Raw genomic sequence first — 57671 nt, 5'->3', positions numbered from 1 at the left:
ATGTGCATTCCTTATGCGTCGTAGTCTTCTCTGATGTTACCCGGGAAGGTCGGATTACGCTTGCGGCTGGTTGCCCATCAAGGCGTCGAACGCGACCGATTTCTCGGAAACCTTGGATTTACCCAAGACGTAGTTGACGACGTTTTCTTCCAAAACAAGGGCTTCGACTTCGGCCAGGCGACGACGGTCGCTGAAGTAGTACTTCAGGACTTGCTGCGGGTCTTCGTAGCTTTGTGCGAAGTCTTCGACTTGCGCCTTGACTTGTTCTTCGGTGGCTTCCAGCTTGTTGGTCTTGACGACTTCAGCCAGGATCAGGCCCAGGCGAACGCGACGTTCCGCTTGTGCTGTGAACAGCTCGCGCGGCAGTTGCATGCCCTTGGGATCCATGCCGCGTTGCTGCATGTCCTGATGCGCCATTTCGATCAGGCGTTCGATGTCTTGCTCGACCAATGCCTTCGGCACTTCCAGTTCGCTGACCTTGATCAGGGCGTCCATGACGCTGTCCTTGGTCTTGGCCTTGGTGCGGGCGCTGACTTCGCGTTCCAGGTTGCGCTTGATGTCTTCGCGCATCTTGGTCAGGTCGCCGTCTTCGATACCCAGCGACTTGGCGAATTCTGCGTCGACTTCCGGCAGATGCGCCCATTCCAGTTGCTTCAGCGTGATGGTGAATTCTGCAGTTTTGCCGGCCACGTCCTTGCCATGGTAATCAGCAGGGAAAGCCAACGGGAAAGTCTTGGACTCGCCGACCTTCAGACCCAGCGTCGCTGCTTCGAATTCCGGCAGCATGCGGCCTTCGCCCAGCACGAACGGGAAGGCATCAGCCTTGCCGCCCTGGAACTCAACGCCGTCGATCTTGCCGACGAAGTCGACTGTGGCGCGATCGCCGTTTTGTGCAACCGGCTCGCCGCCGTCGCCGTGCGCGCCTTGCTCGCCCTTGACGTGGTAGTGCACGCGCTGCTTGCGCAGGATGTCCAGGGTCTTGTCGATTTCGGTGTCGGAAACAGCCGACGTGGTCTTCTCGACTTCAGCCGAAGCCAGATCGCCGAGGACGACTTCCGGATAGATTTCAAATGTAGCGTCGAACGCCAACGAACCTTCAGCCACGCCTTCGCTGGTCTTTGGCTCGATCTTCGGGTAACCGGCAACGCGCAGGTTGTTTTCGACGGCGATGTCGTTGAATGCGCGACCGACCTTGTCGTTCAGCACTTCGGTTTCGACCTGGTAGCCGAACTGGGCGGCAACCATCTTCATCGGCACTTTGCCTGGACGGAAGCCTGGCGCCTTGGCGGTGCGCGCGCGCACTTTCAGGCGTTTTTCAACTTCAGCCTGCACGTCGGCCAGAGGGAATGTCAGGGTGATACGGCGCTCAAGTTTGCTCAGAGTTTCGACTGCAGTTGCCATGTGAATCGTCCAAAAATTAATAAATTCCGTGGTGCGGCCCGGAAAGAACAAGCGTGAAAACCATCGCTTTTTGCCCTGCCCGGCCGCGCTAAAGTCCGCTATTTTATACGGAAAAGATGCCCTTGCGCCAAAACGGCGAATCGGAGCCGATAAAAACCGTCGAAGAACCCGCTCAGCCTTGCCCGCCGTGCAAAAGCGCCTCGACCGCGCGGCCGATTGCCAGCACCCGCGCATCAGCGCCGCGGCTGCCGCAAATGCTGATGCCGACCGGCAATTTGCTGTCGGACGGACAAGGCAGGTTCAGCGCACAACCGTCGAGGAAGTTGATCACGCTCGGATTGCGCAACACCAGCCCGTTGGTGGCAAAGAAGGTGTCATCGCTATCTTGCAAAGGCTGCAACAGCGGCGGCACCACCGGCACGGTCGGCATCAGCCAGGCGTCGAACACCGCCAGACGGCGCTCGGCCTGCGCGACCAGACGCCGGCGCGCCGCCAGCAAATCGATGTAATCGGCGGCGCTTTGCTGCGCGCCGCGACGAATGCGCACCGCCACGCGCTGGTCGTACTGGTCGCCGGCGCGTTCCAGCAAATTGCGGTGCCAGGCCCAGGATTCCGCCGCGCTGAAACCGCCGCCGGCATTAATTGACGGCAACTCCTTCAATTCTGGGAACGAGAAACGCTGGATCAGCGCACCCGCCTTTTGCAGACGCGCCAACGCCGCGTCGAATGCCGCCCGCACGGCATCGTCCATGCCGTCGTTGACGAAATCTTCCGTCACGCCGAAACGCAGTCCGGCCAGCGGCACGGCATCGGTGGCCAGGGTTTCGCCCGACAAAATCGCATCGGCAATCGCGCAGCAATCGACGCTGCGCGCCAGCGGCCCGGCCGAATCCAGCGTGGTCGACAACGGCACCGCCCCGTCCAGGCTGACGCGCCGTGCAGTCGGCTTGAAACCGGTCAGGCCGCAGAACGCGGAAGGAATCCGGATGGAACCGCCGGTATCGGTGCCCAGCGCCATCACCGCCATGTCGCCCGCCACGCTGACGGCGCCGCCCGAGGTCGAACCGCCGGTGACCCGCGTGCCATCCAGAGGATTGCGCGGCGTACCGTAATGCGGATTCAGGCCCAGTCCGGAAAATGCGAATTCGCTCATGTTGGTGCGCCCCAGCAGGACCGCGCCGGCATGGCGCAGACGCGCCACGGCGAGCGCATCGGCCTGTGCCGCCGGCGCATCCGCCAGCGCCTTGGAGCCGGCAGCCGTCACCTCGCCCTGGACGTCGAACAAATCCTTGATCGACACCGGCAGGCCTGCCAGCAGCGACGGCACATTGCCGGCGGCACGTGCTGCATCGCTGACGCGGGCGGCAGCCAGCGCACGGTCGGCGTCGACGCTGACGTAGGCTGCCCCGCCCTGCCCGCGATAAGTGACGATGCGCTCCAGCGCCTGCCCGACCAGTTTGACGCTGGTGGTTTGCCCTGCCTGCAATTCGGCTGCGAGAGCCCTGATTGTCTTCATGATTTATTTCACCGGAATGGGAGTGGACGTGGAGACCGGCACGGCCGTGATGGCATTCATCGGACTGCCGTCGATCAGCTTGTCGGAATACGTCAGATATACCAAGGTGTTGCGCTTCACATCGACCAGCCGGACGATGTGCAGGCGCTTGAACAGGATCGACATGCGCTCCGAAAATACGTCCTCCTGCACCGGCACGGTTCCCTTGAAGGAAATTGCCGGCGCCACCTGGCGACAGGCAATCGATGCCTCGGCTTTGTCCTCGGCCAGGCCGACAGTGCCCTTGATGCCGCCGGTGCGTGCACGCGACACGTAGCAGGTCACGCCGATCACTTTCGGATCGTCATACGCTTCCACCGCGATGCGATCGTTCTTGCCGAGCCAGCGGAACGCCGTGCTGACGTCGCCGAGTTCCTGCGCTGCAGCGGGTTGGACGAAGGCTGAGAACGACAAAGACAGCGACAACGACAGCGACAACGTGATCGCTGCCAGACATGAAAGCTTGCGCATGATTTTTCCTTTGCTGTGGAGATGAAGACGAGGCTGCAACCTTAGCAGATAAGACGCAGTCCGCTTCCGGGGAAGCGTCGGCATTTATCCGGCGTCGGCCATCAACGCAAAACGCACCACGCGCTTGCCGTCGACTTCGATCATTTCATGGAACACGTCGCGCGGACGGATCCAGACGGTGCCGTTGGCGGCGCGGTACACCACCATCGGAGTCAGGTCCGACTCCAGCGTCGCCTCGTACAGGAATTCGTAAATGCCGCCCTTGTAATGCTGATAGCGCATGCCTGCTCCCGGCTCGATAAACATCACGTTGCAAATGAAAATCGCCCGGCGCATTGCGCGAACAAGTCAGCGCTGCGGAGCCGGGCGAACGGAAAAACAAAGGGAATGACTGGTGCGAGGGAGGGGACTCGAACCCCTACACCATTGCTGGCGTCAGGACCTAAACCTGGTGCGTCTACCAATTTCGCCACCCTCGCTGAAAGGTGCAATCATCGACCGGCTTCGGCTTGCTCTGGATTTTTCAGCGTGTACGCCGGAGAACCAGGTCCTGTCAATGAGGTAGCAGTTTTAATGCAGCCCGCTATTCTACTTCAAGCTTGGCGGGCTGTCTGCGTTTTTATCCGTCCCCTCTGCAATTTTCCTAGGGCTTTTTGACCCGGAACAGCGCCGCGTATGCCGCCGGCAGGAACAGCAGCGTCAACGCCGTCGCCACCACCAGCCCGCCCATGATCGCCACCGCCATCGGCCCCCAGAAGACCGAGCGCGACAGCGGGATCATCGCCAGCACCGCCGCCGCCGCGGTCAGGATGATGGGACGGAAGCGGCGCACCGCCGATTCCACGATGGCGTCCCATGGCGCGGCGCCGGCGGCGATGTCGTGTTCGATCTGGTCGATCAGGATCACCGAGTTGCGGATGATCATGCCGAACAAGGCGATCACGCCGAGTTGCGCCACGAAACCGAACGGACGATGCAGCACCAGCAAGGCCACCGCCGCGCCGGCCACGCCCAGCGGGCCGGTCAGGAACACCAGCATGGCGCGCGAGAAGCTATGCAGCTGCAGCATCAGCAAGGTGAAGATGATGAAGATCACCAGCGGCACGTTGGCCGCAATCGAATCCTGCGCCTTGCTGCTGTCGGCTGCGGCGCCGGCCAGTTCGATCGCATAACCGGCCGGCAGCCGGGCGCGGATGGCGTCGAGTTGCGGACTGATCTGGCTCGACACGGTCGGCCCCTGGATGCCGTCGGCGACGTCGGATTGCACCGTGATGGCCCACTCGCGGTCTTCACGCCAGACCACGCCCGGCTCCCACGCCAGGCTCACGCGCGCGACCTGCGCCAGCGGCACGCTCTTGCCGCTCGCGGTCGGGATGTTGGCCTGGTTGAGCGCGTCGATGGTGGCGCGTTCTTCCAGCGGCTGGCGCACCAGGATGTCGATGAGCTTGTCATTCTCGCGATACTGGCCGACGGCGGTCCCGGTCAGCAAGGTATTGACCGTGCGCATGACGGTCTGCGAACCGATGCCGAGCACGCGCAACTTGTCCTGGTCGAGATCGATGCGCAAGGACTTGACCGATTCGTTCCAGTTGTCGTTGAGGCCGATCACGTTGGGATTGCGGTTCATCACCGCCTTGACCTGGTCGGCGATGGTGCGCACCTTGTCGACTTCGGTGCCTGTGACGCGGAACTGCACCGCATACGGCACCGGCGGTCCGCTCGGCAGCAGCTTGACGCGGCCGCGCACGCCGGGGAAATCGTTCTTGAAGGCGTCGACGATTTTCAGGCGCAGGGACTCGCGTGTCTTCAGGTCCTTCGGCAGCACCACGATCTGCGACACATTGGTCTGCGGGAAAATCTGGTCCAGCGGCAGGTAGAAGCGCGGGCTGCCGGTGCCGACGTAGCTGGTCACGCTTTCCACACCGTCCTGCTTGCGGATGAAGGCCTCAAACTTCTTCGCCTGCGCCTCGGTGGCCTTGAAAGCGGAACCTTCCGGCAACCATAGCTCGATCATCAGCTCGGGCCGGCTGGAATCCGGGAAGAATTGCTGCTCGATGAAACGGAAGCCCAGCAGGCCCAGCATGAATGCCGCCAGCGTCAGCAGGATGGTGGTCTTGCGCCACTCCACGCACCAGGTCACCAGCTTGCGAAAGCGCGTGTAGAACGGCGTGTCGAACAATTCATGATGACCGTCGGCATTGGCGGCCGGCTTGACCCTGAGCAGCAGCACGCCGATATACGGCGTGAACACCACCGCCACCAGCCACGAAATCAGCAAGGCCAGCGCATTGACCGAAAACATCGAAAACGTATACTCGCCCGCCGCCGATTTGGCCAGGCCGATCGGCAGGAAACCCGCCGCCGTGATCAGCGTGCCGGTCAGCATCGGAATCGCCGTCGAGGTGTAGGCGAAGGTAGCAGCATCGAAACGCGACAGGCCTTCTTCCATCTTGCGCACCATCATTTCCACCGCGATGATGGCGTCGTCGACCAAAAGCCCGAGCGCGATGATCAGCGCTCCCAGTGAAATCTTGTGCAGGTCGATGTCGAAGATGCGCATGAACAGGAAAGTCACCGCCAGCACCAGCGGGATCGTCAGCGCCACCACCAGCCCCGGCCGCACGTCGATGCGTAGCGGCCTGGTGTGCAGGCCGAGTGCGATGAAACTCACCGCCAGCACGATCAGCACCGCTTCGACCAGCGTATGGATGAATTCGCCGACAGAATCGGCGACGATTTTCGGCTGGTCGGACACGCGCTCCAGCTCGATGCCGACCGGCAGCTTGGTGCGCAGTTCATCGGACATCCTGTCGAGGTTGCGGCCGAGCGCAATGATGTCGCCGCCCTTTTCCATCGACACGCCGAGGCCGATCGCTTCCTTGCCGTTGAAACGCATCTTGGTCACCGGCGGATCGACGTATTCACGCTTGACCACGGCAAAATCACCGAGCCGGAAGGTGGTGCCGTTGGCGCGCAACTGCATCTCTTCCAGCTCTTTCGGCGAACGGAAGGCGCCGCTCACGCGCACCTGCAAGTTGTCGCCCGGCGTCACCAGCACGCCGGTGGATTCCAGCGCATTCTGCGCCGCCAATTGATTGACGATGGTGTCGAATGGAATACCCAGTTGCGAAAATTTCTTTTGCGAGAACTCGATGAAAATCTTCTCGTCCTGCACGCCGAACAATTCCACTTTCGCCACCGAAGGCACGCGCAGCAATTGCTGGCGCACGAAGTCGGCGTAATCCTTGACCTCGGCATAGGTGAAACCGTCGGCGGAGAGCGCGAAGATCGAACCGTAGGTATCGCCGAACTCATCGTTGAAGAACGGCCCCTGCACCGTCGACGGCAAGGTCAGCTTGATGTCGCTGATTTTCTTGCGCACCTGGTACCAGGTCGGCGGCACTTCCCTGGGCGGCGTCGATTCGCGCAATTGCAGCAGGATCAGCGTCTCGCCCGGCTTGGAGTAGCTGCGGATAACGTCGATGTAGGGCGTCTCCTGCAGTTTCTTTTCCAGCTTGTCGGTGACCTGGTTGGCCATCTGCAAGGCGCTCGCCCCCGGCCATTTGGCGGTAACTACCATGGCGCGGAAAGTGAACGGGGGATCTTCATCCTGGCCCAGCTTGCCGTAACCGATCACGCCGCCGATGATCAGCACCACGATCAGGTAACGGATCAGCGGGACATGTTCCAGCGCCCAGCGCGACAGGTTGAAGCCGCGCGGCTGGGCGGCCGCATCGATCGCCCCCTTGCCACCCTTGCCGTCCTGATCGTGCGGGTCGTCTTTCCCGGCGCCGCTCATGGATTCTTCCCTTGCGGCGCCTTGGCGTCAGGCGTATCAGCGGCAAGCGACTCCGCGCCGAGGATCTTGACCTTCTGCCCGGGCTTGAGCAGGTTGACGCCGGCAGTCACGACAGTCTGCCCGGCCGTCAGGCCGGCGGCGATCAGCACGTCATTGCCGCTCTGTCCGCCCAGTTGCACCGGCACGACCTTCACCGCACCGTTTTCCACCAGCCATACGGACGTCTTGCCGTCGACCGGGTACAAGGCCGTCAGCGGCAAACGGATCATCTCGCCGGAAGTCTTGCCGGCAAACGCGACATATGCCGTCATGCCCAGCCGCACATCCTTCGCGGAGTCGGGCAAGGCTATCTTGAATGTGTAAGTGCGCGTGGCGGCATCGGCGATCGGCGAGACTTCGCGGATCTTGCCGACGATCGTCTCCTTCGGATTGGCCCACAGGCGCACGCGCACATCGGCGCTGCGACGCAAGACGTCGACCTTGTCTTCGGGGATGCCGATGACCACGTCCTTGTCGCCGGCCTGCGCCACGCTGACCACGGGCGTGCCGGCGGCAACCACCTGGCCGGCCTCCGCATCGACCGCCGTCACCACGCCGTCGACGTCCGCCGTCAATACGGCATAACCGGTCTGATTCGATTGATTTCGCAGCGACGCCACGGCCTGGTCGTAACCCGACAGCGCCGATTGATACGCGGTTTGCTTAGAGTCGAGAGTCGCCTGGCTCACGAAATTCTTGTCGCGCAGTTCCTGATAGCGCTTGAGTTCGGCAGAGGCCAGATCGCGATTGCTCAGCGCCGACTTCATCGCCGCATCGGCCTGGCGTTGCGCCAGTTGCAGATCTTGCGGATCGAGCTGCATCAATACCTGGCCGCGTCGCACGATGCTGCCGACGTCGACCTTGCGCGCCACGATCTTGCCGCCGACCCGGAACCCCAACCGCGACTCCACCCGCGCCCGCACTTCACCAGGAAACTCCGCCACCACGTCGGCATTGCCGGCCGCGATGACCATGGCCCTGACTGGGCGGATTTCTTCGACTTTTTCGACCTTCTTTGAACATGCCGCCAGCGCCGACACGGCCAGGCACAACGCAATGGCTTGTCGCAATCGACGGCTTGCCGGCGCGGGTCGGGTCAACACTCGCACTGGAGCGGGCACGGAAGTCGGAGCAATCACGTTTTTCCTTTACTATTCGGGCAGAAATTACACCAGGCCGGCGCGCACCGGACGGCGCTGCATGACTATCAGCGATATCGACGATGCGGCGGCGTGGCATGACGGCTTTTTACGGACTTGAGACAAGCGGATGACGATGCGAGCAACTTACTGACTTTGCGGTTAGTAATTATAATCGCGGGCCTTCCGTTTGGATATATATCGGGTTTTCATCGTTTTTATTGGACATTTCACTGGCATGGCTGTTGACCACTACGAAAACTTCCCCGTCGCTTCCGTGCTGCTTCCCGCACGTCTGCGCCCTGCCGTCAAGGCAATTTACGCCTTCGCCCGCAGCGCCGACGACATCGCCGACGAAGGCGACGCCACGCCGCTGCAACGGCTGGCGGCGTTAGATGCGTACGACCAGGCGCTCGACGATATAGACGCGAGCCGCGCCACAAGCAATCCGATGTTTACGGCGCTGGCCGGCATTATCCGCGCATATCGCTTGCCGCTGGCGCCGTTTCGCGATCTGCTGTCCGCCTTCAGGCAGGACGTGGTGACAACGCGTTATCAGGGCTTCGATGAACTGCTGGATTACTGCCGCCGCTCCGCCAATCCGGTCGGCGCGCTGATGCTGCATCTGTACGATGCCGCCACGCCGGAAAACCTGCGTGACTCGGACGCCATCTGCTCGGCGCTGCAACTGATCAACTTCTGGCAGGACGTTGCCATTGATTGGCAAAAGCAACGCATCTACCTGCCGCTGGAGGATCTCGATCGTTTTGGCGTGAACGAGCAAGACATCGCTTCAGCCAATGCCGGCACGGCCTGGCAAGCGCTGTTGCAGTTTGAAATCGACCGCGCGCGCGCGATGATGCTGTCGGGCGCACCGCTGGCGCGGCGCTTGCGGGGGCGCATCGGCTGGGAGTTGCGGATGGTGGTGCAAGGCGGCTTGCGTATCCTCGAACGACTGGAGCAAGCCGATGGCGACGTCTTCACGCGCCGACCGAAACTGGGCAAACGCGATTGGCTGCTGGTGGTGTGGCGTGCTTTGACGATGTGATCGGCACGCAGTCGCATGAACGAAAAAAAAATCCTCTTCATCGAAGAGGATTTTTATTACCGACGCGACGCAGGTCATGCGTCGCGGCGTTGGTCAATCAGCAGTGAACGCCGAAGCGCGATCAAGGAGTCTTGTCGCCCTTGGGCTGTGGCTGAGCCAGTTGCGCGTTGCGCTCGGCGGTCGATTCCTTCTTCTGCGCCTTCAGGTCAGCCTTGGCTGCCTTCTTGTCAGCCTTGGCCTGCTGCTTCACGGCCTTTTTCTGCATCTTGTATTCCGCCTTGGCGTCGGCGTCGGATTGACGCTTTTGCACATACGGATCGTTGGAGACGCCATTGGCTGTCGATGCAGGAACCGTCATGCCGGGGGACGACGCTTCCGTGGTGTTGGCTTGTTGCGCCATGGCGCCGCCGGTAACGGCAAGCATTGCCGCTGCAATGATGAGCTGACGTGTTTTCATGAGTGGATCTCCTTTACCTGGTTAAATGAATCCGTCGCAACACAACGAATGACAGCGAATCTCCGGAATGACGCGATGTCTGTCAGACATCGCCGGACACCGCTTCCAGACTGGCTTTGCGAGGGTCACGCAGTAATAGAAAGAGAAAATCCACGTTGGTTCGGCGGCATTTGCAACCGATTGTTAAAGCGCTTGCCTTAACGCTTCTTCCGGCTCTGTTTGTAGATCGTGCGCGCGTCTTGCAGCGCCCGTTCCTCGGTGCGCAAATTTTCGTTGTCGTCGTGCGCGACGAAGAACTCGGCGGCCTGCGCCTGCACCACCAGTTTGATCGCATCGGGGTCGGCGACGTCATACAGCTCGGTGATCAGCGTCGTCACTTCGTCCAGGTATTCTTCATAAGTCATCATGCTCATTGCTTGCCCTCGCCTTCGTCCATCTGATCGTTCATGAAGCGCGCAGTGTATGCGCGGCGCGCGCCTGCGTCCATCTGCGCCCATGTCCGGCGCTTATTTATCCCTGTACGGAAATGATTCCTTGCTATTCAAAACGATGCTCTGTAGAATTCGGTCCCTCAGACGCGGGGTGGAGCAGTCTGGCAGCTCGTCGGGCTCATAACCCGAAGGTCGTAGGTTCAAATCCTGCCCCCGCAACCAGTTTTCAAAAAAAATGAATCAGCAGGCATATCAAAGCCCTTGGCGTTTAGACGTCAAAGGCTTTTTGTTTTGCGCGATCGCTTTTGCTCCGCATGCCGACGTTGTTGCACGGCCGACGGCAACGCCTCTGTTAGACTGAATTCCTCTCATTCGATTGCCCCGATCATGACCTCATCTTCCTTTTCCAGCCTGCCGTTGACGCCGGCGATGCTCGCCAATCTGGAGCAACTCGGCTATCACGAGATGACGACGATCCAGGCCGCGAGCCTGCCGGCGGCGCTTGAGGGACGCGACCTGATTGCCCAGGCCAAGACCGGCAGCGGCAAGACGGCGGCATTCGGCATTGGCATGCTGCACAAGCTCAACCCCAGCTATTTCGCGATTCAGGGACTGGTGATTTGCCCCACGCGCGAACTCGCCGACCAGGTTTCCAATGAATTGCGCCGCCTGGCGCGCTTCACTGACAACATCAAGATTCTGACGCTGTGCGGCGGCACGGCAATGCGCCCGCAAATCGCCTCGCTCGAACACGGCACCCACATCGTGGTCGGTACTCCCGGCCGCATCCGCGACCATATCGGCCGCGGCACCATCAATCTGGCCACGGTGCAGACGCTGGTGCTGGACGAAGCCGATCGCATGGTCGACATGGGCTTTTACGAAGACATCGAAGGCATCGTCAGCGCCTGTCCGGCGCGACGCCAGACCTTGCTGTTCTCGGCCACGTATCCCGATGACATCCGCAAGGCCAGCGCGCGCTTCCTGCGCGATCCGGAAGAAATCAAGGTGGAAGCCCGCCATGACGGCGACAAGATCGAGCAGCGTTTCTTCGAAGTCTCGGCGGAACAGCGCAACTTCGCCGTGGCGCGCCTGCTGCAGCATTACCAGCCGGTGTCGACGCTGGCCTTCTGCAATACCAAGATCCATTGTCGCGAACTGGCCGATGAGTTGCGCGCCCAGGGTTTCAGCGCCCTCGCCCTGTACGGCGACCTGGAGCAGCGCGAACGCGATGAAATCCTGGTGCAGTTCTCCAACCAGAGTTGCTCGGTGCTGGTGGCGACCGACGTGGCCGCACGCGGCCTCGACATCGCCAACCTGGGCGCCGTCATCAACGTCGACGTCACGCGCGACACCGAAGTGCATATCCATCGCATCGGTCGCACCGGCCGCGGCCAGGAGCGCGGACTGGCGCTGAATCTTTGCACCCCGAACGAAAAGCGCTGGGTCAAGCTGATCGAGGAATACCAGCATGCCTCCGTGCAGTGGTTCGATCTCGACGCGCTCGACACCAACGAAGACAAGGTCTTGCGCGCGCCGATGCGTACGCTCTGCATCCAGGGCGGCAAGAAGGACAAGCTGCGTCCGGGCGACCTGCTGGGCGCGCTCACCGGCGACGTCGGCCTGAGCAAGGAACAAGTCGGCAAGATCAACGTTTTTGAATTCTCGACCTATGTCGCGCTCGACTACCGCATTGCCGACAAGGCCTGCGACAAGCTCGGCGCGGGCAACATCAAGGGACGCAATTTCAAGATGCGCCTGCTGCGCAGCGCCTGATGTGATTCATTTCGCGCAATGAAAAAGGCAGCCGTTTCAGGGCTGCCTTTTTGTTTCCGGCGCGATGGCGTCAGATCAGCAGCGCCGAAGTCAGCGAGCGGATTTCATCGGCTGAATCTTCCAGGACGTCGCGCAGCGCATCGTCGCCCATGAATTCGTCGACGATGGTGTCGGATTGGCGACCGGCCTCAAGGGCGCTCTTCTGGAACGGCGACGGCACCGGCGACAATTCCTTGGCCAGCAGCAGCACGTCGCCCAGCGTCTCCGGCGGCAGCACGCGGATGCCGTGCCACAGCGATTCGACCGCGGCCATCACGGCTTCGGGGATGCCGAGCTTCTTGAGTACGGCGCGACCGATCATCTTTTCGCCGTATTCCGCCCAGTCTTCGGCATTGCCGTCGAGCAGGCCCGGGAATTCATCGGTGCGCGAGAGCAGGTAAAAGCCGCCGACTTCATGCACGATGCCGGCGAACATCGCGGTTTCCGGATCAAGACGCGTCATCTTCAGTGCAATGACTTGCGACAGCGCAGCGACGTTGGCGGTATGTTCCCACAGCTGCGCCGCCTTGACGCGCATTTCGGGATCCGAAATATTGCGGCCGAGCTGGCGCACGATGACCGCCGTCGTGATGGCGTTGAGCGTCTTGAATCCGAGCCGCATGACGGCCGTTCGTACATTGTTGATTTCACCGCCGGAACGGTTGTAGGCGGCCGAATTGGCGATCGCCACGGTGCGCGCCGACAGCAACGGTTCGGCCATGACCAGTTTCGACGCCGCCTCGAGATGGCAATTCGGATCGTTGAGGGCCTGTTGCAATTTGATCGATGCATTGACGTTGGTCGGGAACACCAGCTCGCCCCGTCCGGCCTGCACTGCAATGCTTCTGAAAGCTTCCAGTCTGTTCATGAAGAAATGGTCTCCTCGCCTTGATTGCTCACCCCAGTCGCGCAATGCGCCTGTCGTTTTGTGTTTTTATCAACAGCATCGGCACAAATTTCTGCAGTTCCTGCGGAGCTTGCCGCCGGTCCTGCGTCATGCCTCGTTGCCCCCAGCTTAATGTACAACGTCTGCTGCTGCAACCAGCTTTCATTGTAATTGCCGAGGCGCGCCGCCCTGCCGGAATGCGAAGCAGATTGCCCTCGGCCCCCTAGTCGGCTAGCATAGCGGCTTCTTGCATGACGGCGGCCTCACGGCGCCCGCTTTTTTACCTCATCCCACCTCATGTCTCCAGACGAATACTGCCAGCAAAAAGCCGCCCAAAGCGGCTCCAGCTTCTACTACAGCTTCTTGTTCCTGCCGCCGGAACGCCGTCGCGCCATCACCGCGCTGTACGCGTTCTGCCGCGAAGTCGACGACACCGTGGATGAAATCGAGGACGCCGGCGTGGCGCGCACCAAGCTGATGTGGTGGCGCAAGGAAATCGCCTCCATGCTCAACGGCAACCCCAGCCATCCGGTGACGCTGGCGCTGCAGCCGCACGTGGCGACCTACGGCCTCAAGGGCGAGCATCTGCAGGCCATCATCGACGGCATGGAGATGGACCTGGACCAGACCCGCTACCTCGACTATCCCGGCTTGCAGCGTTACTGCTGGCATGTCGCCGGCGTGGTCGGCATCTTGTCGGCCAGCATCTTCGGCGTGACCCAGGGCGGCACCCTGCTGTTTGCCGAAAAGCTCGGTCTGGCGTTCCAGCTCACCAATATCATCCGCGATGTCGGAGAAGACGGCCGCAAGGGGCGCATTTATTTGCCGGTTAACGAACTGCAGCAATTCAACGTCACCGCCGCTGACATCCTGAATGCGCGCCACAGCGAAAATTTCGAGAAACTGATGCGATTCCAGGTGGAGCGCGCTCAGCGTGTTTACGATGAAGCGTTCGCATTGCTGCCAAAAGAAGACCGTCGTGCACAACGTCCCGGTCTGATGATGTCCGCCATTTATCGCACGCTGCTCACTGAAATCGAGCGCGACGGCTTTCACGTGCTGAATCAGCGCATTTCGCTCACGCCGATACGCAAGCTCTGGCTGGCCTGGAAAACCTATATCCGCGGCTGAACTTTAGCGCGGTGGGGACGTCAATTCACTTTCCGAAATTGACGGACCGAAGCATGAAACGCATTTACGTACTATCGCTGCTCGCCGGCATCGCCTTTGCCGCCTGCGTATTGATGAGCCCGGGCTTCAACGAATTGCTCAAGCGCGTCGGCAAGGACGAGTTCTATGTCTACGTGATCGACCCCGGCAAGAAGATCCTGCCAGGCGCCTACGTCAGGCAATACTATGAATACAGGTTGCCGGCCGTGGGCGAAGGCGGTGCTCAGAAGACGCTGACCTTCACGGCGACCAAGCAGTTGTCGCTCGACACCTACCTGCGGCTGTACGTGTCTTCCGCCGGCCAGGTAACGGCATGGGAAGAAGTACAGCAGCGCGAATTACCGGACCGGATCAAGAATGGGAACATTCCCTGACAAGAAAAGCAGTGATCACATCGCCGTCATCGGCGGCGGCTGGGCCGGATGCGCCGCCGCCGTCACCCTCGCCCAGGCAGGCAAACGCGTCAGCCTGTTCGAAGCCGCCCGCACCCTCGGCGGCCGCGCCCGCCGCGTAGACATCGACGGCCGCACGCTCGACAACGGCCAGCACATCCTGCTCGGCGCTTACCGCTCCACGCTCTCCCTCATGAAAACCGTCGGCATCGACGCCGGGCGCGCGATGCTGCGTCTGCCGCTGCAGATGCGCTATCCGGCCGGCGCCGACGGCATGGATTTTGTCACGCCGCGCCTGCCTGCGCCGTGGCACATGCTGGTGGCATTGTTCCGCGCCACCGGCCTGACGCGCGAGGACAAGCTGGCGCTGGCGCGCTTTTCGACCACGGCGCGCTGGATGGGCTGGCAATTGCATGACGATTGTTCCGTCACTGAACTGTTGGAGCGCTTCGACCAGACCGATCGCCTGAATCGCCTGATGTGGACGCCGCTGTGCATCGCTGCGCTCAACACGCCGCCGCAGCGCGCTTCGGCGCAGGTATTCCTGAACGTGTTGCGCGACAGCCTCGGTGCACGCCGCGCCGCCTCCGACATGCTGATTCCGCGCACCGATCTGACGGCGCTGTTTCCGCAGCAGGCGGCCGCTTTCGTGGAAAGCCACGGCGGCAGCGTTACCTGCGGCCAGGCCGTTGCGTCCCTCAACGCAGCGGAAGGCAGATGGAATATCGCGTTCAAACAAGGCGCCGACCCGCAATCATGCGATGGCGTGGTCATTGCCACCGCGCCGGAAGCCGCCGCCGATCTGCTCGAGGGCCTATACGACACAGCTACGCTGCGCGCGTTGGCCTACGAACCGATCACCACCTGCTATCTGCAATATCCGGCGCACGTGCGGCTGCAACAACCGTTCTTCGCGCTGACCGACGATGCCGGCCTGGCTGCCTGGGGACAATTCGTCTTTGATCGCGGCCAGCTCAACAGCACTGCTGCTCCTGCCGATGCCGGCTTGCTGGCGGTCGTGGTCAGCGCCGCCGCCGACGCCATCGCCGCGGGGCATGCCGCAATGGCCGCAGGCGTCGCCGTGCAACTGGCGCGCCAACTGGCCGACCCGCAGCTACAGACGCCGCTGTGGACCAAAGTCATCTCGGAAAAACGCGCGACGTTTTCCTGCACGCCCGGCCTGCTGCGGCCGGACAATAGCGGCATGCCCGCCGGCTTGGCGCTGGCCGGCGACTATGTTGCCGGCGACTATCCGGCAACGCTGGAAGCCGCCGTGCGCAGCGGGGTTGCTGCGGCGGCGCTGTTTGCCTGAGCTCGCCTGAGCTCTTTACGCCTGCACGAATTTTATTCAGCGAAACTTTTCATCTTTCGGTCAAAGGGATTCACCCCATGACGTGCTGGTTTGATCTACGATACGGTCAAATTTGATAGATTTAACCTATTTTGGAGAAGAACCATGCCCGTGATCACCTGTGTTGAAGACTTGCGCGTGCTCGCAAAGAAACGGGTTCCCAAGGCGTTTTACGACTACGCGGACAGTGGCTCCTATACCGAGAGCACCTATCGCGCCAACACCGACGACCTGGCTGCGCTGAAGCTGCGCCAGCGCGTGGCGATCAACGTCGACCAGCGCTCCACCCGCACCACCATGATCGGCCATGACGTCGCCATGCCGGTGGCGATCGCCCCGACCGGCCTGACCGGCATGCAATGGGCCAACGGCGAAATGCTGGGCGCGATTGCAGCGGAAAAATTCGGCATCCCCTTCACGCTGTCGACCATGAGCATCTGCTCGATTGAAGACGTCGCCAGCGTGACGACCAAGCCGTTCTGGTTCCAGTTGTACGTGATGCGCGACCGCGGTTTCGTCAAGTCGATGATCGATCGCGCGAAGGCGGCCAAGTGCTCGGCGCTGGTGCTCACGCTGGACCTGCAGATCCTCGGCCAGCGCCACAAGGATCTCAAGAACGGCATGTCGGTGCCGCCCAAGCTGACCCTCGATACGCTGATGGACCTGGCCAGCAAGCCGGCCTGGGCGCTGCGTGCGCTGACCGGTCGCAAGACCTTCGGCAACCTGGCCGGCCACATCACCGGCGGCGGTAGCGGCATCCAGACGCTGAGCCAGTGGACCGCCAGCCAGTTCGATCCGACCCTGAACTGGGACGACGTCGCCTGGATCAAGGAACAATGGGGCGGCAAGCTGATCCTCAAGGGCATCCTCGACGTCGAAGACGCCAAACTGGCCGCGCAAACCGGCGCCGATGCGCTGGTCGTGAGCAACCATGGCGGTCGCCAGCTGGATGGCGCGATGTCGTCGATCGAAGCGCTGCCGGCGATTGCCGAAGCGGTCGGCGACCAGATCGAAGTCTGGTTCGATGGCGGCATCCGCAGCGGCCAGGACATCCTCAAGGCCACTGCACTGGGCGCCAAGGGCACCATGATCGGCCGCGCCTTCCTGTACAGCCTGGGCGCCATGGGTGGTGAAGGCGTGACGAAGATGCTGCAAATCCTGCACAAGGAACTCGACGTCAGCATGGCCCTGACCGGCACCAAGGACATCAAGGATGTCGGCCCGCAAATCCTGATTCGTCGCTGATCTTTCACTCCGGCGCATCAAACGAAAATCCCGGCTCGCGCAAGCGTCGCCGGGATTTTTCATGATGAGGAACGACTGTCGCCGCGAAGACTTATTCCGGCTTTTGCTGCGACCAGGGCGTATGCTTGCCGGTCAGTTCTTCCACGGTTTCCTTCTGGTCGAAATGGCGCGCCAGATCCAGCGCGGTCATGCCATCGGCGTTCTTCAACGTGACGTCGGCGCCCTCTTCCTTCAGCAGATGCACCGCCGCGGTCCGGCCGCGCACTGCCGCCAGCATCAGCGGCGTCATCTTGTCGTCGGGGGATTCGGCGTCGATGTAGGCCGACGCGTCCAGCAGCAGCTTGATGGTCTCGGGCCGGCCGTTGATGGCGGCGTAATGCAGCGCGGTCCAGCCGGGACGATTGACTTCGACTTCCTTGTCCAGCAACAGCTTGACGACGTCTGTCTTGCCGTAGAAGGCGGCCACCATCAAGGCCGTGTCGCCGTTCTTGGCCTTGGCTTCGAGATCGATGCCGGGCGTATTGAAGAGCACATTGAAGGCCTTCATCGAATCTTCGCGGATAGCCAGCATGAGCGCCGAATAGCCGCGCTGCGGTTCGACCATGTTGGGTCCGAGGCCGCGCTTGATCAGATCCTGCAACTCGCGCGGCGCATCCATCTTGACTGCGATGAAATAGTCGTCGTAGGTGCCGGCATGGACGGCGGGTGGTGCCAGCATGGACAGCGCACTTAGCGCCAGCACTGCGGCATGAATGGAAAAGAAACGGCGATTCGGCATGCGGACGATCCTCATTTGGCCATCTTGAACAGCGTGAAGAAATTCTCGGTGGTGTGGCGCGCCACTTCGTCCACCGGGATGCCGCGCAAGTCGGCGATGAACTCCGCCACGTGCCGCACCAGGCCCGGCTCGTTGGTCTTGCCGCGATACGGCACCGGCGCCAGGTAAGGCGAATCGGTTTCGATCAACATGCGTTCCAGCGGAATCGTGCGCGCCACTTCCTGCAAGGCCTTGGCGCTCTTGAACGTGACGATGCCCGAAAAGGAAATATAGAAGCCAAGTTCGATCGCCGCATCCGCCACTTCCTGCGATTCGGTGAAGCAATGCATGACGCCGGCAGCGCCGCCTGCTTCGGGATTGGCGCCCTCTTCGCGCATGATGCGGATAGTGTCTTCCGAGGCTGAACGGGTGTGGATGATCAGCGGCTTGCCGGTGATGCGCGAGGCCCGGATGTGCGTGCGGAAACGCTCGCGCTGCCATTCGAGATCGCCTTGCAGGCGGTAATAGTCGAGGCCGGTTTCACCGATGGCGACGATACGCGGGTTGTCGGCAAGCTCAACCAATTGCTCGACGCTCGGCTCCGGCGTGTCTTCATAGTCGGGATGCACACCGACCGAGGCGTAGATGTGCGGATACTGTTCCGCCAGCGCCAGCACTTGCGGAAACTCGGGGAGATTCACCGAGACGCACAAGGCATGGCTGACGCGGTTCTCGTCCATCTTGCCGAGGATATCCGGCAGGCGCGCGACGAGTTCGGGAAAATTGATATGGCAATGGGAGTCGATATACATGATGGCCGCTATTTTACGCCATCGCCCCGCTGCCGGCCTTTCCAGGCACTGCTCGCACGCAGGTCAATGCCGCAGGCGCCGCACTCCGATCACCACGCCGGTCAGGCTCAAGGCCAGTCCGCCCAGGCTCAGCAGAATCAGCGCAATGTCCCACAACGGCCGGCTCGACAGCAGCACCGGCAAATCCCAGCTGTGCAGGAAGGCGAACAGCCAGCGCTTGACACGTTGCGTGCCGTCCAGTTTGCCGAGCACCACGCCCGTGGCCGGATCGATGTGCACCCAGGTCTGCGCCGCATCGGCATAGCGCAGGCGCAGCACCGGCAAGGGATGGCGCATGCCGCCCATCATGGTGTGCGCTTCGCGGCTGTAGTAGTACGCATCCTCGCGCTGCAGCAACTCGCTGCCGGCCAGCGGCGCATCGACCAGCTTCGCGGCCGCACGCATCAGTTGCGCCTCAGGTATTCCTTCGTCGACGCGGCGTTCGGCAGCGTCGATCACGCGCGTGCGGCCGGCGCCATTGACGGCGATCAGGTAAGGCTTGCCGTCCAGCATGTGCCAGCGCAATTCGCGCGCCTGCCATGACGGCGGCAATAGCCGCAATGCGTCGCCGCTGCCGAGCGGCCACGCCGCCGGATCGAGCGTACCGCCGGCGTATGCGCGCCGGTTCAATTCCACGCCGCCGCCCTTGAACAGTCCCCACGGATTCATCGACATCAAGCCGCTGAACACCCAGGTCAGCGTAATGCCGGCAAACGCCAGTCCGATCAGATGATGCCAGCGCATCACCGGTTCACGGTATGGCGTCTTCGCACCGGAGCGGAAACGCCCCCGGAACCGCCAGCGCCAGATGCCGATCACGCTGCCGCTGACGGCGACCAGCACGCCCGCCAGCGATAAATAAATGACGATGTGACTCCATGCGGCGTCGAGCGGACCGCCACGAAATGCATACAGCCAATGCAACCAGGCGCCGGCATAGTTCCACACGCGTTCGGTATGCGTCGCCTTGCGCACGACTTCGCCGGTGACGCTGGAAACGTAGAGCAAAGTCTGCTCCGGATCTTCCATCTGTACGCGGTGCAGCGGCCGGTGCAGGTCGAGTCCGCGCGTGTGCGTCCAGGTGTCTTCATCAATACGGTCCAGATACCTCGGCGTGGCGCCCGGCATGAAAACCTGCGCCGCCGCCAGAGCGTCCTTGACATCGACATCGGTGACGGCCGCACCGCTGAGCGCATCGACCGCGATGATCTTTTTGCCGATGCCGAATTGATATTGCGGCCGTCCCGCCACGCTGGTCAGCACAATGGAAGACGGCCTTGCTTCGGCAGGTAATACGCGCGCCGCCTCGCCGACCGCGATGCAGCATCGGGCGGCATCAAGATCCGGCAGGCGCGCCAGCCGCTCCGACTGGGTCAGCTTGGGATAGCCGACGTACATCATCACCACGCCGCTGACGAACCACAGCAGCATGAACAGGCAGGCGACGATGCCGAGCCAGCGATGGATCAGGAACAGCCAGCGTTTGGCGCGCTGCATGTTCAGAAATTCGCCAGCACGGCGACTTCAAACGTACGCGGCGCACCGAGATAGAACATCGGCGTGCTGGTGATGTTGTCGGCGTAGACCTTGTCGGTCAGATTCTTGACGCGCGCGGTGACGGTCGCCTTGTTCAGCTTGCGGCTGAGGCTGGCGCCGAAGATCGCATAACCCGGTGCGCTCACGGTGTTGGCGGTATTGCCGTACACCGACGACACGGCACGCGCCTCGATGCCGGCGTTCCAGTCGGGCAGGAAGGCGTAGTCCAGCCACAGATTGGCCACCCGCGCCGGTGTGTTAGTGGGACGGTTGCCGGCGCGCGAGACCGCGACGCCGCCGACGCTTTCGGTAAAGTTGTCGTACTGCGCGCGCACCAGCGACAGATTGCCTTGCAGGCGCAAGTTCTTTACCGGACGTACGCCGAACGCCAGTTCGACGCCGCGTGACGACTGCTGGCCGACCGGCACGGTGACGTTGGGATTGGTCGAATCGGTCACGGCCAGGTTCTTGCGCGTGATGGCGTAAGCCGAAATCGTCGCGTTGCCGCGGCCGTCCCAGAAGTCGAATTTGCTGCCGGCCTCGACCTGGTCGCCGGTGGTCAAGTCGAAATTCCTGACCTGGCTGAAGTTGGCGGTGGTCAGCACGCCGGCCGGCGGATCGGCGGCGGTGCTGTATTGCACGAACAGGTTGGCGCTCGGCGTGATGTCCCATACCAGCCCGGCACGCGCGGTGGTCGGGCGATAGGTGTTCTTGAAATAGGCCGGATCGGTGACGCTGGCGGTACGCTGGTTTTCCACCTCGAGCTCAATGCGGTCATGACGCAAACCGGTCACCAGCGCCAGGGACGGCAATAGCCGGGTGCGGTTTTCAAGGAAGGCCGCGATGGTCGTGACGCGATTGCTGCGGTCCGGAACAAAGTCGGACGTCATCCCGGGAATCGAAAAGAAAGCCTCGGTGCTGAAATTGAGCGGATTGACGCTGCTGACCGGACCGGCCACCGTGCGCGGAAAACGCGTCATCCGATTGACGCTGTAGTCGACGCCGCCCACCCACTCCGACTCGAGCGCACCAAGCCGGCCGCGATGCTGCCATTCAAATCGATTGCCCGTCAGCTCCTGGTCATGACGCTGCAGGAAGGCCGATGAGCGCACCACTTGCGTGTTGGCCGCGTTGTAACGGTAGACCTCGACATTGCGGTAGTCGCGTAAGGCGTCATAGTGATAAAAAGTATTTTTGAACGAGGTCTGATCGGACAAACGGTAGTCGACGATGGAGCGGAACCACTCAACCGTTTGTTCGTACACGCCGTCGTTGGCGTTGTAGTTCTTGAAGCGCGTGGCCGGGTCGATCCGACCTGTTCCGGTAGTCGGATTCAGCAGCGGCGTGCCCCAGTAAGGACGATCAACGTGTTCCTGCTGATATTCGTAGGCGAGCGTGTGCGAGAGCTGCGGCGTGATGTCGGTCAGCAGCGACAAGGCGCCGGTCAGCGCGCGGCGCCTCTCGCCGTCGACATAGCCGTCGCTGCCGCTGCGGCTGAGGTCAATCCGGAGATAGTTGGTGACGCCCTGCCCGTCGGCGGCGCCCAGCTTGCGATTGAGACCGGCTGCCATGACGGATGAATTATTCGATCCATAGCTGCCGTATAGCTGGGCCAGGTCGCCGTCGCGATTGGCTTGCTTGGTGATGTAGTTGATCGCGCCGCCTACCGCACCGGCGCCATGCACAAAGCCGGAGGCGCCGCCGACGGCTTCGACGCGATCGTAGATCCAGCTGTCGATGGGCCGCGCCGAAATAGAGTCATATTGCACCGTGATGCCATTGAACAATTGCGTGATCTGCGATGCCGAAAAGCCTCGATAGGAAACAAACCCGGCTTGTCCCGGCGGAGCCGAAGCGGTCACGCCGGGAATTCCGCGCAGGATCTGCTGCGTGTCGCCGGCGCCGCGCGCCTCGATGGCGGCGCGGTCGATGATGCTGATGCTGCCGGGGGTGTCGCGCACGCTCAGGCCAAGACGGCTGGCGGTGGAGGCACGCTGGTCGAGCGGAAGTTTTTCGTTGGGTTCGTCGCGTGTGCCGCGCACTTCGATAGGCTCAAGCACATCGCTTGCGGCGACGCTTGCGCCGCTGCACAAACCGAGCGCGGCGATGGCGATCGCATGTCGCGGCGGCAATGCCAGCATCTGCCTGAAAAACTTCCTCACTATGGTTTCCCCCATCGATTAAAGGGGGCCATGCTAGAGACTCAGGTGCGGCTTGGGAATGCGACAGATTGTCGCAGCGCGTGGATGACAGCGAGCTTGCGCGTGACGGTGGCGGCTTGCGCGCTATCGCAAAACGGTGCCGCTACTTGGCCACGGGGCGTTTTGCCAGCTTGCGCTGCAGGGTGCGGCGATGCATGTTGAGTGCGCGCGCCGTGGAGGAGATATTGCCCTGATTTTCAACCAGCACGCGCTGGATGTGCTCCCACTCGAGGCGTTCGACCGACAGCGGCGCGGCGGCGTCGGTGTGGTCGAGATCGGTGGAAGCATCGTTGGCGCTATGCTCGAGCGCCGACAGGATGGAATCGAGATTGGCCGGCTTGGCCAGATAATTATCGGCGCCGGCCTTGATCGCCTGCACCGTGGTGGCGATGCTGGCATAGCCGGTCAAGACCAGCAGACGTGCATGCGGCAGTTTTTCACGCAGCGGCGCGATCCATTGCAAACCCGAATCCTGCTGCAATTGCAGGTCGATGGTGGCGTAGGCGAAATCGGTCGTGGCGGCGGCCTTGAGCGCGTCTTCTCCGCTGTGTGCAACGATCGCAGAAAATCCGCGGCGCGACAACGAGCGCGCCAGCGTGGAGGCGAACACGTCGTTGTCGTCGAGGATCAGGAAAGCTGCACTCATGTTTTTTTCTGGTTGGCAAGAAGGCGGTTGGGGGCGATCAACGGCAAGACCAGCGTCGCGCAAGCGCCCCGCCCTGCCGTGCCGGCGGCAGTTCCAGCCGAGGTGCCAGCCGAGGTTCCAGCTGCGGCGGCAAGCGTCAGCTTTCCGCCCATCTGACGCGCCGTGGCGAATGCCAGCATCAGACCGATCCCCTTGCCGCCGGTGCTGCTGCGCACCGGTTCGTAACCGAGCCGCTTCAGCAATTCGGGCGCGATGCCGGGACCGTCGTCGGCGACGCGAATGATAGCTGAATTCATGACTGCGCTTGCGACAGTATCTTTTTTCAGACTCAGCACCACATCGACTTTACCGTTTTCTGCCACTGCCTGGGCAGCGTTATCGAGCAAGGTCTGCACAATCTGCCCGATCAGTTGCTGATCGCGTGCAGGCGCCATGTCAAGCAGGTCCGGCGCACCTTGCGGCAAGGTCAAGCGAATCGAGATCGCCGGATGACGCAGACGCCAGGCGTCGACGAAATGCCGCAGCCAGTCGCTCAGCCGGACCGGTGCAACCGCGTCAGTTTGCCGCACCTGCACGTCCATGCCCATGCGATCAAGCGCCGTCTTGCACACGGCGATCTGTTCTTCGACCACGGCCAGATCGTCGCGATACATGGTCAGCGCATTGTTGCGTCCGGCCTCGATGCGCAGCTCGCCCGCGATCACCGCCACGGTCGCCAGCGGCGTGCTCATTTCATGCGCGGCGCTGGCTGCCTGCGTGCCGAGCGCCACGATGCGCTCATCCTGCAACTGTTGCTCGCGCGCCTGCGCCAGCTGGGCATCGCGCGACCTCACCGTGGCCGACATGCGCGTCACGAACCAGGTGATCAATGCCGCCGACATCACGAAATTGACCCACATCCCGGCCAGGTGATACGCCGTGGCCTGATCGTGGTCGTGAATGTGCAGCGGCTGGTACAGATACGTGAGTGCCGAATAGCAGGCCAGCGAATACAGCGCCAGGCCGAATGCATAAGCGGACGGCAACACCGCCGCGGCCACCGCCAGCGCCGGCAGATAAAAGGAAACGAAAGGATTGGTCGCGCCGCCGGTGAAATACAACAAGGCCGACAAAGCGCTGACATCAATGCAGAGCTGGAAGAACAACTCCGGCTCGCGCACCGGCTGCGGCAGGCGCATACGCAACCACGTCAGGCCGTTGAACGCCAGCATCACTCCAAGCACGGTGCACAAGGGCGCGAGCGGGAGGCTCAACCCCATGCCGTAGATGGCTGAGGCCACGAGCAAACCCTGCGCCAGCGTCGTCACGCAGCGCATCCAGAAGAGGCGCAGCAGCAACTGATGCTGCGACAAAGGGCGGGAAAGGGAAAGTATCGGCATGGAGCGATTATATGCCGCCCGGCGTCACGCTCACGCTACCCGGCGTACGCAAATATCCCCGACATCGGTTGACGGGAGCTGCAAGGAGGCGCGTGAAATAGGAAATGTTTTTCCGATAGAAAGATGAAAAATTACAACAGCCAGGTCAAAACTTTAAAAGCAAGAATACAAACGATAACTATTCGCAATTATAATTGTCACACTTATTCATATCAATACGCTCAGTAGCTTGGGCAGCAAAACCGACCGTCGCTCCAAAGGACCTTATGTACTACCGCCCTACCCCAGTCGCCGCCGCATTGGCGTTCGCTTTCCTCGCTCCCCTGACCTATTCACTGCCGGCCGGCGCCCAGCAAACGGATACCGCCAAGCCGGACCAAGCGCTGCCGTCGATCACCGTCAACGCCTCGGCCGATGCCTCGGCGAGCGGACTGCCGGAAGCGTATCCGGGCGGTCAGGTAGCGCGTGGCGGACGCGTGGGCTTCCTCGGCAACAAGGATTTCCTGGAAACACCTTTCAACAGCATCGCCTATACCGGACAACTGATCAAAGACCAGCAAGCCAAGGGCGTCGGCGATGTACTCCTGAATGACCCGACCATCCGCGTTACACGCGGCTATGGCAACTATCAGGAGTCATACATGATCCGGGGTTTCATCACCAACTCGGATGATCTGGCCTATAACGGTTTGTACGGCCTGCTGCCACGCCAATATGTAGCGGCTGAAATGCTCGAGCGCGTCGAAGTGTTCCGTGGCGCCAGCGCCTTCCTGAATGGCGCCACGCCTGGCGGCAACGCCATTGGCGGCACGATCAACCTGCTGCCCAAGCGTGCGTCGTCCGAGCCGACCACACAAGTTACCGCAGGCGTCGAATCGGGTGGCCAGACTTATGTAGCAGCCGACATTGGTCGCCGCTTTGGTCCGGACGACCGCCTGGGTCTGCGCCTGAATGCTGTGCGCCGCGCCGGCGGCACTGCCATCGACAATGAAAACCGCGAACTGAACATGGCGACCATCGGCGTCGATTACCGGGGCAACAGCTTCCGCCTGTCGGCCGATCTCGGTTTGCAGGAGTACAACCTGACCTCAACCCGTCCCAGCGTGCGCATTGCGACCGCCCCGGCCGGTTATGTGCCATCGGTGCCAAGCGCTTCCTCGAACTACGGTCAGAAATGGTTTTACTCAAACGAGCGCGATCTGTTTGGCACCGTGCGCGGCGAATGGGATCTGGCGCAAGATGTAACGTCGTGGTTCGCACTGGGAATGCGCCAGGGCACGGAGAACAACAGTCTGGCCACGCCGAACGTGAACGCCACCAATGGCAACTTTACTTCCAACCGCTTCGACAATTCACGTGAAGACTATGTCTGGACCGGCGAAGTCGGTATCCGCGGCAAGTTTGCCACCGGCGGTGTAAAACATTCGGTAAGCGCATCCGCCTCCAGCTATTGGCAGGATTCGCGCAATGCCTACGCGATGTCGACGAACGTAGCGACTACCGGCAATCTGTATTCGCCAAGCAGCTCGGCGCAACCGGCACTCAACTTCTTCGGAGGTAGTCTCGCCAGCCCGGAAACCACGACCAAGACGCAACTGTCCAGCATCGCGTTGGCTGATACGCTGTCGGTCCTGGACGAGCGTCTGCAATTGACGCTGGGCGGACGCTATCAGCGCCTCAAAACGATCGGTTACGACTACAACACCCATCTGCAAAACAATTATTACAATAACGGTACAGTCACGCCAGTTGCCGGCATTGTCTTCAAATTGACCAAGGAAGTGTCGTTGTACAGCAATTACATCGAAGGTCTGCAACCGGGCACGAAGGTATCGGATACAACCGCCACCAACTTTGGTGCCCTGCTGGCACCGTACAAATCGAAGCAAAAAGAAGTTGGCGTTAAATATGATGCAGGAAAAATCGGTCTGACTGTGGCGTTATTCAATATCGAGAAGCCAAACGTCATCACGGTTGGCCCTACCGCCAACCCGACCTACACCACCAGCGGCAAGCAAGAAAACCAAGGCGTGGAAATCGGCGCCTTCGGTGAACCAGTTCGCGGTTTGCATTTGCTCGCCGGCCTGACCTTGCTGGATGCCAAGCAAAAACGTACCCAAAATGGCGCCTATGACGGCAAGGATGCCATCGGCTCTGCAAAAACGATGGCTAACGTCGGTGCCGACTGGGATGTCCCGGGCGTACAAGGTCTGGCGGTCAGCGGTCGCGTGATCTACACGTCCAAACAGTATGTCGATTCAGCCAACGCTCAGGGGATTCCTGCATGGACCCGCCTGGATGTGGGCGCACGCTACGTGACCGACATCGGCGGCAAGGCTGTAACCTTGCGTGGCGGCATCCAGAACCTGGCAAACCGCAACTACTGGGAATCAGCGGGCGGATCTTCTGCTCTCGGTTATCTGGTGCAAAACGCACCACGTACCTTCATCACCTCGGCCTCGATCGATTTCTGAGCGCAATAATCTCCGACAAACAAAAAGGGAAGCCTCGGCTTCCCTTTTTCATTCCCGGAACAGAACGACTCCGGCGATCCCCACGGAGTATCAAGCCACCCGCTTTCCCAAAATCACCAGATCCCGCTCCACGCCGTCGAGCGTCGCCACGCGCGGCATGTTGGCCCAGCGTTCGAAGGAAAACGCCTCGAACAACTTCAGGCTCGGCTCGTTATGGCCGAACACGAACCCCAGCAGCGTATGCACCTTGATTGACGGTGCGAAGGCAATCGCCTGCTCGAGGAAATAGCGACCGAGGCCCTGGCCGCGCGCCTTTTCGTGCAGGTAGACCGACAGTTCGGCGGTGCCGGCATAGGCCGGGCGGCCGTAGAAATTGGAATACGACAACCAGCCGATGACCTCGCCGTCGCGTTCGGCGACCCACAGCGGACGCTTGTCGGCGGTGTGTTCGTCAAACCAGGCCTGGCGCGAGGCCACGGAAACGGGCTCGGTATCGGCGGTGACCTGGCGCGATGCGACGGTGCTGTTGTAGATGGCGACGATGGCGTCCAGGTCTTGCGGACGCGCCAGGCGATGCGTGTATGCAGTGCTCATGACAAATTTCAACTGGTAGTAACTGGTAATGGTGGAGATGGCGGAGGCATTCGCAAGGAAGGCCTCCGCCCGGATCAGGCAAACAGCGAAGAATACTCCATCAGCATTTCTTCAATGAACAGCCGCGCCGACAAGGGATGGTCGGCAATCGCGCGACGGTCGTTGGCGGCCTTGAGCGCGGTGGCGATGGTGACCGTGTCGATGCGTCCACTCAATGCGCCAAGCTCCTTGCTGTAGCGCGGATAGTAGCGGATCGGCCCGCCCGACTTCAGTGCGAACAGATCGTACAGCCAGCGCTGCTGCCAGCCGACGAGGTCGGCAACCGGCGTCTTCTGCAGGCGTTCGGCGGTCTTCAACGCAACGTCGATGCCGGGATGGCACAAGGAACGCAGGAATTCATCCATGACCTCGCGGCCATCGCCCTGTGAAGCGTTCAACGCGGCCAGCGGCGCACCGCCCTGCTCCGACAGCCAGACGTCGGCGTCCTTGACGTTCTGCTGCTTGAGCCAGGCCAGGCCGTCATCATGCGACGGCAAGGCCAGCGCGAATTTACGGCAACGCGACAGGATGGTCGGCAGCAAGCGGTCGAGCCGGTTCGAGACCAGCAGGAACATGGTGTTCGGCGGCGGCTCTTCCAGCGTTTTCAGCAACGAGTTGGCGGCAGGAGTGTTCAGCGCTTCGGCCGGATACAGCACCACCACGCGCATGCCGGACCGATGCGTGGAGACGTTCATGAAGTCGGCCAGCGCGCGGATCTGGTCGATCTTGATTTCTTTCGAGGGCGTCTTGCTGGCTTTGGCGGTCTTCTTTTCCTCGCCGTCGCCGTCATCGCCGCCGTCTTCGCCATCAAGGATTTCCGGGCGCACGCGACGGTAGTCGGGATGGTTGTACTGCGAGAACCAGCCGCATGAGGCGCAGGCGCCGCAGGCATGGCCATCGGGTTGTACGTCTTCGCACAGCAGCGACTGTGCAAACGACTCGACGAAATCAGTCTTGCCTATGCCTTCGGGGCCGTAGAACAGGATCGCGTGCGGCAAGCGTGCGCGTAGCTGCTGCAGTTGCAGCCAGCTGTCTTCAAGCCAGGGGAAAACGGTATTGCTCATGCGTGTTCAGTCATGGGTGATGTGCATCAGACCGCGTCCAGCAACTGCGCGATTTCCTGCTGGATATCGGCGATGGCGCGGGTTGAGTCGATGACGCGGAAACGCTGCGGAAACTGCACCGCGCGGCGCAGGTATTCAGCCCGGGTAGCGGCGAAGAAATCGGCCTTCTCCTGCTCGAACTTGTCCAGTGTGCGCTCGGCGTCGAGGCGTGCGCGCGCCACTTCCAGCGGCACGTCGAACAGCAGCGTCAGATCCGGCTGCAGGTGCGGATGCACCCATTGTTCGAGCGCATTGAGCTTGTCGAGCGACAGATGGCGACCGCCGCCCTGGTAGGCGAAAGTGGCATCGGTGAAACGATCGGAAATCACCCAGTCGCCGCGCGCCAGCGCCGGCTCGATGACCTGTGCCAGATGCTCGCGGCGGCCGGCGAACATCAGCAATGCCTCGGTTTCCAGATGCATCTTCTGATGCAGCACCATCGCGCGCAGGCTCTCGCCCAGCTCGGTGCCGCCCGGTTCGCGCGTGGTCACCACCGTCAGGCCGCGCGAGCGCAGCAAGTCGGCGACGAAGGCGATATGGGTCGACTTGCCGGCGCCGTCGATGCCTTCGAAAGTAATGAATTTGCCAGATGCCATGGAAATAAGATGTTCGGTCGAAATGAAAAATCAGCGCGGGTGAATCAGCGAGTGAATCAGCGGATGAGTCAGCGGGTCCGTCAACGCTGATACTTGTTGACCGCCTGATTATGCTCGCTCAGGTTGCTGGAAAAATGACTGGTGCCGTCGCCGCGCGCCACGAAATACAGGGCTTCGGTCTTGTCCGGGTTCATCGCCGCGGCCAAGGATGCCGCGCCCGGCAGCGCAATCGGCGTCGGCGGCATGCCTTTGCGGGTGTAGGTATTGTACGGCGTGTCGGTCAGCAGGTCGCTTTTGCGGATCACGCCCTGGTAGCGCTCGCCCATGCCGTAAATCACGGTCGGATCGGTCTGCAGCAGCATGCCGGTCTTCAGGCGGTTGACAAATACGCCGGCGACCATGCCGCGCTCGGACTTCTGGCCGGTTTCCTTCTCGACGATGGAGGCCATGATCAAGGCGTCGTAAGGCGTCTTGTACGGCAAGGACAGATCGCGCTTGCTCCAGGCCTCATTGAGACGCTTGCTCATGAGCGTGAACGCCTGGCGATAGATTTGCATGTCGCTGGCGCCTTTGGCGAACAGGTAGGTGTCGGGGAAGAACAAACCTTCCGGTACGACGAACTCGGTGGTCAGCTTGGCCAGCAATTCGGCGTTGGACAGCGCTGCGGTGTCGTGCTTGAGTCCTTTATGGTCGGCGATGGCCTGGCGCATCTGGCGGAAATTCCAGCCTTCGATGATGGTCAGCGACTCTTGTGCGAACTCGCCGCGCACCAGTTGCTCAAGCAGCCGCAATGGCGTCGCGCCCGGTTTCAACTCGTAACTGCCGGCCTTGATGCGGTTGCCCTTGCCGCTGCCGCGCGCCAGCAAGGCGAACAGCATCGGATTGACCGGCGCGCCGGCATCGGCGATCTGCTGCGCGGCGCCGTTGACGCCGGCGCCGGCAGTAATGGCGAATTCGACCGGTTTCCCGCCTTCTTCGATAATCGGCTGACTAAGCCAATAGGCGGCCCCGCAGGCGGCCAGGACACATAGCAGAACGAGGGTATTGAATATTTTTTTCATTGGAGAAGCAAAATCAGCGCAATCCGACGCGCTTTTTCCAGCGCCACTATAATCGAGGCATCAATGATAATCGCTGTTAGCCCAGTAACCTAATTATGACCGATCCGACTCCGGCACGCTCCGCGTGGCACACCTTCCTTGACCAGCAAGGCTCGCATATCAATGCTGACGCCGGCGCTTTACTGCCGGACAATTTCGTTGCCCCGCTGAACGACCTCGGCCTGATTTCTTTGACCGGTGACGACGCCGCATCTTTCCTGCACAACCAGATCACCAACGACGTCGAAAAGCTCGATCTCGCCAGCGTCCGCCTGGCCGGTTATTGCACCCCCAAGGGCCGCCTGCTGGCGACGTTCCTGATGTGGAAGGACGCCGACCAGATCGTGCTGCAACTGCCGCGCTCACTGCAACCGGTAATCCAGAAGCGCCTGCAGATGTTCGTCCTGCGCGCCAAAGCCAAGCTGGCCGATATCAGCGAGCAACGCGTAGCGCTGGGCCTGGCCGGCAACACTGCCGCCGCCGCTTTGCAGCAGTGGTTTCCGCAACTGCCGGCGCAGCCGTATGGCAAAACCGACAACGAACACGGCACCCTGCTGCGCGTAGCCGACAGCCGTGGCGCGCCGCGTTTCCAGTGGATTACCACCGAGGAACAGGCGATCGCCGCCTGGCCGCTGCTGACTCAAAAATTGACAGTTGCCGACGCCCATGCCTGGCGCCTGAGCGATATCTACGCCGGTGTCCCGACCATCACGCAGCCGACGCAGGAGCAGTTCGTGCCGCAGATGATCAATTTTGAGCTGATCGGCGGCGTCAATTTCAAGAAAGGCTGCTATCCCGGCCAGGAAATCGTCGCGCGCAGCCAATACCTCGGCAAGCTGAAACGCCGCAGCGTGCTCGCGCTGGTCGCCGCCGGGCAAGTTGCCGCCGGCACGGAGGTGTTTTCCAGCGCAGACCCGGGCCAGCCTTGCGGCATGGTGGTCAACGCCGAACCGGCCGGCGCCGGCAATTCGGCCTGCCTGGTGGAAATCAAACTGGCTGCGGCGGAATCCGGCAGCATACATCTGGGCAGTGTCGACGGCCCTGCGCTGCAATTGCAGACGCTGCCGTATGAATTGACGGACCCGCAGTAAGCGGCACCCGCGACATAAGCGACCGGAGCCCGTCGATGGATCTTTATATTTACTACCGCGTCCCTGCCGGAAAATCGGCACAGCTGGAGCAACAGGCAATCGCCTTGCAAGCACGCCTGTCGCAGCAGTATCAGGTCGCCACCGAACTGAAGCGACGGCCGCAGGACAAGGACGGCTTGCATACGTGGATGGAGGTCTACCTCGATACTCCGGACGGCTTTGAAAGCGTCCTTGAAGCGGCAGTCACAAGCTCCGGCTTGCCCGCGCTGATCGACGGACCGCGCCACACCGAATACTTCCTGGATTTTTCACCATGTGCCTGATCATTTTTGCGTGGAAAGTCATCCCCGGCATGCCGCTGATTGCGGCGGCCAATCGCGACGAGTTCTACAACCGCCCGGCCAGCGCCGCCGGATGGTGGGAAGACCAGCCCGACGTCTACGCCGGCCGCGACCTGCAAGCCGGCGGCACCTGGCTTGGCGTGACGCGCAACGGCCGTTTCGCGGCGCTGACCAACGTGCGTGCACCGACTGAAAAACGCCCGGATGCGCCCACGCGCGGCAAACTGGTGTCGGATTATCTGGCGGGCGCATTGACGCCGGAACAATACGTCGAGCACATCCGTGCCGATGCCGGCCAATACAACGGCTTCAACCTGATCGTCGGCGATCGCGAAACCCTGCTCTGGTACTCCAACAAGGGAGAGGAAGACCCGCGCAACGGCAAACCGCTGGGCTATGGCGTCTACGGCCTGTCCAATGCCTTGCTCGACACGCCATGGCCCAAGCTGACCCGCGCCAAGGCGCAATTCGCCAGCCTGTTGTGCCAAGGCGCGCCGGAAGAAACTTTTTTCGAGCTGCTCAGCGACAGCACGCGCGCCAACGACTGCCGCCTCCCGAGCACCGGCGTCAGCCAGGAATGGGAGCGCGTCCTCTCCTCCATCTTCATCTGCTCGCCCGACTATGGCACCCGCGCTTCCACGGTCGTGCGCGTACCCATCGTCGGCGAACCGGTCCTGAGTGAGCACGTATCGGATCCGATCACGTCTTGCCAGTCGCCCCCCGCCACCGAGCCGCAGCAAAAGAAATCACCCTGCAAACTCAAGCTCAAACCGGAAATCGAGCGTCCTGAAAGCCCCAGCTAAGGCTGGTCTCGGGCGAAAATACTTGCATTATCACCAAAACGCATATCTGATATTTGAGAAATAAAGTAGATGGTTTTTGTGCAGAGCATTAAAGTTGCACCTGTCTCCTCCAATTTCCTCCTTAAAGAATTGGATTTAAGCCCGCACCGTCAGGTCGCGGGCTTTTTTTTGCCTTTTCGGTTTGCCAATTTCGGCCACCTGCGCGCAAACCCGCATTCCACCGCTCCTCCCGCTAAAAAGCATGCTGCACTGCAGAATGACTAATCACGTCAAACGGCACACAATAGGTCCAAATAAATCCAGTCCTCAAGAGGCTGCGAGGAGACCCGGACCCGTAACGTGCCCCATCCGTTATGGGTCTTTTCTTTTGTGCGGCCGATGACAATAAAAAAGGCGGCGAGACCATTAGTCTCGCCGCCTTTTTTTGCGCCGCCCGCATCAGCGAGCGACAACCACGTCAATGATGGATCTTGGCTTCGGTGCGATCCAGGACCGCTTCCGGCTCGTCGGCCTCTTCCGATGTTTCATTGTTGAGCTGGGCATGCAGGCGCTTCTCATCAAGCTCGTTGCTCCACTTCGCCACGACCAGGGTCGCGACGCCATTGCCGATGGTGTTGGTCAACGCGCGCGCTTCGGACATGAAGCGGTCAATGCCGAGAATCAGCGCCAGGCCCGCAACCGGCACGTGGCCGACCGCCGACAGCGTCGCCGCGAGCACGATGAAGCCGCTGCCGGTAATACCGGCAGCGCCCTTGGAAGTCAGCAGCAGCACGGCCAGCAAGGTCAGTTCCTGCACCAACGTCATCGGCGTGTTGGTCGCCTGGGCGATGAACACCGCCGCCATGGTCAGGTAAATCGCGGTACCGTCCAGGTTGAACGAATAACCGGTCGGAATCACGAGGCCGACCACGGTCTTCTTGGCGCCCAGGTTTTCCATCTTGGCCAGCATGCGCGGCAGCACCGACTCAGACGACGAAGTGCCCAGCACGATCAGCAGTTCTTCCTTGATGTACTTGACGAACTTCCACACGCTGAAACCGTGCAGTCGCGTAATGGTGCCAAGGATGACGAAGATGAAGAACAGGCAGGTCAGGTAGAACGTCCCCATCAGCTTGCCCAGCGACAGCAGCGAGCCGACGCCGTACTTGCCGATGGTGAATGCCATCGCGCCGAATGCGCCGATCGGAGCAGCCTTCATGATCGTGCCGACGACCGAGAACAGGACATGCGAGATTTTTTCGATGAAATCGAACACCAGCGTGCCGCGGCCGCCGAACTTATGCAGCGCGAAACCGAACAGCACCGAAATCAGCAGCACCTGCAACACGTCGCCCTTGGCGAACGCATCGAACATGCTGGTCGGGATGATGTTCATCACGAAGTCTGTCGTGCTGGTCATCTTGCCCGGTGCGGTGTAGGCGGCGATGCTCTTGGTGTCGATCGTGCTTGCATCGATGTTCATGCCCGCGCCCGGTTGCAGCACATTGACCAGGATCAGGCCGACGATCAGCGCCAGGGTGCTGACGACTTCAAAGTACAGCAGCGCCAGACCGCCGGTCTTGCCGACCTTTTTCATGTCTTCCATGCCGGCGATGCCGAGCACGACGGTGCAGAAAATCACCGGCGCGATGATCATCTTGATCAGCTTGATGAAGCCGTCGCCGAACGGCTTCATCGCCTCGCCCGACTGTGGATAGAAGTGGCCCAGCAGCACGCCGATGGCAATTGCCACCAGTACCTGGAAGTAGAGGGATCTGTAAATCGGCGTTTTGGCGGCCATTGCGGTTCTCCGTTTATTATGAAATCCAGGAAACTGTCTGCAGTCGACGTCGCAAAGCTGTGTAACACGGCATGAGTCGCTGCGGGCGCAAGTATGCCCGACCGGCATACCTCTAGATATTGTGGGAAACCACAACAAAACACAATTCATTTCCCCATGACAACACCACGCTGCCATCCGCATGGGACAGCAGGCGCGTACCGAAAAAAACAAAAATTGGGGAATGCGGGCAAGGACGAGAACCGCCCTCACCCCGGGCTTGACAGCGGGATCAGCCCAACGCAGCGCGCATGTGGATGTGCGGGATACCGGCTTCCATGAACTCGGCGCCCTCCCGGGTGAAACCGTGGCTGCCGTAGAAGGAAGCTGCATGCGTTTGTGCATTCAACGCCACCTCACTGTCGCCGCGTGCGCGCGCCGCCGCCATCAGCGCCTGCAGCACGCTGCCGCCGATGCCTTTGCCGCGGCCGCTCTTGCGCACCGCCATGCGACCGATATGACCGTCCGGCAGCAGGCGACCGGTCGCCACCGGCACGCCGGCGGCATCATAGGCTACGGCATGTACGCATACCGCATCCATCTCGTCCATTTCCAGTTCGGCCGGCACGTTTTGTTCGATGACGAAGACTTCATTACGAATCACTGCGGCGTCCTCGCGCAGCACGTCCCAGGCGGCAATCTTGATGTTGTAGCTCATGTTCGGAATCTCTGTTGTTCTGGTGATGTCGGTGAGGTCAATGACGGATTACGACTCGTCCGTCAGCTTCTTGGCGATGTCGAGGCGCTTGATCGCCTTGAAGGTGCCCATGGCCTTGGCGACCAGCTTGTCGCCGTTCCACAGCTCGGCTTCACAAAAACACATGGTGGTCGAGCGATGGTAGGCGACGCCCTTGGCGACGATGGTTTCGCCGGCCTTGCCCGCCGGCAGCAGGAAGCTGGTGCTCATGTCGACCGTGGCGGACGACTTGGCGTCGGGAATCGCGGTGCGCGCCGCCAGTCCCATTGCGACGTCCATCAGCGTCATCGAAATGCCGCCCTGTGCGACCAGCCAGCTGTTCATGAATTCGGGGCGCAGCAGCAATGCCATGGAGGCCTTGCCGTCGCCGTATTCCAGGACCTCGACGCCCAGGCTCTCCAGATAGGGATTGCCGTTGGTGAAAACTTCAGAGAGTGAATGAGTCATGTCCGCGCGTGTTCAGGCCAGATAGTCCATGCATTGACGCGCCTCGCGGATCGCGCCGATGAAAGGCTTGATGGCGACGTGGTCGGGATGATCCTGATAGGCGTCGAGCGCCGCCTGCGATTCGAACTCGGAATACAGCACCACGTCGTAAGTCGCTTCCAGCCCCGGTTGCGCCAGCGCCGCTTCGAACTTCAGGATGCCTGGCACCAGGTTCTTGCAACCGTCCAGCAGCTCCTTCATCTTGCGCGCATTGGTCGCCTTGTCGCCGCCTTCGGCCTGGTCTTTCAGTTTCCACATGACGATGTGTTTCAGCATGGCGAGTCTCCCGGCAAAATAAGCAAAGCCGTAATGATAAGCGAAGGCCGTCCGGGATGCTCTGGACGCGTGCTTCTCCTGGATGATTTTCAGAGCGAAACCTCGCGCCGTATTAAAATTCGTCCTTCGTCATCTTTTGAATTGCCGTTGCCGTGATCAACCAACCTGTCGTCATGCTGGACTTCGAAACCACCGGCCTGAGTCCTGCGCAAGGCGCCCGCATCACCGAAGTCGCTGCGCTGCGCATTGTCGACGGCCGCGTGGTCGAGCGTTTCGTCTCGCTGATCAACTGTGGCGCCGAAGTGCCTTACGAAATCACCGTACTGACCGGCATCACCCAGGACATGGTCGATTCCGCTCCGCCGGTGGAACGCGTATTGCCGGAATTGTTGCGTTTCATCGGCAGCGACGCTCTTGCAGCGCACAACGCCAGTTTCGACGCCAAATTCCTCGCCGCCGAAGCCGAACGCCTTGATCTGCAGGCCGGTTATTCCGAGCTGGTCTGCTCACTGCTGCTGTCGCGCCGGCTGCTGCCGGGCCTGTCCAGCTATCGTTTGTCGAGCCTGGCCGACAGCCTCGGCATCCGCTTCAGCGGCCATGCCCACAGAGCGGAAGCCGATGCCGAAGTCTCCGCCGAGTTGCTGCTGCACTTGAGCGAGCGCCTGCGCGGCCACCACAAATGCACACGCGTCGACCCCACCTTGCTGGCGGCAATCAACCGCCTGCCTGCCGCCAAAGTGCCGGTTTTCCTGCAACAGCAAGCGGCCTGATCGTCATCGCCGTCTACGCTGCAATGCGGAAAATTCCCTGTAAGCTTATGTAAGTTTCAAGCAAGTCCTGCGTAAGGTTCGCGTCGCACACTCCATCCGTGCACAAATGGCGCCTGCGCAGTTTGGGTCGTCCCGGTCGCCCGTTTGTACATCCAATTACATCAATAAATCTAGGAGACAAGCATGGCGACAGCTTCCACTGCGCACACCATTACTCCCGAAGAGCGCAAAGTCATTTTCGCGTCTTCGCTGGGTACTGTTTTCGAATGGTACGACTTCTATCTGTACGGCTCGCTGGCAGCGATCATCGCCAAGCAGTTCTTCGCCGGCACGGATCCAAACACCGCTTTCATTTTCGCGCTGCTGGCATTTGCCGCAGGCTTCATCGTGCGTCCGTTCGGCGCGCTGGTGTTCGGCCGCCTGGGCGACCTGGTCGGACGTAAATACACCTTCCTGGTGACCATCCTGATCATGGGTGCGTCAACCTTCATCGTCGGCATCCTGCCGAATTACAACTCCATCGGCATTGCCGCTCCGATCATCCTGATCATCCTGCGCATCCTGCAGGGCCTGGCGCTGGGTGGTGAATACGGCGGCGCAGCGACCTACGTCGCCGAGCACGCGCCGGAAGGCAAACGCGGTTCGTTCACGGCATGGATTCAAACGACAGCGACGCTGGGCTTGTTCCTGTCGCTGCTGGTGATCCTGGGCGTACGCACCGCCGTCGGCGAAGCCGCATTCGCCGACTGGGGATGGCGCATTCCGTTCCTGGTCTCGATCATCCTGCTGGGCATTTCCGTCTGGATCCGCCTGTCGATGAATGAGTCGCCGGCCTTCCTGAAGATGAAATCCGAAGGCAAGCTGTCGAAGGCGCCGCTGACCGAAGCATTCGGCAAATGGAAGAACCTGAAGCTGGTCATCCTGGCGCTGATCGGCATGACTGCGGGTCAAGCCGTGGTCTGGTATGCAGGTCAGTTCTACTCGCTGTTCTTCCTGACGCAAACGCTGAAGGTCGACGGTCCGCTGGCCAACATCCTGATCGCGCTGGCGCTGCTGCTGGCAACACCGTTCTTCCTGGTGTTCGGTTCGCTGTCCGACAAGATCGGCCGCAAACCTATCATCCTGGGCGGCTGCCTGATCGCTGCAGTGACCTACTTCCCGATCTTCCAGGGCCTGACTCACTACGCCAACCCGGCGCTGGAAGCAGCCCTGAAAAAAGCGCCTGTGATCGTCACCGCCGATCCTGCAACTTGCCAATTCCAGTTCAACCCGACCGGCACCAAGAAATTCACTTCGTCTTGCGATATCGCCAAGGCCAAGCTGTCCGCCGCTTCGGTGAACTACGAAAACGTGGCTGGCGCCCCGGGCTCCGTCGCCACCATCAAGATCGGCGAGAAGATCCTCACTTCGTATGATGCCGCAGGCCTGTCCAAGGAAGATGCTTCAGCGAAGGACAAGGCGTTCTCCAAGGAACTGGCTGACGATATCAAGGCTGCCGGTTACCCGACCAAGGCTGATCCTGATCAGATGAACAAGCCGATGGTCCTGCTGCTGCTCTTCATCCTGGTGCTCTACGTGACCATGGTCTACGGTCCGGTTGCCGCCGCGCTGGTGGAAATGTTCCCGACCCGCATCCGCTACACCTCGATGTCCATGCCTTACCACATCGGTAACGGCTGGTTCGGCGGCCTGCTGCCGACCACGGCCTTCGCGCTGGTGGCGTACAAGGGCGACATCTATTACGGTCTGTGGTATCCGATCGTGATCGCGCTGGCGACATTTGTCATCGGTCTGCTCTTCGTCAAGGAATCCAAGGACAACAACATCAACGCCGAAGAGTACTAAAAGCATCAAGAGGGGGAAGCCGGACGGCTCCCTCGCTTGCAAGGAGTCTGCAGAATCTGCAAATACAAGTGAGAGAGTACGTCGAGCCGGTCAGGGTGCAAATCCTGACCGGCTTTTTTCTTGTATCAGCTCCAGCAAACCTTGCGCCGCAATCGACAGGCTGCGTTCCTTGGCCTTGACGATCAGCAGCGGCCGCACCAGATCGGGTGCATTCAACGGTATCGCCACCAGGTTCGGATGACGGAACTGGAACAGCGTCAGCTCCGGCACCAGGCTCACGCCCAGCCCGCTTTCGATCAGGCCGGCGACCGTCGCCAGATGCTCCACCTCCAATCCCGTATTGACCACCCCGACCGGCTGCAGCAGCGCGTCGAGATGCTGGCGCACGCTGGTGGAGCGCGCCAGGTGGATCAGTTCGCAGCCGGCCAGTTGCGGCACCTGGATGACGCGCTTCTTCGCCAGCTTATGGTCGCGCCGGCAGACCAGGTAAAACGGATCCTCGCACAACGGTTGCGTGTCGAACTCCATCAGGTTCGGCCCCGGCGCGGTCAGTGCAATATCAGCCTTGCCTTGGCGCAGATAGTTCAGGCAATGATCTGAAAGCGCATCGAACAGCTCCACCGTTACGCCCGGATACTGCGCGCGATATGCAGCCAGCACCGGTGGCAGCCATCCAGCCGCCAGCGACGGCAAGGCGGCGATGGAGACCTTTCCCTTGCGGCGAGCAACGTAGTCGCTCATGTTGGAAAACGCCGCCTCGATATCGGTCATCAGCTGGCGCGCCACTTCGACGAACAACTCGCCTTCCGCTGTCAGCGTCACGTTGCGGGTGTCGCGCACAAACAACTTCGCACCGGCAGCGGCTTCCAGCTTCTGGATCATCACGCTAAACGCCGATTGCGACACATGGCAGCGTTCAGCAGCGTGGCCGAAGTGGCGGCAGTCGTTAAGTGCGAGAAAGCCCTGCAACAGCCGGGTCGAGATATTTGCTTGCATATTGATTCATTCACAAAACCGATTAATCAATCGAAAAAATGAACTTTACAACAAAATTGCCCGGCACCTACACTCGCCCCACATTGCACTGCGTCTGGAACAGACGTATCCAGACGGATCAACAAGAATCCACGGAAACCGGCTACCGGTAATTCCGTCAACAAAAATACCGGAGACACGCATGCTTGCCCTGCTCGGTTTTATCACGATCATTGTTTTACTCACCGCCATCCTGACAAAAAAAATGTCACCGCTGGCGGCCCTCATTGCCATTCCATTTGCCGCCGCGCTGATCGGCGGCTTCGGCCTCGGCGTCGGGAAATTCATGGTCGATGGGATCAAGAGCATTGCTCCGATTGTCGGCATGTTCGTCTTCGCCATTCTGTTCTTCGGCATCCTCAAGGACGCTGGCATGCTCGATCCAATCATCAACAAAGTCCTCAAGGTTGTCGGCATGCGGCCGTCGCGCATCGTGCTTGGCTCCGCTGTTCTGGCGGCAGTAGTGCATCTCGACGGTTCCGGTGCCGTGACATTCCTGGTGACGATTCCGGCGCTGCTGCCGTTGTACGAACGGCTACAGATGGACAAGCGCATCTTGGCCTGCGTAGTCGCCATGGCAGCTGGCGTAGCCAATGCCTTGCCGTGGGGTGGCCCGACCTTGCGCGCAGCCGCCGCGCTGCACATTCCGGTGGCCGATCTATACCTGCCGCTGGTGCCGGTACAAATTTGCGGGATGCTTTTTGTCTTCACTTGCGCCTGGCTGCTCGGCAAAAAAGAGGAACGTCGCCTCGGCCTTACCAGTGAAAACGCCGCCATAAAGTACCAGGGCATCAGTCATCATCAACAGGAACTAAGCGAAGATCAGCAGGAGCTGCGTCGTCCCGGCCGCTTTCTGATCAACGTCGCTCTGGTGCTTGTCGTGCTAGGGACGATGATCACCGGCAAAGTCGATCCGGTTGTGTGCTTCATGATCGGCACGGTACTAGCCCTTTTCATCAACTATCCAGATATGGCGCAGCAACGCGCCCGCATCGATGCACATGCGAAAGCAGCTCTCATGATGGCCAGCATCCTGCTGGCGGCCGGTGTGTTCACCGGCATCATGAAAGGCACGGGTATGCTGACCGCGATGGCCAAGTTTGTCGCTGGCAGCATCCCTGTAGATATGGCACACCATCTGCCGGCCGCGTTGGCGGTAATTTCCATGCCCTTAAGCCTGCTGTTCGACCCCGACTCGTTCTACTTCGGCGTGCTGCCCGTATTGGCCGAAGCAACCAGCGCCCTCGGCGTGCCATCGGTGCAAATGGCGCAAGCGTCTCTATTGGGACAAATGACCACGGGCTTTCCGGTCAGTCCGTTGACGCCGGCGACCTTCCTGCTGATCGGGCTGGTCGGCATTGAACTCGGCGACCATCAAAAATTCACCATCCCCTTCCTGTTCGCCACCACCATCTTCATGACCATCGTGGCGATTATGCTGGGCTTATTTCCACTCTGACCGCTCAGATACCTGACACGTGATACCTCCAGCATCCATGAAAACCATCCGCATCGGCGCCGGCGCCGGTTACTCCGGCGATCGCATTGAACCGGCAGTCGAGCTCGCAGAAAAAGGCGATCTCGATTACCTGATCTTCGAATGTCTGGCCGAGCGCACCATCGCCATTGGTCAGCAGGCACGCCGCGCCGATCCGCAAAAAGGTTACGATCCTCTGCTGGCTGACCGCATGCACGCAGTGTTGAAATTATGCGCCGACAAGGGTATCAAAATCATTACCAATATGGGGGCCGCCAATCCGCTCGCAGGTGCCGCCAGGATCCGTGAAATCGCGCTGCAGCTCGGACTATCCCACCTGAAAATTGCTTCCATCTGCGGCGATGACGTATTGGAGATTCTGCAACAAGGCGACTACCGCGTCGAAGACAACGGGCTCCCGGTCAAGTCGCTCGGCGACAAACTGATATCCGCCAACGCCTATCTCGGTGCGCAGCCGATTGTTGACGCGCTGAAAGCCGGTGCCGATGTCGTCATTACCGGTCGCATCGCCGATCCGGCACTGGCACTGGGACCGCTTATCCATGAATTCGGCTGGGCGATGGACGACTGGCAACGACTCGGCCAAGGCACCGTGGTCGGCCATCTGCTCGAATGTGCGGGTCAGATCACCGGCGGCTACTTTGCCGATCCCGGCGTGAAAGATGTCAAGGATCTGGCGCGTCTCGGCTTTCCTATTGGCGAAGTCAGCGAAGACGGCAGCGTCGTCATCACCAAAGTCGCCGGCTCGGGCGGACAAGTCACTGCGGCCACCTGCAAGGAACAGCTGCTGTACGAAATCCACAATCCTGCGGCGTACTTCACGCCCGACGTGATCGCTGACTTCTCCCAAGTGACGATCACCGAAGTTGGCCCCGACCGCGTCGCCATCAGCGGCGGCAACGGCCGCGCCCGTCCCGCCACGCTCAAGACCACGCTCGGCTACATTGACAGCTACGTCGGCGAAGGCCAGATCTCCTATGCCGGTCCCGGAGCGCAAGCACGCGGCCAGCTGGCGCTGGACATCGTCAGGGAGCGCCTCGCCCTCACCGGCGTACAGACCGACGAAGTGCGCTACGACCTCATCGGCGTCAATGCCATCCATGGCGCGCAACTCTCTGCCGCCGCCAACGAACCCTACGAAGTGCGCGCCCGCGTCGCCGGCAGAACCGCCAGCCTGCGCGAAGCCGTACGCATCGGCAACGAAGTCGAAACGCTTTACACCTGCGGCCCGGCCGGCGGCGGCGGCGCCACCAAATCGGCGCGCGAAGTCATTGCCGTATTATCGATGCTGCTGCCGCGCGAACTGGTCGCGCCGGCCATCCATTTCGAGGAGAACTGAGATGCTGCTGCGAGACATCGCGCATTCGCGCGCCGGCGACAAGGGCGACATATCCAACATCTCCGTCATCGCCTACGACCTCAAGGACTACGCCCTGCTGGAAAAACACCTGACCACGGAACGCGTCAAGGCGCATTTCGCCGGTGTGGTGCAAGGCGACGTGGTTCGCTACGAGCTGCCACACCTTGGCGCACTCAACTTCGTCATGCAGCACGCGCTGGGCGGCGGCGTGACGCGCTCACTGGCGCTGGATGCGCATGGAAAGAGTCTGAGTGGGGCAATGCTATCCATCACCTTGCCCGAACGGAAATAAGGAGCAGCTGAGGCGTTTTTAAGGATTGCTTGCACTTATCCGCCTTTCTTCAAGCATTCTCTCAAGAGCTTTCCGATTTGCTAACGGCGGCGCAACTTTGGCTGTCCAAAACCGCCAGGATTTGGTATCGTCGCGCGATTCCCCGACTTTCCCATCCTTTCCTTTCCGCATTTATCCAATGAAGACACCCGTTCGCCTCGGCACCCCGCTGTCCCCTTCCGCCACCAAAGTCATGCTGCTCGGTTCCGGCGAGCTTGGCAAAGAAGTGATCATTGCCCTGCAACGCCTGGGCGTGGAAGTGATTGCAGTGGATCGTTACGCCGATGCGCCGGGCCATCAGGTCGCGCATCGCTCGCATGTCATCAACATGACCGACGGCGCCGCGCTGGCTGCGCTGATCGCCAAGGAGCAACCTGACCTGGTAGTGCCTGAAATCGAAGCCATCGCCACCGAAACCCTGGTCGAACTGGAAAAAGCCGGCAAGGCGCATGTCATCCCGACCGCCCGCGCCGCCTGGCTGACCATGAACCGCGAAGGCATCCGCCGCTTGGCCGGTGAAACGCTGAGTCTGGCGACCTCGCCTTACCGCTTTGCCGACAGCCTCGAAGAACTGAAGGCCGCTACCGAACAAATCGGATTCCCCTGCGTGATCAAGCCGGTCATGTCGTCTTCCGGCAAGGGGCAGTCGAAGATCGACAGCGCCGCCGAAGTTGAAGCCGCGTGGAACTACGCCGCTGCCGGCGGCCGCGTCGACTCCGGTCGCGTGATCGTCGAAGGCTTCATCGATTTCGATTACGAAATCACGCTGCTGACCGTGCGTTCGCTCAACGAAAACGGCGACACCATCACCAGCTTCTGCGAACCGATCGGCCACGTGCAGGTCAAGGGCGATTACGTCGAATCCTGGCAGCCGCATCCGATGCATCCGGCCGCGCTGGACAAGGCGCGCGACATCGCCCGCAAAGTCACCGAAAACCTCGGCGGCCTGGGCCTGTTCGGCGTCGAGCTGTTCGTCAAGGGCGAGATGGTCTGGTTCTCCGAAGTCAGCCCGCGTCCGCACGACACCGGCATGGTCACCATGGTCACCCAGATCCAGAGCGAGTTCGAACTGCACGCCAAGGCCATCCTCGGCCTGCCGGTCAATGTCGCGCTGCGCACGCCGGGCGCCTCCGCTGTGATCTATGGCCAGCATGACGCCAAGGCCATCGCCTTCGAAGGCGTGGCCGACGCGCTGCGCATCCCGGGCGCCGACATCCGCCTGTTCGGCAAGCCGGAATCCTTCGAGCGCCGTCGCATGGGCGTGGCGCTGGCCGCCGCCGATAACGTCGGCGACGCCCGCATCCGCGCCAAGCAAGCCGCCGCCAAGGTCAAGCCGGTCAAGACTTCCTGATCATCATCTGCATTACCGCATCGCTGCCCCCGCGCGCAGCGATGCATTTCCCGAATTTCCAATTCCTTCTCGCCCTCTCCGCGGACCGGACCTCGCACGATTGCCGGATATAATCGTGCCTTCCTTTCAACATTTTCCTCAGCCATCATGAAATTCGATGTCGCCATCATCGGCAGCGGACTTGCCGGTTTGTCCGTCGCCCTGCATCTTGCCGAAAAGAAAAACGTGGTCGTGGTCTCCAAGGGCGAATTGCTCGACGGCGCCAGCAACTGGGCGCAAGGCGGCATCGCCGCGGTGCTCGATTCGGGCGATAGCCATGACCAGCACATCGACGACACGCTGATCGCCGGCGCCGGCTTGTGCGACGAGGCGTCGACGCGCTTCATCGTCGAGCATGGCCGCCAAGCGATCGAATGGCTGATCGAACAGGGCGTGCCCTTTACGCGCGACGCCAGCGCCGAACTCGGCTATCACCTCACCCGCGAAGGCGGCCACAGCCAGCGCCGCATTATCCATGCCGCAGATGCCACCGGCCACGCCGTCCAGGTCACGCTGGAACAACGCGTACGCGCCCATCCCAACATCACGCTGCTGGAGCATCACTGCGCCATCGACGTCATCACCACCAAGAAGCTCGATCCTGCTGCAGAAGGCACGCCGCGCTGCGTCGGCGTCTACGTGCAGGACATCAAACAGGGCAAGGTCGTCACCATCGCGGCCGACCATACCGTGCTGGCCACCGGCGGCGCCGGCAAGGTCTACCTGTACACGTCGAACCCGGACTCCGCCACCGGCGACGGCATCGCCATGGCCTCGCGCGCCGGTTGCCGCGTCGCCAACATGGAGTTCATCCAGTTTCATCCGACCTGCCTGTACCACCCTTACGCCAAGTCTTTCCTGATCAGCGAAGCCCTGCGCGGCGAAGGCGCGCTGCTCAAGCTGCCGGCAGCTGCCGGCGCCGCCGCCGGTACCCGCTTCATGCCGGAACACGATGATCGTGCCGAACTGGCGCCGCGCGATATCGTGGCGCGCAGCATCGATTTTGAAATGAAGAAACGCGGCCTCGATCATGTCGACCTCGACATCAGCCACCAGCCGCCCGAATTCATCAAGGAACATTTCCCGACCATCCAGGCGCGCTGCCTGGAGTTCGGCATCGATATCACCAAGCAACCGATCCCGGTCGTGCCTGCAGCGCACTACACCTGCGGCGGCGTAGTGACCGACATGTCCGGCCGCACCGACCTGCCCGGCCTGTACGCCGTCGGCGAGACCGCCTATACCGGCCTGCATGGCGCCAACCGCCTGGCCAGCAATTCGCTGCTGGAATGCCTGGTGCTGGGCCGCGCCGCCGCGCAGTTCATCGAACAGCAAGCCGCGGCGCCCGTGATCGCCTTGCCGGCCTGGGACGAAAGCCGCGTCACCAACGCAGACGAAGAAGTCGTGATCTCGCACAACTGGGACGAGCTGCGCCGCTTCATGTGGAACTACGTCAGCATCGTGCGCACCAACAAACGCCTCGAACGGGCGCAGCACCGCATCCGTCTGCTGCGCGAAGAAATCGACGAGTACTACGCCAATTTCCGCATCACGCGCGATCTGCTGGAACTGCGCAACCTGGTCGAAGTCGCCTCGCTGATCGTCAACAGCGCGTTGGCACGGAAAGAAAGCCGCGGCCTGCATTACAGCCTCGACTATCCGGACACGCTGGCGGAAGCCGTGCCGACGGTGCTGACGCAGCAAAAATGACGTAGGAACAATCGCTCGGCAATTCGGTTCATAATGGCCGCAGGAACAGCAACGACCAGCTCGCCACGTCATTGAATGCAGCCTGCCCAAGGAGGAGACGATGAGCATTACGCGTATCAATACATTCCGTGCGCTCGACGACCAGGTCGACGCGCTGAAGAAGTTCCTGACTGCCCTGTTGCCGGCCATCCGCGCGTCATCCGGTTGCCAGTCCTGTCAATTGCTGCAGGACCAGACCATCCCGGCACGCATGGTCATCATCGAAGTCTGGGACAGCATCGACGCTCATCACCAATCGCTGCAACACGTGCCGCACGAAAGCATCGAGGAAGTGAAAACCATGCTGGCGTCACCACCGGTCGGCGGTTACTACCAATAAAGGCTCATCACGCGTCTTCGGAAAATGAAGGCACTCTGAACGTGTTGCGTTGCCTGTTTGGTCCGGCCCGATTTACTATTGGGCCATCGTCAATCTTAGCCTCCCCTCCCGACATCGTGACACGTCCCGCCGACCTTCTTCCCCTTCGCTTGCTCTGCCTGCTGGCGGGGGTTGCATTCCTTGCTACTACCCCATCTTCATCGGCAACAGACGCATCCTCCGCAACCGCAGCCAAGCCGCGTCCGCGCATCGGCCTGGTCCTGTCCGGCGGCGGCGCGCGCGGCTATGCGCATCTGGGCGTACTGCAATATCTGGAGAAGCTGCACGTGCCGGTCGACTATATCGCCGCCACCAGCATGGGCGCGCTGGTCGGGGGCCTGTACGCCACCGGGATTTCGGCCGAAAACCTGGAACAGCGTCTGTCGCAGACCAACCTCAGCGACATCGCCTTCGACCGCAACGAACGCGCCAAGCTGCCGCAATCGCAACGTGAAGACGACTTCCAGTATCCGATCTCGATCGCCGCCGGTTACGACGACGGCAAGCTCAAGCTCGCCCCCGGCCTGGTGCAGGGAAACAACCTGCTGACCTTGCTGCAGAACTGGACGGCGCAGTTGCCGGCCAACATTTCCTTTGACCAGTTGCCGATTCCGTTTCGCGCTGTCGCCACCGATCTCGGCAAAGGCACCGAAGTCATCCTGGAGCGAGGCTCGTTGCCACGCGCCATGCGCGCCAGCATGGCGGTACCGGGGCTGTTTGCGCCGTATCCGATCGACGGCCGCACCCTGGTCGACGGCGGCCTGGTCAGCAACCTGCCGGTGCAGGAAGCGCGCGACATGGGCGCCGACGTCATCATCGCGGTCAACATCGCCACGCCCCTGCAGGATCCCGCCAATCTGCAATCCCCCACCGCCGTCGCGCAGCAGATGGTGGGCATCCTGATCCAGCAGAACGTCAAGGCGCAGAAGGCCTTGCTCGGCAAGAACGACGTGCTGATCGAACCGGAGTTGAGCGGCATGTCCTTCACCGATTTTGCACGCGGCAAGGAGGGCGTCAACGCCGGCTGGAACGCAGCACAGACACAGAGCGCCCGGCTCACCGAACTGTCGCTGCCGCCATCCGAGTGGCAAACCTATCTGGCGGCGCGCCGGACCGGTGTGGTTCTGGCGCACGACACCCGCGTCGATGCCATCGAAATCAAGACCACCGGACGAATCCCCGCAGCGTATGTGCGCAGCCGGCTCAGTGTGAAGGAAGGCGACGTCTATGACGCCGACAAGATCAACCAGCAGTTGTCGCAACTGGCGACCAATGGCGACTTCAATGCGCTGACGCAGGAGATCGTCGAAAAAGACGGCCGCAATGTGCTGCTGATCGACGCCGAAGAAAAATCCTGGGGACCGCAGTACCTGCTGTTCGGCCTCGGCCTGTCCAATAATTTCAACGGTCGCGGCGGCGTCAATCTGCAGATCGGCCATCGCTATCCATGGATCGACCAGAGCGGCCTCGAATGGCGCAACGACCTGGTGCTCGGCAACAACCGCGCCAGCCTGCACAGCGAACTGCGTCAGCCGGTCTTCGGCACCAGCGGCATTTACCTGTCGCCGTATGTCGACCTGAGCCGCCGCTATGTCGACATCTACCTCGACGGCAGCGACGCCAAAGCATCGCCGGCAACGCAATACCGCATCGACACCTACACTGCCGGCGTCGACCTCGGCATGCCGCTGGCGCGGCTGGGCGAAGTGCGGCTGGGTGTCAATTACCAGCACAACAAATACACGCCGTCCTACAACCTGTCGGATCCTGCGTTCGGTTCACTCTATGACGCCGCGCAAAGCAACCAGCCGGTGGCGCGCGCACGATTGACCATCGACCAGCTCGACGATCCGCTATTCCCGCGCAAGGGCTATTACCTGTTCGCCGAAGCGCATCGCGGTTTCGGCAAGCAAGAAGATCGCTACAGCGACGCCCAGTTCAAGAGCCTGTGGGCCTTCAGCCATGACCGCAATACCGTTAACGTGGCGCTGGAAGCAGCCAGCAACCTGTCTTCCAACAGCGCGGGACCGGGCTTTTTCCTGGGTGGATTCCAGCGTCTGTCGGCATACGCGGCCGACCAGTTCTACGGCAATTATCTGCTCTACAGCAGGCTGACCTACTTGCGCGACCTCAATGACTTCGCCGTACCGGGCTTGCGCAATCCGGTGCTCGGCACCAGCCTCGAAGCCGGCAATGTGTGGCAGTCGCGCAGCGCCATGGGCGACGGTCCGTATCGAAAGAGCGTCAGCCTGTTCCTCGGCGGCAGCAGTCCGGTCGGACCGCTGTACTTTGGCGCCGCGTTGGGCGATCAGGGCGTGTGGAACGTCTATCTGCAGCTTGGACGCGTGTTCTGATATGCCTCAGGCAGCCGCGCCGCGCTGCCGGCGTATCCGCTCCGGCATCGGTGGAAAGCCGAAAAATTCCAGCACGCTGTTGGCGACCTGGTCGCGGTCATTGTCGACGCAGATCATGTGATAGCTGTTCTCCAGCACCACGGTGCGGGCATCTGCAATGCGCGCCTGCAGGAATTCCGCCGAGCGTAAACTGGTGAGCTCATCTTCCCGCGCATGCACGATCAGCGTCGGCGCCTTGATGTTCTTCGCGCCGGCAGCGGCCCAGCCGCGCAGACGGTCAACCTGGCGGATGCAGGCCATCGGCACCCACGAATAGTGGAAATTGTCGCCGCGCTCGAACTTGGCCTTGACCACGGCGCGCACCAACGTGTTCTTGATGCCGTAAGGCTCGCCCTCTTCCACCTTCATGCGCGAGGCGACACCCGGAATCAGATAGAACAGCCGGCGCAAATTGGCATACCACGGCGTTGACCAGCCGTCGATGTAGATCGGCGGCGCCAGCGTGACCAGCTTGCCCTGCTTTGCCGTATGCCCGACGCGCTCGCACAAGGCCAGCGCCAGCAATGCTCCCATGCACATGCCCATGACATGCAACTGCTCGTACTGCGGCTGCAATTCGCGATATTGCGCAATGAGCAAGTCGATCCATTGCTCGGCGCGGATCGGGATGAGATCTTCCGGCCTGGTTCCATGTCCGGGCAAGGTCACGGCATGCGTATCGGCGCCCGCTTTTTGCAGGATCTTGTGCATGGCGCCCAAATCGTATTGCGTACCGCCCAAGCCGTGAATCATGATGACGCCGACGCGGGCTGTCATTTTTCGCTCCGGCCCTGCGCGAGATCTGCGCCGTCGAAATGCCACGTGCCGGCGACCATGACGAGACTGCCGTCGGGATCGCGCAAACTGCGGCTCATGTCAATTGCGCCGATGATTTTTCCGTCGGCCAGCAGCAAGCGGAACGGCATGTCTTCGCGGGCGTCGTCGCTGCCGCCGCTCTCTTCTTCCAGCCAACGCTGACGCAGGCGATGCTGATCCAGCGGATGCACCAGCTTCAATGCATGGTCCAGCGTCGCGAGCTTGTCCGGTGAAAGACCGAGCAAACTTTGCACGTCGCCGCTCCAGGCGATGGTCTTTTTCCCCGGATCGATGCTGTACACCAGTTGGCGACTCACCGTCAGCGCCAGCTCGACGTTACTCTTCCAGCGCGCGACATCTTCATGCAGTTGCTCGCGCGTGGTCTTCAATGCGCTGATCAGCAGCGACAGCAACGACGCCACCGCCAGATAGATCTGCAACTCCAGCAAGGCATTGCTGGAATTCAGCCGGACCAGCTCGACGAACGGTCCGCGTCCCAGCGAGTTGTAGATAAACGCCATCAAGGACAATACCGCGACCGACAAGGCGCCGCCGCGACCGCCCCACAGCAAGGCGACCAGCGCGATGAAAAACAGCGGCAGATACGTCGTTGAAAAATCGATATCGAAAATGATACGGTCAAGGTCGCTGTCGAATGCAAGGTAACCGGTCGCAATGACGGCAATGAAGCAAGCCAGCCCCAGCAGGAATTCGGTACGCGCGATCCCGCCCGAGCGCGTCGCCCGGAACTGCGACCAGCTCGCCAGCACCGGCGTCATGATCAGGATGCCGACCAGGTCCGACAACGCCCAGACGCGCAAGGTCGGCCAGAATGACGTGCCTTGCGTTGCCGCGAACCAGGCCGCGCCGAACAGGCCGCTGACGACGCTGGCGCCGACGCCGACCATCAGCAGGCCACGGACGAAATACAAGCCTTCCATCGGGAAAGGCGCGCGCCGGACCAGCCACACCGCCACTGCGGCGACGCCGATTTCATCCAGGCAAAACAAGGCCATGCGCCAGAGTTCGCGATGCTCCAGCCAGCCCAGAAGAATCTGTGCAGCGAACAACAGCACCAGTAATGGAAACCAGCGCACGGTCGGCGTCAGCAACAAGGCGCTAACGGTGATGCCGGCCGGCAGCCAGATATAGCCGGTGGCGACGAAAGAGCCGTTCAACGCATGCGAGACGAAACCGAACACGAAGTACAGAGCGGCCCATAGCAGCGGTGCAGCGAGATTGTTTGATTTCACGATGGATTCCCCGAAGATGGCGTGCCGGCGCGGGCGTACGTGCAGTATCAGTATGTGCAGCCGTCCAATTGCCTTACCTGACGCCCGATGCAATGGCGCATTCTATCAGCGCCCGCAGCAAGCGCAGCTGCAAAACGACACAACCCGCCTGCCGTGAAGGCATGCGGGTTGTGTCGAAAGGCTATGTCGAAAGAAGGAGGAAAACCGGCTCAGCCGACCTCAGCCAACCTCAGCCGATGATCCGCAGCGAGTAGTCGATCGCCTGCAGATCCTTGGTCAGGCTACCCACCGAAATGCGGTCCACGCCGGTCTCGGCGATGGCGCGTACGGTTTCCATGTTGATGCCGCCGGACGCTTCCAGCACGGCGCGGCGCGCGTTGATCATGACGCCTTCGCGCATCATGTCGAGCGAGAAGTTGTCGAGCAGGATCGAGGTGGCGCCTGCCGCCAGCGCTTCGCCAAGCTCATCGATGCTTTCGACTTCGACCTGGATGCTGACGCCGGCGTTGAGCTTGATCGCCGCCGTCACGGCAGCGGTGATGCCGCCGGCTGCGGCGATGTGGTTTTCCTTGATCAGGATGCCGTCGTACAGCGCCAGGCGCTGGTTCATGCCGCCGCCGACGCGCACGGCGTACTTCTGCGCCAGGCGCAGGCCCGGCAAGGTCTTGCGGGTGTCGAGGATGCGCGCGCGGGTATCGCGAATCAGATCGACGTAGCGATGCGTGGCGGTCGCCACGCCGGACAGCAATTGCAGGAAATTCAATGCGCCGCGTTCCGCAGTCAGCAAGGCGCGCGCCGGGCCTTCGATGCGGCAGACTTCGGCATCGGCCGGCATCAGGTCGCCCTCGCCGAACTTCCAGTCAACGCGCAGGCGCGGATCGAGCCGCGCCATGACGGCTTCAAACCAGGGCGCGCCGCACAGCACGGCTTGTTCGCGCACGATGACGCGGGCCTTGACGTGTTCGTTCTCCGGCACCAGCTTGCCGGTGTGGTCGCCGTTGCCGACATCTTCGGCAATCGCCAGGTTGACGTTGGCGTCGAATGCCGCCGACAAGGCCGGATCGAAAGGTGCAAACGGATTGCGCAGATTGCTGGTGCTGCTGACGGTGAGACTCATGCTGGGCCGATTCCTGCAAACAGTGTTTGTTCGTTTTCCAATGCGCCGGTCGGGCGCACATTGGCTTTTTTCTGCGCCGCGAAATCCAGCATGCGGTCGATGCAGACCACGGCTTTCCTGCCGATGGCAGGATCGACGTGGATTTCGTTGCTGCCGGTTTCCAGCACATGCAGCAGGTTCTGCAAACCGTTCATGGCCATCCACGGGCAATGCGCGCAGCTCTTGCAGGTGGCGGAATTGCCGGCGGTCGGCGCATCGATGAAGACCTTGCCGGGCGCGGCGGCGCGCATCTTGTGCAGGATGCCGTTGTCGGTGGCGACGATGAATTCCTTCGCGTCCGATGATTGCACCGCGGCGATCAGTTGCGAAGTCGAGCCGATCACGTCGGCTTGCGCCACCACGCCTTCGGGCGACTCCGGATGCACCAGGATCAGGGCCTTGGGATATTCCTTGCGCAGCAGTTCCAGTTCGACGCCCTTGAACTCGTCGTGTACCAGGCAGGAACCCTGCCAGAGCAGCATGTCGGCGCCGGTCTGCTTCTGGATGTAGCCGCCCAGGTGCTTGTCGGGCGCCCATAGGATTTTTTTGCCTTGCGCATGCAGGTGCTTGACGATATCCAGGCCGATCGACGAGGTCACCATCCAGTCGGCGCGCGCCTTGACGGCGGCGCTGGTGTTGGCGTACACGACCACGGTGCGGTCCGGATGGGCATCGCAGAAGGCGTTGAACTCATCGGTCGGGCAACCGAGGTCGAGCGAACAGGTGGCATCCAGATCAGGCATCAGGATGCGCTTTTCCGGGCTCAGTATCTTGGCGGTTTCGCCCATGAAGCGCACGCCGGCGACCACCAGCGTCTGCGCGGCATGGTCGCGGCCGAAGCGCGCCATTTCGAGCGAATCGGAGACGCAGCCGCCGGTTTCTTCGGCGAGGTCTTGCAGGTCGCCGTCGACATAATAATGCGCGACGAGCACTGCCTGTTTTTCCATCAGCAACTGTCTGATGCGCGCCTTCAACGCCTGGCGCTCATCGGCCGTCGGCGTGGCCGGGACCTTGGCCCACGCGTTGGCTGTGCAGCTGCTGCCTGTCTCCATCTGCGGTCGTTCAAATTCGACGACCTTCATTGCGGTTGCTTGCATGGCTTGGACGATAAAAAGGCGATCGAAAAATCGATCGCCTGAAAAAAGTTATTCGATGCCCTGGCTGGACAGATAATCTTCGTAGCTGCCGCGGAAGTCGATGATCTCGTTTTCCTTCACTTCCAGAATGCGCGTCGCCAGCGACGAAACGAACTCACGGTCGTGCGACACGAAGATCAGTGTGCCGGCATATTTTTCAAGTGCGATATTGAGCGATTCGATCGACTCCATATCCATGTGGTTGGTCGGCTCATCCATCAGCAGGATGTTATGGCGGCCCAGCATCAGTTTGCCGTACATCATGCGGCCCTTTTCACCGCCGGACAGCACCTGGACCGACTTCTTGACGTCGTCGCCGGAGAACAGCAGGCGACCGAGGATCGAGCGTACCGCCTGGTCGTCGTCGCCTTCCTGGGTCCATTGGCCCATCCAGTCGGTCAGGATTTCACCCTTGGCGAATTCTTCGGTCGGATCCTGCGGCATGTAGCCGACGTTGGCGTTTTCCGCCCACTTGACCAGACCGCTGTCCGGTTGCAGGCCGGCGACGTCGCCGCCGATACAGCGCAGCAAGGTGGTCTTGCCGACGCCGTTGGCGCCGATGATGGCGATCTTTTCGCCGGCTTCCACCATGATGCTGAAGTTCTTGAAGATCGGACGGTCATAGGTCTTGCTGATGCCTTGCGTTTCCACCGCCAGGCGATGCAGCTTCTTCTCGCCGTCGAAACGCACGAACGGATTGGCGCGGCTGGACGGCTTGATGTCTTCGACCTTGATCTTGTCGATCTGCTTGGCGCGCGATGTGGCCTGGCGCGCCTTGGATTTGTTGGCCGAGAAGCGGCGCACGAAATCCTGTAACTCCGCGACCTTTTCCTTGGCCTTGGCATTGACCGACAGTTGCTGCGCACGCGCTTGCGAGGACGCCAGCATGTATTCGTCGTAGTTGCCCGGATAGACCTTCAGCGTGCCGTAGTCCATGTCGGCCATGTGCGTACAGACCTGGTTCAGGAAGTGGCGATCATGGGAAATGATGATCATGGTGGAGTTGCGCTCGTTGAGCATGTCTTCCAGCCAGCGGATGGTGTTGATGTCGAGGTTGTTGGTCGGTTCGTCGAGCAGCAGGATGTCCGGATTCGAGAACAGCGCCTGCGCCAGCAAGACGCGCAGCTTCCAGCCCGGCGCGACGTTGCTCATCGGGCCCTGGTGCTGTTCGATCGCCACGCCTACGCCCAGCAGCAGCTCGCCGGCGCGCGCTTCGGCGGTGTAGCCGTCGTACTCGGCAAACTTGGCTTCCAGGTCGGCCGCCTTCATGTAGTCGTCGTCGGTGGCTTCCGGATTGGCGTAAATCGCATCGCGCTCGGCCATCGCCGCCCACATTTCGGTATGGCCCATCATGACCACGTCCAGTACGCGCATCTCTTCGTACGCGAACTGGTCCTGACGCAATTTGCCGAGACGCTCGTTGGTGTCCAGGCTGACGTTGCCGGCCGACGGCTCGAGATCGCCGCCGAGGATTTTCATGAACGTCGACTTGCCGCAGCCGTTGGCGCCGATCAGACCGTAGCGGTTGCCGTCGCCGAATTTGACCGAAATGTTTTCAAACAGCGGCTTGGGGCCGAACTGCATCGTGATGTTTGCCGTGGATAACACTGAAAAAAGCCCTTACGTATTTAGATATTGCCTGAGGAGTTGCCCCGGCAAGTTGCCGGAAACCAAGCCAACCCGCCAAGTCAGGTGTAAACGCGTGATTTTACCATTGCAGGCCGAGTCCGGCGTGACTGCGCCCCGAAGCGGAGGTAATTCGGGGGCAAACGCTTTGAATTATTTGCCCGGCAACGGTTCCAACCGCTTTGCCCGATGACAGGAAAGACTGATGATCAAAACGACAACATCCCCATTCAGCCGCTGGCGTACCCTGGCCAGCGCAGCCTTGGTGGCCTGCGGCGCGTTGGCGGCGGCCGGCGCCAGCCAGGCCGCGTACAACATCTGGACCAGCGAATACACCTTCCCGAAGAAAGACCTGCAGTCGGCCATTGCCACGCAATTCCCGCGCAAGCTGCGCTACATGGACATGTTCGACATCAACCTGAGCAATCCGCGCCTCGCGCTCAATCCGGAAAGCAATCGCCTGAGCACCGTGGTCGACGTCCAGATCGACAACAAGCTGCTCATGAACAAACCCGTCAACGGCACGCTGTCGATGAGCAGCGCGCTCAGGTACGACGCCGCCTCGCGTTCGGTGCGATTGGATTCGCCCTCGGTGGAAAAGGTCGACATCGCCGGCGTACCGGCGCAATACGCACCGCAGCTCAATGCCATCAGCAACGCCGCGGCGGAACAGGTGCTCAAGGATTACCCGCTCTACACCTTCAAGCCGGAACAATTGGAAATGAACGGTAAGCGTTTCGAACCGGGCGCCATCACGGTGCTCAGCGATGGCGTCAAGGTCGAGATCAAGCCTTTGTAGGTCCGTCCCTCAGGACAGGATCGGATAGCCGCTGAGACGCAGCGAAAAGCCGCGCGCGTCGGATTCCAGCTCGGCATGGGCGCCGACCGGCAGGCTGACGCGGTCGGCGATGTGGCCGAACGGCAATCCTGTCAGCAGCGGCGCAGACAGATGCTGGCGCGCATAACCCAGCATCTGTTCGAAGTTGTAGCCGTTGTCGTAGTCGGACAATCGGTAATTGGAGAAATCCCCCAGCAGCACCGCCTTCTGACGCGCCAGCACACCTGCGTGTTCCAGCTGCAGCAGCATGCGCTCGACGCGATACGGATGTTCGTTGACGTCTTCCACGAACAGGATCCCCCCGTCGACCTGCGGGAAGTACGGCGTGCCGAGCAGATGCACAACCATCGCCAGGTTGCCGCCCCACAACTTGCCCGACACCTTCAGCGCCGGGTTGCCCGCCTCTTCCACGGCAATGGTCTGCGTCGGCTGCGTAAGGGTGCGCCAGAAACTGTTCATCGTCATCGCGCTCGGCGTCTCGGCGCCGAAATCGCTGCACAGCATCGGCCCCGCAATGCCGCCGGCGCCGGTCTGCGCCAGCAAGGCCAGGTGCAAGGCAGTGATGTCGCTGTAGCCGACGAACAATTTGCCGCTGGCGGCCAGCGCTTCATAATTCAGCACCGGCAGGATGCGCGACATGCCGTAGGCGCCGCGCAAGGCGATGACGACCTGCACTTCGGGATCGGCAGCCGCTTGCTGGATGTGGGCCGCGCGGCCGGCATCGGTAGCGCCGAAACGCTGGTGGCGCGCCGCGTGATCGTAGTAGCTTTTGACCTTGCAGCCTTGCGCTTCCAGCAAGGCGATGCCGCGTGCGACCGCCGCCTCGTCGGGGGCATAACCGCCAGGGGCGACGATGGCGACGCAGGCGCCGGCCGGCACGTGGATATCGGGAGCGAGCAAGGTCTCAGTCATTGGCTTCATCGTCGATTGAATGGGCATTGGCATGCGCGTGAGCGATTGCCTGGCGCTGCAGTCTTTCCTGTTTCAGCTGTTCACGCCGTTCCGAAAAAAAACTCTTCAACATCTGTCCGCAGGACTCCGCCATCACGCCGCCAACCAGCTCGGTGTGATGGTTCAGTTGCTCCTGTGCGAACAGGTTGACCACCGAACCGCAGGCGCCGGTCTTGGGATCGGTGGCACCGTAGACCACGCGCGCCAGGCGTGCATGCATCATGGCGCCGGCGCACATCACGCAAGGCTCCAGCGTGACATACAGTTCGCAGCCGGGCAAACGATAGTTGCCGAGAATCTCGGCCGCCGCGCGCAAGGCCATGATCTCGGCATGCGCGGTCGGATCGTGCTTGCCGATGGGCTGGTTGTAGCCGATGGCGATGACTTCGCCGTCCTTGACCACCACCGCGCCGACCGGTACTTCGCCGAGGTCCCACGCGTGTTGCGCCTGCACCAGCGCCATCTGCATGTGCATGGGCGACGGCGAGGCCATGAACATATCGGTCATGATCGCTCGCGCCTCAGTCGGCCGTGATTTCGGCCCAGCAATTGGGCGTTTCGTGCAGCACCAGCTTCTGCAGATGCAGGCCAGTGCCATACGCGTCCTTATAGGCCGCGTTGAGGATGTCGAAGGCGGTGCGCGCCAGGTTTTCCACGGTCGGAATGCGGTCGATCACGACCGTCTTGTGGTCCGGCAGGCTGGCCAGGAAGTCGCGCACGGGAAGGTCTTTTTCATAGACCAGGAAGGCGTGGTCCCAGACGTCGACCAGATGTTGCTTGGCCAGCGTCTTGATGTCGGAGAAGTCCATGATCATGCCGTTGTCGGAGCTGCCTTCGACTTCGATGACCTTGCCGACCAAGGTAATTTCCAGCGTATAGCGATGGCCATGCAGGTTGCGGCACTGGCTCTTGTGGTCGGGGATGCGATGGCCTGCATCGAATTCGAGTTTTCGGGTGATGGTCAGCATGAACGCCTTACGGATTGAAAATAGAAATGGATTGTAAACAAACGCGCGCCCGGCAACAGGGGCGCGAGCCGATAACCGATATATCGCAAGCGCTTACGGTATCTGCAACAGCTTGTGCGTCTGGATGCTCAGCTTCCACTTTGGATTATTCTTGACCAGCTCGATCGCCATTTTTGTATTGCGCGCGGC

The 57671-nt window shown here is 61.2% G+C and carries 54 protein-coding genes and 2 tRNA genes (2 of these 56 cut by a window edge); 21 read left to right on the top strand and 35 right to left on the bottom strand.

Going from position 1 to position 57671, the window contains the following annotated elements; genetic code table 11:
• From clpP to DXT88_RS11315, 8 genes are all read right to left on the bottom strand, one after another.
• On the bottom strand, positions 1-2 hold a 2-nt sliver of the coding sequence (gene clpP / locus DXT88_RS11350; protein ID WP_029363135.1) for an ATP-dependent Clp endopeptidase proteolytic subunit ClpP. 625 nt of this gene lie to the left of the window's left edge; a 2-nt sliver of its 627-nt coding sequence is all that appears in the window; the start codon is cut by the window's left edge — 2 of its three bases fall inside, at positions 1-2; its stop codon lies beyond the left edge, outside the window.
• Between the two features lie 52 nt (positions 3-54).
• The gene (gene tig, locus DXT88_RS11345; RefSeq protein ID WP_265213456.1) at positions 55-1401 is read right to left on the bottom strand and encodes a trigger factor; all 1347 of its coding nucleotides are present in this window, start codon (positions 1399-1401) and stop codon (positions 55-57) included.
• 172 nt (positions 1402-1573) lie between these two features.
• Positions 1574-2917 carry an amidase gene (locus tag DXT88_RS11340; protein ID WP_265213455.1) on the bottom strand — a complete coding sequence of 448 codons (1344 nt, stop codon included), beginning with the start codon at positions 2915-2917 and terminating at the stop codon, positions 1574-1576.
• A gap of 3 nt (positions 2918-2920) precedes the next feature.
• Entirely contained in the window at positions 2921-3427 is a 507-nt protein-coding gene (locus DXT88_RS11335) for a CreA family protein (RefSeq protein WP_265213453.1), read from the bottom strand.
• An 84-nt stretch (positions 3428-3511) separates the two neighbouring features.
• Complete coding sequence (locus DXT88_RS11330; protein ID WP_265213452.1) at positions 3512-3709, bottom strand: DUF1653 domain-containing protein; 198 nt, start codon at positions 3707-3709, stop codon at positions 3512-3514.
• A 110-nt stretch (positions 3710-3819) separates the two neighbouring features.
• Positions 3820-3906: transfer RNA gene (locus tag DXT88_RS11325), tRNA-Leu, on the bottom strand.
• 164 nt (positions 3907-4070) lie between these two features.
• The gene (locus tag DXT88_RS11320) at positions 4071-7226 is read right to left on the bottom strand and encodes an efflux RND transporter permease subunit (protein WP_265213450.1); all 3156 of its coding nucleotides are present in this window, start codon (positions 7224-7226) and stop codon (positions 4071-4073) included.
• Entirely contained in the window at positions 7223-8335 is a 1113-nt protein-coding gene (locus DXT88_RS11315; RefSeq protein WP_265213448.1) for an efflux RND transporter periplasmic adaptor subunit, read from the bottom strand. Before DXT88_RS11315 ends, DXT88_RS11320 begins: the two co-directional genes overlap by 4 nt.
• A 307-nt stretch (positions 8336-8642) precedes the next feature.
• Between DXT88_RS11315 and hpnC the strand changes: the two genes are divergently transcribed.
• Entirely contained in the window at positions 8643-9452 is an 810-nt protein-coding gene (gene hpnC / locus DXT88_RS11310) for a squalene synthase HpnC (RefSeq protein ID WP_265213446.1), read from the top strand.
• A 121-nt stretch (positions 9453-9573) separates the two neighbouring features.
• Here hpnC and DXT88_RS11305 read toward each other — a convergent pair whose 3' ends face one another.
• Together DXT88_RS11305 and DXT88_RS11300 are read right to left on the bottom strand one after the other, a co-directional pair.
• Complete coding sequence (locus DXT88_RS11305) at positions 9574-9909, bottom strand: hypothetical protein (protein ID WP_016832577.1); 336 nt, start codon at positions 9907-9909, stop codon at positions 9574-9576.
• Between the two features lie 197 nt (positions 9910-10106).
• Entirely contained in the window at positions 10107-10313 is a 207-nt protein-coding gene (locus DXT88_RS11300) for a hypothetical protein (RefSeq protein WP_265214140.1), read from the bottom strand.
• 172 nt (positions 10314-10485) lie between these two features.
• Between DXT88_RS11300 and DXT88_RS11295 the strand changes: the two genes are divergently transcribed.
• Both DXT88_RS11295 and dbpA read left to right on the top strand, forming a co-directional pair.
• Positions 10486-10562 (top strand) — tRNA-Met (locus DXT88_RS11295).
• Positions 10563-10727: 165 nt separating this feature from the next.
• Positions 10728-12116: an ATP-dependent RNA helicase DbpA gene (dbpA, locus tag DXT88_RS11290; protein ID WP_265213443.1), complete on the top strand. Its 1389-nt coding sequence runs from the start codon at positions 10728-10730 to the stop codon at positions 12114-12116.
• A 70-nt stretch (positions 12117-12186) separates the two neighbouring features.
• Here the strand turns inward: dbpA and DXT88_RS11285 are convergent, their stop codons facing one another.
• The gene (locus DXT88_RS11285) at positions 12187-13023 is read right to left on the bottom strand and encodes an HDOD domain-containing protein (protein WP_016832580.1); all 837 of its coding nucleotides are present in this window, start codon (positions 13021-13023) and stop codon (positions 12187-12189) included.
• 315 nt (positions 13024-13338) lie between these two features.
• Here DXT88_RS11285 and hpnD point away from each other — a divergent pair, with 315 nt between their 5' ends.
• The 4 genes from hpnD (at position 13339) to DXT88_RS11265 (ending at position 17199) form a co-directional block, all read left to right on the top strand.
• A complete protein-coding gene (gene hpnD, locus DXT88_RS11280) occupies positions 13339-14172 on the top strand; it encodes a presqualene diphosphate synthase HpnD (RefSeq protein ID WP_016832581.1) in 834 nt (277 codons plus the stop codon).
• A 53-nt stretch (positions 14173-14225) separates the two neighbouring features.
• Positions 14226-14585, top strand: a complete 360-nt coding sequence (locus DXT88_RS11275; protein ID WP_265213438.1) for a YxeA family protein — start codon at positions 14226-14228, stop codon at positions 14583-14585.
• Positions 14569-15915 carry a hydroxysqualene dehydroxylase HpnE gene (gene hpnE, locus DXT88_RS11270; RefSeq protein ID WP_265213436.1) on the top strand — a complete coding sequence of 449 codons (1347 nt, stop codon included), beginning with the start codon at positions 14569-14571 and terminating at the stop codon, positions 15913-15915. Before DXT88_RS11275 ends, hpnE begins: the two co-directional genes overlap by 17 nt.
• A 144-nt stretch (positions 15916-16059) precedes the next feature.
• Entirely contained in the window at positions 16060-17199 is a 1140-nt protein-coding gene (locus tag DXT88_RS11265; protein WP_016832584.1) for an alpha-hydroxy acid oxidase, read from the top strand.
• Positions 17200-17290: 91 nt separating this feature from the next.
• Here DXT88_RS11265 and DXT88_RS11260 read toward each other — a convergent pair whose 3' ends face one another.
• From DXT88_RS11260 to DXT88_RS11235, 6 genes are all read right to left on the bottom strand, one after another.
• On the bottom strand, positions 17291-17977 hold the full coding sequence (locus DXT88_RS11260) for an ankyrin repeat domain-containing protein (protein ID WP_016832585.1): 687 nt from the start codon (positions 17975-17977) through the stop codon (positions 17291-17293).
• 11 nt (positions 17978-17988) lie between these two features.
• Entirely contained in the window at positions 17989-18768 is a 780-nt protein-coding gene (locus tag DXT88_RS11255; RefSeq protein WP_265213433.1) for a TatD family hydrolase, read from the bottom strand.
• Positions 18769-18831: 63 nt separating this feature from the next.
• A complete protein-coding gene (locus tag DXT88_RS11250) occupies positions 18832-20304 on the bottom strand; it encodes a PepSY domain-containing protein (RefSeq protein ID WP_265213431.1) in 1473 nt (490 codons plus the stop codon).
• 2 nt (positions 20305-20306) lie between these two features.
• On the bottom strand, positions 20307-22484 hold the full coding sequence (locus tag DXT88_RS11245; protein WP_265213429.1) for a TonB-dependent receptor: 2178 nt from the start codon (positions 22482-22484) through the stop codon (positions 20307-20309).
• Between the two features lie 163 nt (positions 22485-22647).
• Positions 22648-23190, bottom strand: a complete 543-nt coding sequence (locus DXT88_RS11240; protein ID WP_265213427.1) for a response regulator transcription factor — start codon at positions 23188-23190, stop codon at positions 22648-22650.
• Positions 23187-24569 (bottom strand): ATP-binding protein, encoded by a 1383-nt coding sequence (locus DXT88_RS11235; protein WP_265213425.1) that lies wholly within the window; start codon positions 24567-24569, stop codon positions 23187-23189. Before DXT88_RS11235 ends, DXT88_RS11240 begins: the two co-directional genes overlap by 4 nt.
• 266 nt (positions 24570-24835) lie before the next feature.
• Between DXT88_RS11235 and DXT88_RS11230 the strand changes: the two genes are divergently transcribed.
• Entirely contained in the window at positions 24836-27043 is a 2208-nt protein-coding gene (locus DXT88_RS11230) for a TonB-dependent receptor (protein WP_265213424.1), read from the top strand.
• A 90-nt stretch (positions 27044-27133) separates the two neighbouring features.
• On the opposite strand, the gene DXT88_RS11225 is transcribed toward DXT88_RS11230, so the two are convergent.
• The 4 genes from DXT88_RS11225 to mltG all read right to left on the bottom strand — a co-directional run bounded on the left by DXT88_RS11225 (position 27134) and on the right by mltG (position 30436).
• Positions 27134-27637, bottom strand: a complete 504-nt coding sequence (locus tag DXT88_RS11225; RefSeq protein ID WP_016832591.1) for a GNAT family N-acetyltransferase — start codon at positions 27635-27637, stop codon at positions 27134-27136.
• Positions 27638-27711: 74 nt separating this feature from the next.
• Entirely contained in the window at positions 27712-28740 is a 1029-nt protein-coding gene (locus DXT88_RS11220; protein WP_265213421.1) for a DNA polymerase III subunit delta', read from the bottom strand.
• A 26-nt stretch (positions 28741-28766) separates the two neighbouring features.
• Entirely contained in the window at positions 28767-29375 is a 609-nt protein-coding gene (tmk, locus tag DXT88_RS11215) for a dTMP kinase (RefSeq protein ID WP_265213419.1), read from the bottom strand.
• Between the two features lie 80 nt (positions 29376-29455).
• Positions 29456-30436, bottom strand: coding sequence for an endolytic transglycosylase MltG (mltG, locus tag DXT88_RS11210; protein ID WP_265213417.1), 981 nt, complete (start codon positions 30434-30436; stop codon positions 29456-29458).
• A gap of 95 nt (positions 30437-30531) precedes the next feature.
• Here mltG and ygfZ point away from each other — a divergent pair, with 95 nt between their 5' ends.
• The 3 genes from ygfZ to DXT88_RS11195 are packed head-to-tail and all read left to right on the top strand — an operon-like array spanning position 30532 to position 32710.
• Positions 30532-31566 carry a CAF17-like 4Fe-4S cluster assembly/insertion protein YgfZ gene (gene ygfZ / locus DXT88_RS11205; protein WP_265213415.1) on the top strand — a complete coding sequence of 345 codons (1035 nt, stop codon included), beginning with the start codon at positions 30532-30534 and terminating at the stop codon, positions 31564-31566.
• Between the two features lie 35 nt (positions 31567-31601).
• A complete protein-coding gene (locus DXT88_RS11200; protein ID WP_016835481.1) occupies positions 31602-31889 on the top strand; it encodes a DUF4936 family protein in 288 nt (95 codons plus the stop codon).
• Positions 31880-32710 carry an NRDE family protein gene (locus DXT88_RS11195; RefSeq protein ID WP_265213413.1) on the top strand — a complete coding sequence of 277 codons (831 nt, stop codon included), beginning with the start codon at positions 31880-31882 and terminating at the stop codon, positions 32708-32710. Before DXT88_RS11200 ends, DXT88_RS11195 begins: the two co-directional genes overlap by 10 nt.
• A gap of 457 nt (positions 32711-33167) precedes the next feature.
• On the opposite strand, the gene DXT88_RS11190 is transcribed toward DXT88_RS11195, so the two are convergent.
• The 4 genes from DXT88_RS11190 to DXT88_RS11175 all read right to left on the bottom strand — a co-directional run bounded on the left by DXT88_RS11190 (position 33168) and on the right by DXT88_RS11175 (position 35988).
• Positions 33168-34490 carry a dicarboxylate/amino acid:cation symporter gene (locus DXT88_RS11190; RefSeq protein ID WP_265213412.1) on the bottom strand — a complete coding sequence of 441 codons (1323 nt, stop codon included), beginning with the start codon at positions 34488-34490 and terminating at the stop codon, positions 33168-33170.
• A 271-nt stretch (positions 34491-34761) separates the two neighbouring features.
• Positions 34762-35187, bottom strand: a complete 426-nt coding sequence (locus DXT88_RS11185; protein ID WP_265213411.1) for a GNAT family N-acetyltransferase — start codon at positions 35185-35187, stop codon at positions 34762-34764.
• A gap of 48 nt (positions 35188-35235) precedes the next feature.
• Positions 35236-35673 carry a PaaI family thioesterase gene (locus DXT88_RS11180; RefSeq protein ID WP_016835476.1) on the bottom strand — a complete coding sequence of 146 codons (438 nt, stop codon included), beginning with the start codon at positions 35671-35673 and terminating at the stop codon, positions 35236-35238.
• A gap of 12 nt (positions 35674-35685) precedes the next feature.
• Entirely contained in the window at positions 35686-35988 is a 303-nt protein-coding gene (locus DXT88_RS11175) for a Dabb family protein (protein ID WP_265213408.1), read from the bottom strand.
• Positions 35989-36140: 152 nt separating this feature from the next.
• Between DXT88_RS11175 and DXT88_RS11170 the strand changes: the two genes are divergently transcribed.
• Positions 36141-36758: a 3'-5' exonuclease gene (locus tag DXT88_RS11170; RefSeq protein ID WP_016835474.1), complete on the top strand. Its 618-nt coding sequence runs from the start codon at positions 36141-36143 to the stop codon at positions 36756-36758.
• A gap of 183 nt (positions 36759-36941) precedes the next feature.
• On the top strand, positions 36942-38603 hold the full coding sequence (locus DXT88_RS11165) for an MFS transporter (protein WP_265213405.1): 1662 nt from the start codon (positions 36942-36944) through the stop codon (positions 38601-38603).
• Positions 38604-38693: 90 nt separating this feature from the next.
• Here DXT88_RS11165 and DXT88_RS11160 read toward each other — a convergent pair whose 3' ends face one another.
• Positions 38694-39599 (bottom strand): LysR family transcriptional regulator, encoded by a 906-nt coding sequence (locus DXT88_RS11160; RefSeq protein ID WP_016835472.1) that lies wholly within the window; start codon positions 39597-39599, stop codon positions 38694-38696.
• A gap of 181 nt (positions 39600-39780) precedes the next feature.
• On the opposite strand from DXT88_RS11160, the gene DXT88_RS11155 reads away from it, so the two are divergent.
• The 7 genes from DXT88_RS11155 to DXT88_RS11125 all read left to right on the top strand — a co-directional run bounded on the left by DXT88_RS11155 (position 39781) and on the right by DXT88_RS11125 (position 48699).
• A complete protein-coding gene (locus tag DXT88_RS11155) occupies positions 39781-41097 on the top strand; it encodes a CitMHS family transporter (RefSeq protein WP_265213402.1) in 1317 nt (438 codons plus the stop codon).
• A 37-nt stretch (positions 41098-41134) separates the two neighbouring features.
• Positions 41135-42475 (top strand): acyclic terpene utilization AtuA family protein, encoded by a 1341-nt coding sequence (locus DXT88_RS11150; RefSeq protein WP_265213400.1) that lies wholly within the window; start codon positions 41135-41137, stop codon positions 42473-42475.
• Position 42476: 1 nt separating this feature from the next.
• Positions 42477-42788, top strand: coding sequence for an AtuA-related protein (locus DXT88_RS11145; protein ID WP_016835469.1), 312 nt, complete (start codon positions 42477-42479; stop codon positions 42786-42788).
• A gap of 178 nt (positions 42789-42966) precedes the next feature.
• Positions 42967-44178 (top strand): formate-dependent phosphoribosylglycinamide formyltransferase, encoded by a 1212-nt coding sequence (gene purT, locus DXT88_RS11140; protein ID WP_265213398.1) that lies wholly within the window; start codon positions 42967-42969, stop codon positions 44176-44178.
• Between the two features lie 147 nt (positions 44179-44325).
• A complete protein-coding gene (gene nadB / locus DXT88_RS11135; protein WP_265213396.1) occupies positions 44326-45927 on the top strand; it encodes an L-aspartate oxidase in 1602 nt (533 codons plus the stop codon).
• Positions 45928-46027: 100 nt separating this feature from the next.
• Entirely contained in the window at positions 46028-46306 is a 279-nt protein-coding gene (locus DXT88_RS11130) for a putative quinol monooxygenase (protein ID WP_016835467.1), read from the top strand.
• A gap of 116 nt (positions 46307-46422) precedes the next feature.
• Positions 46423-48699, top strand: a complete 2277-nt coding sequence (locus DXT88_RS11125; RefSeq protein WP_407649311.1) for a patatin-like phospholipase family protein — start codon at positions 46423-46425, stop codon at positions 48697-48699.
• Between the two features lie 6 nt (positions 48700-48705).
• Here the strand turns inward: DXT88_RS11125 and DXT88_RS11120 are convergent, their stop codons facing one another.
• The 5 genes from DXT88_RS11120 to DXT88_RS11100 form a co-directional block, all read right to left on the bottom strand.
• Entirely contained in the window at positions 48706-49515 is an 810-nt protein-coding gene (locus DXT88_RS11120) for an alpha/beta hydrolase (RefSeq protein WP_265213394.1), read from the bottom strand.
• Positions 49512-50807 carry an MASE1 domain-containing protein gene (locus tag DXT88_RS11115; protein ID WP_040503678.1) on the bottom strand — a complete coding sequence of 432 codons (1296 nt, stop codon included), beginning with the start codon at positions 50805-50807 and terminating at the stop codon, positions 49512-49514. Before DXT88_RS11115 ends, DXT88_RS11120 begins: the two co-directional genes overlap by 4 nt.
• Positions 50808-51036: 229 nt before the next feature.
• Positions 51037-51924, bottom strand: coding sequence for a carboxylating nicotinate-nucleotide diphosphorylase (gene nadC, locus DXT88_RS11110; protein WP_016835463.1), 888 nt, complete (start codon positions 51922-51924; stop codon positions 51037-51039).
• Positions 51921-53060, bottom strand: a complete 1140-nt coding sequence (nadA, locus tag DXT88_RS11105; protein ID WP_265213391.1) for a quinolinate synthase NadA — start codon at positions 53058-53060, stop codon at positions 51921-51923. The genes nadC and nadA overlap by 4 nt, the downstream gene beginning before the upstream one ends.
• A gap of 48 nt (positions 53061-53108) precedes the next feature.
• Entirely contained in the window at positions 53109-54707 is a 1599-nt protein-coding gene (locus DXT88_RS11100) for an ABC-F family ATPase (RefSeq protein WP_265213389.1), read from the bottom strand.
• Between the two features lie 223 nt (positions 54708-54930).
• On the opposite strand from DXT88_RS11100, the gene DXT88_RS11095 reads away from it, so the two are divergent.
• The gene (locus DXT88_RS11095; RefSeq protein ID WP_265213388.1) at positions 54931-55524 is read left to right on the top strand and encodes a DUF1439 domain-containing protein; all 594 of its coding nucleotides are present in this window, start codon (positions 54931-54933) and stop codon (positions 55522-55524) included.
• Between the two features lie 9 nt (positions 55525-55533).
• Here the strand turns inward: DXT88_RS11095 and ldcA are convergent, their stop codons facing one another.
• The 4 genes from ldcA to queE form a co-directional block, all read right to left on the bottom strand.
• Entirely contained in the window at positions 55534-56475 is a 942-nt protein-coding gene (gene ldcA, locus DXT88_RS11090; protein ID WP_265213387.1) for a muramoyltetrapeptide carboxypeptidase, read from the bottom strand.
• Positions 56468-57022: a tRNA adenosine(34) deaminase TadA gene (gene tadA / locus DXT88_RS11085; protein WP_265213385.1), complete on the bottom strand. Its 555-nt coding sequence runs from the start codon at positions 57020-57022 to the stop codon at positions 56468-56470. Before tadA ends, ldcA begins: the two co-directional genes overlap by 8 nt.
• A 13-nt stretch (positions 57023-57035) precedes the next feature.
• On the bottom strand, positions 57036-57482 hold the full coding sequence (queD, locus tag DXT88_RS11080; RefSeq protein ID WP_016835459.1) for a 6-carboxytetrahydropterin synthase QueD: 447 nt from the start codon (positions 57480-57482) through the stop codon (positions 57036-57038).
• A 93-nt stretch (positions 57483-57575) separates the two neighbouring features.
• Positions 57576-57671, bottom strand: partial view of a 7-carboxy-7-deazaguanine synthase gene (gene queE / locus DXT88_RS11075; protein WP_265213383.1) — the 3' end only. The gene runs 540 nt beyond the window's last position; the window shows 96 of its 636 coding nt (coding positions 541-636); its start codon lies beyond the right edge, outside the window; the stop codon is at positions 57576-57578.

It is taken from the genome of Herbaspirillum lusitanum, from assembly GCF_026127345.1.
GTDB classification, from domain to species: Bacteria; Pseudomonadota; Gammaproteobacteria; order Burkholderiales; family Burkholderiaceae_D; genus Herbaspirillum; species Herbaspirillum lusitanum.
This window is presented reverse-complemented; position numbering and strand designations above follow the sequence as displayed.

Bases quoted from the DNA above. Each gene is read 5' to 3' on its own strand.
- tig (WP_265213456.1), bottom strand. From the start codon at position 1,401: ATGGCAACTGCAGTCGAAACTCTGAGCAAACTTGAGCGCCGTATCACC.
- DXT88_RS11340 (WP_265213455.1), bottom strand. From the start codon at position 2,917: ATGAAGACAATCAGGGCTCTCGCAGCCGAATTGCAGGCAGGGCAAACC.
- DXT88_RS11335 (WP_265213453.1), bottom strand. From the start codon at position 3,427: ATGCGCAAGCTTTCATGTCTGGCAGCGATCACGTTGTCGCTGTCGTTG.
- DXT88_RS11330 (WP_265213452.1), bottom strand. From the start codon at position 3,709: ATGCGCTATCAGCATTACAAGGGCGGCATTTACGAATTCCTGTACGAG.
- DXT88_RS11320 (WP_265213450.1), bottom strand. From the start codon at position 7,226: ATGAGCGGCGCCGGGAAAGACGACCCGCACGATCAGGACGGCAAGGGT.
- hpnC (WP_265213446.1), top strand. From the start codon at position 8,643: ATGGCTGTTGACCACTACGAAAACTTCCCCGTCGCTTCCGTGCTGCTT.
- DXT88_RS11305 (WP_016832577.1), bottom strand. From the start codon at position 9,909: ATGAAAACACGTCAGCTCATCATTGCAGCGGCAATGCTTGCCGTTACC.
- DXT88_RS11300 (WP_265214140.1), bottom strand. From the start codon at position 10,313: ATGACTTATGAAGAATACCTGGACGAAGTGACGACGCTGATCACCGAG.
- dbpA (WP_265213443.1), top strand. From the start codon at position 10,728: ATGACCTCATCTTCCTTTTCCAGCCTGCCGTTGACGCCGGCGATGCTC.
- DXT88_RS11285 (WP_016832580.1), bottom strand. From the start codon at position 13,023: ATGAACAGACTGGAAGCTTTCAGAAGCATTGCAGTGCAGGCCGGACGG.
- hpnD (WP_016832581.1), top strand. From the start codon at position 13,339: ATGTCTCCAGACGAATACTGCCAGCAAAAAGCCGCCCAAAGCGGCTCC.
- DXT88_RS11275 (WP_265213438.1), top strand. From the start codon at position 14,226: ATGAAACGCATTTACGTACTATCGCTGCTCGCCGGCATCGCCTTTGCC.
- hpnE (WP_265213436.1), top strand. From the start codon at position 14,569: ATGGGAACATTCCCTGACAAGAAAAGCAGTGATCACATCGCCGTCATC.
- DXT88_RS11265 (WP_016832584.1), top strand. From the start codon at position 16,060: ATGCCCGTGATCACCTGTGTTGAAGACTTGCGCGTGCTCGCAAAGAAA.
- DXT88_RS11260 (WP_016832585.1), bottom strand. From the start codon at position 17,977: ATGCCGAATCGCCGTTTCTTTTCCATTCATGCCGCAGTGCTGGCGCTA.
- DXT88_RS11255 (WP_265213433.1), bottom strand. From the start codon at position 18,768: ATGTATATCGACTCCCATTGCCATATCAATTTTCCCGAACTCGTCGCG.
- DXT88_RS11250 (WP_265213431.1), bottom strand. From the start codon at position 20,304: ATGCAGCGCGCCAAACGCTGGCTGTTCCTGATCCATCGCTGGCTCGGC.
- DXT88_RS11245 (WP_265213429.1), bottom strand. From the start codon at position 22,484: ATGCTGGCATTGCCGCCGCGACATGCGATCGCCATCGCCGCGCTCGGT.
- DXT88_RS11240 (WP_265213427.1), bottom strand. From the start codon at position 23,190: ATGAGTGCAGCTTTCCTGATCCTCGACGACAACGACGTGTTCGCCTCC.
- DXT88_RS11235 (WP_265213425.1), bottom strand. From the start codon at position 24,569: ATGCCGATACTTTCCCTTTCCCGCCCTTTGTCGCAGCATCAGTTGCTG.
- DXT88_RS11230 (WP_265213424.1), top strand. From the start codon at position 24,836: ATGTACTACCGCCCTACCCCAGTCGCCGCCGCATTGGCGTTCGCTTTC.
- DXT88_RS11225 (WP_016832591.1), bottom strand. From the start codon at position 27,637: ATGAGCACTGCATACACGCATCGCCTGGCGCGTCCGCAAGACCTGGAC.
- DXT88_RS11220 (WP_265213421.1), bottom strand. From the start codon at position 28,740: ATGAGCAATACCGTTTTCCCCTGGCTTGAAGACAGCTGGCTGCAACTG.
- tmk (WP_265213419.1), bottom strand. From the start codon at position 29,375: ATGGCATCTGGCAAATTCATTACTTTCGAAGGCATCGACGGCGCCGGC.
- mltG (WP_265213417.1), bottom strand. From the start codon at position 30,436: ATGAAAAAAATATTCAATACCCTCGTTCTGCTATGTGTCCTGGCCGCC.
- ygfZ (WP_265213415.1), top strand. From the start codon at position 30,532: ATGACCGATCCGACTCCGGCACGCTCCGCGTGGCACACCTTCCTTGAC.
- DXT88_RS11200 (WP_016835481.1), top strand. From the start codon at position 31,602: ATGGATCTTTATATTTACTACCGCGTCCCTGCCGGAAAATCGGCACAG.
- DXT88_RS11195 (WP_265213413.1), top strand. From the start codon at position 31,880: ATGTGCCTGATCATTTTTGCGTGGAAAGTCATCCCCGGCATGCCGCTG.
- DXT88_RS11190 (WP_265213412.1), bottom strand. From the start codon at position 34,490: ATGGCCGCCAAAACGCCGATTTACAGATCCCTCTACTTCCAGGTACTG.
- DXT88_RS11185 (WP_265213411.1), bottom strand. From the start codon at position 35,187: ATGAGCTACAACATCAAGATTGCCGCCTGGGACGTGCTGCGCGAGGAC.
- DXT88_RS11180 (WP_016835476.1), bottom strand. From the start codon at position 35,673: ATGACTCATTCACTCTCTGAAGTTTTCACCAACGGCAATCCCTATCTG.
- DXT88_RS11175 (WP_265213408.1), bottom strand. From the start codon at position 35,988: ATGCTGAAACACATCGTCATGTGGAAACTGAAAGACCAGGCCGAAGGC.
- DXT88_RS11165 (WP_265213405.1), top strand. From the start codon at position 36,942: ATGGCGACAGCTTCCACTGCGCACACCATTACTCCCGAAGAGCGCAAA.
- DXT88_RS11160 (WP_016835472.1), bottom strand. From the start codon at position 39,599: ATGCAAGCAAATATCTCGACCCGGCTGTTGCAGGGCTTTCTCGCACTT.
- DXT88_RS11155 (WP_265213402.1), top strand. From the start codon at position 39,781: ATGCTTGCCCTGCTCGGTTTTATCACGATCATTGTTTTACTCACCGCC.
- DXT88_RS11150 (WP_265213400.1), top strand. From the start codon at position 41,135: ATGAAAACCATCCGCATCGGCGCCGGCGCCGGTTACTCCGGCGATCGC.
- DXT88_RS11145 (WP_016835469.1), top strand. From the start codon at position 42,477: ATGCTGCTGCGAGACATCGCGCATTCGCGCGCCGGCGACAAGGGCGAC.
- purT (WP_265213398.1), top strand. From the start codon at position 42,967: ATGAAGACACCCGTTCGCCTCGGCACCCCGCTGTCCCCTTCCGCCACC.
- nadB (WP_265213396.1), top strand. From the start codon at position 44,326: ATGAAATTCGATGTCGCCATCATCGGCAGCGGACTTGCCGGTTTGTCC.
- DXT88_RS11130 (WP_016835467.1), top strand. From the start codon at position 46,028: ATGAGCATTACGCGTATCAATACATTCCGTGCGCTCGACGACCAGGTC.
- DXT88_RS11120 (WP_265213394.1), bottom strand. From the start codon at position 49,515: ATGACAGCCCGCGTCGGCGTCATCATGATTCACGGCTTGGGCGGTACG.
- nadC (WP_016835463.1), bottom strand. From the start codon at position 51,924: ATGAGTCTCACCGTCAGCAGCACCAGCAATCTGCGCAATCCGTTTGCA.
- nadA (WP_265213391.1), bottom strand. From the start codon at position 53,060: ATGCAAGCAACCGCAATGAAGGTCGTCGAATTTGAACGACCGCAGATG.
- DXT88_RS11095 (WP_265213388.1), top strand. From the start codon at position 54,931: ATGATCAAAACGACAACATCCCCATTCAGCCGCTGGCGTACCCTGGCC.
- ldcA (WP_265213387.1), bottom strand. From the start codon at position 56,475: ATGACTGAGACCTTGCTCGCTCCCGATATCCACGTGCCGGCCGGCGCC.
- tadA (WP_265213385.1), bottom strand. From the start codon at position 57,022: ATGACCGATATGTTCATGGCCTCGCCGTCGCCCATGCACATGCAGATG.
- queD (WP_016835459.1), bottom strand. From the start codon at position 57,482: ATGCTGACCATCACCCGAAAACTCGAATTCGATGCAGGCCATCGCATC.